This is a genomic window from Mesorhizobium sp. WSM3873, from assembly GCF_001672445.1.
In the GTDB taxonomy this organism is placed as follows: Bacteria; Pseudomonadota; Alphaproteobacteria; order Rhizobiales; family Rhizobiaceae; genus Mesorhizobium.
In genome coordinates, this window is sequence record NZ_LYTM01000057.1 from 57,480 (window position 1) to 115,150 (window position 57,671).

The 57,671-nt window shown below is 60.3% G+C and carries 47 protein-coding genes and 7 pseudogenes (2 of these 54 cut by a window edge); 31 read left to right on the top strand and 23 right to left on the bottom strand.

Features of this window, described 5'->3' with window-relative positions; genetic code table 11:
- On the bottom strand, window positions 1–84 hold the beginning of the coding sequence (locus A9K71_RS28755) for a hypothetical protein (protein ID WP_245299822.1). Its footprint begins 606 nt before the window's first position; the window shows 84 of its 690 coding nt (coding positions 1–84); its start codon is at window positions 82–84; its stop codon lies beyond the left edge, outside the window.
- Between the two features lie 1,389 nt (window positions 85–1,473).
- Here A9K71_RS28755 and A9K71_RS31850 point away from each other — a divergent pair.
- Window positions 1,474–2,475 (top strand): type III secretion protein, encoded by a 1,002-nt coding sequence (locus tag A9K71_RS31850; RefSeq protein ID WP_156319955.1) that lies wholly within the window; start codon window positions 1,474–1,476, stop codon window positions 2,473–2,475.
- Between the two features lie 355 nt (window positions 2,476–2,830).
- Here the strand turns inward: A9K71_RS31850 and A9K71_RS31010 are convergent.
- A pseudogene (locus tag A9K71_RS31010) lies at window positions 2,831–3,132 on the bottom strand (IS21 family transposase); the annotation flags it as partial.
- Between A9K71_RS31010 and A9K71_RS32775 the strand changes: the two are divergent.
- Window positions 3,126–3,442, top strand: a pseudogene (locus A9K71_RS32775) (IS21 family transposase); the annotation flags it as partial. The pseudogenes A9K71_RS31010 and A9K71_RS32775 sit on opposite strands and share 7 nt — an antisense overlap.
- 917 nt (window positions 3,443–4,359) lie before the next feature.
- Complete coding sequence (locus A9K71_RS33045; protein ID WP_348627043.1) at window positions 4,360–4,503, top strand: hypothetical protein; 144 nt, start codon at window positions 4,360–4,362, stop codon at window positions 4,501–4,503.
- 73 nt (window positions 4,504–4,576) lie between these two features.
- Here A9K71_RS33045 and A9K71_RS28780 read toward each other — a convergent pair whose 3' ends face one another.
- The 4 genes and pseudogenes from A9K71_RS28780 to A9K71_RS28795 all read right to left on the bottom strand — a co-directional run bounded on the left by A9K71_RS28780 (window position 4,577) and on the right by A9K71_RS28795 (window position 7,362).
- A complete protein-coding gene (locus A9K71_RS28780) occupies window positions 4,577–5,629 on the bottom strand; it encodes a cytochrome-c peroxidase (protein ID WP_067003862.1) in 1,053 nt (350 codons plus the stop codon).
- Window positions 5,630–5,837: 208 nt separating this feature from the next.
- Window positions 5,838–5,976, bottom strand: a pseudogene (locus tag A9K71_RS32785) (IS256 family transposase); the annotation flags it as partial.
- Window positions 5,977–6,067: 91 nt separating this feature from the next.
- Complete coding sequence (locus tag A9K71_RS28790; RefSeq protein ID WP_067004174.1) at window positions 6,068–6,901, bottom strand: prephenate dehydratase domain-containing protein; 834 nt, start codon at window positions 6,899–6,901, stop codon at window positions 6,068–6,070.
- Window positions 6,902–7,149: 248 nt separating this feature from the next.
- Window positions 7,150–7,362, bottom strand: a complete 213-nt coding sequence (locus A9K71_RS28795; RefSeq protein ID WP_067003866.1) for a cold-shock protein — start codon at window positions 7,360–7,362, stop codon at window positions 7,150–7,152.
- Between the two features lie 316 nt (window positions 7,363–7,678).
- Here A9K71_RS28795 and A9K71_RS32790 point away from each other — a divergent pair.
- Window positions 7,679–8,030 (top strand): annotated as a pseudogene (locus A9K71_RS32790) (insulinase family protein); the annotation flags it as partial.
- A gap of 57 nt (window positions 8,031–8,087) precedes the next feature.
- Here A9K71_RS32790 and A9K71_RS28800 read toward each other — a convergent pair.
- Window positions 8,088–8,762: a transposase gene (locus A9K71_RS28800; RefSeq protein ID WP_245299824.1), complete on the bottom strand. Its 675-nt coding sequence runs from the start codon at window positions 8,760–8,762 to the stop codon at window positions 8,088–8,090.
- 51 nt (window positions 8,763–8,813) lie between these two features.
- Between A9K71_RS28800 and A9K71_RS32795 the strand changes: the two genes are divergently transcribed.
- The gene (locus A9K71_RS32795; protein WP_245299839.1) at window positions 8,814–9,020 is read left to right on the top strand and encodes a hypothetical protein; all 207 of its coding nucleotides are present in this window, start codon (window positions 8,814–8,816) and stop codon (window positions 9,018–9,020) included.
- Between the two features lie 193 nt (window positions 9,021–9,213).
- Here the strand turns inward: A9K71_RS32795 and A9K71_RS32800 are convergent.
- Window positions 9,214–9,405, bottom strand: a pseudogene (locus A9K71_RS32800) (GntR family transcriptional regulator); the annotation flags it as partial.
- Window positions 9,406–9,528: 123 nt separating this feature from the next.
- Between A9K71_RS32800 and A9K71_RS32805 the strand changes: the two are divergent.
- The 3 genes and pseudogenes from A9K71_RS32805 to A9K71_RS31045 all read left to right on the top strand — a co-directional run bounded on the left by A9K71_RS32805 (window position 9,529) and on the right by A9K71_RS31045 (window position 11,354).
- Complete coding sequence (locus A9K71_RS32805) at window positions 9,529–9,777, top strand: DUF6074 family protein (protein WP_067003870.1); 249 nt, start codon at window positions 9,529–9,531, stop codon at window positions 9,775–9,777.
- 59 nt (window positions 9,778–9,836) lie between these two features.
- Window positions 9,837–11,012 (top strand): annotated as a pseudogene (locus A9K71_RS31040) (Ti-type conjugative transfer relaxase TraA); the annotation flags it as partial.
- Window positions 11,013–11,141: 129 nt separating this feature from the next.
- Window positions 11,142–11,354: an AlpA family transcriptional regulator gene (locus A9K71_RS31045; protein WP_082953618.1), complete on the top strand. Its 213-nt coding sequence runs from the start codon at window positions 11,142–11,144 to the stop codon at window positions 11,352–11,354.
- Between the two features lie 322 nt (window positions 11,355–11,676).
- Here the strand turns inward: A9K71_RS31045 and A9K71_RS31860 are convergent, their stop codons facing one another.
- The 5 genes from A9K71_RS31860 to A9K71_RS28840 form a co-directional block, all read right to left on the bottom strand.
- Window positions 11,677–11,844 carry a hypothetical protein gene (locus A9K71_RS31860; protein ID WP_156319951.1) on the bottom strand — a complete coding sequence of 56 codons (168 nt, stop codon included), beginning with the start codon at window positions 11,842–11,844 and terminating at the stop codon, window positions 11,677–11,679.
- Window positions 11,845–12,241: 397 nt separating this feature from the next.
- A complete protein-coding gene (locus A9K71_RS28825) occupies window positions 12,242–13,798 on the bottom strand; it encodes an SAVED domain-containing protein (protein ID WP_067003876.1) in 1,557 nt (518 codons plus the stop codon).
- A 25-nt stretch (window positions 13,799–13,823) separates the two neighbouring features.
- Window positions 13,824–14,762 (bottom strand): AAA family ATPase, encoded by a 939-nt coding sequence (locus tag A9K71_RS28830; RefSeq protein WP_067003878.1) that lies wholly within the window; start codon window positions 14,760–14,762, stop codon window positions 13,824–13,826.
- Complete coding sequence (locus A9K71_RS28835) at window positions 14,759–15,274, bottom strand: hypothetical protein (RefSeq protein WP_067003880.1); 516 nt, start codon at window positions 15,272–15,274, stop codon at window positions 14,759–14,761. Before A9K71_RS28835 ends, A9K71_RS28830 begins: the two co-directional genes overlap by 4 nt.
- Before the next feature lie 6 nt (window positions 15,275–15,280).
- A complete protein-coding gene (locus A9K71_RS28840) occupies window positions 15,281–16,246 on the bottom strand; it encodes a CBASS oligonucleotide cyclase (RefSeq protein WP_067003883.1) in 966 nt (321 codons plus the stop codon).
- A gap of 106 nt (window positions 16,247–16,352) precedes the next feature.
- Here A9K71_RS28840 and A9K71_RS28845 point away from each other — a divergent pair, with 106 nt between their 5' ends.
- The 10 genes from A9K71_RS28845 to A9K71_RS28890 all read left to right on the top strand — a co-directional run bounded on the left by A9K71_RS28845 (window position 16,353) and on the right by A9K71_RS28890 (window position 30,759).
- A complete protein-coding gene (locus tag A9K71_RS28845; protein ID WP_067004178.1) occupies window positions 16,353–17,273 on the top strand; it encodes a WYL domain-containing protein in 921 nt (306 codons plus the stop codon).
- 331 nt (window positions 17,274–17,604) lie between these two features.
- A complete protein-coding gene (locus A9K71_RS28850) occupies window positions 17,605–17,802 on the top strand; it encodes a type II toxin-antitoxin system prevent-host-death family antitoxin (protein ID WP_067003885.1) in 198 nt (65 codons plus the stop codon).
- A 9-nt stretch (window positions 17,803–17,811) separates the two neighbouring features.
- Entirely contained in the window at window positions 17,812–20,892 is a 3,081-nt protein-coding gene (locus A9K71_RS28855; protein ID WP_067003887.1) for a DEAD/DEAH box helicase family protein, read from the top strand.
- Entirely contained in the window at window positions 20,889–23,774 is a 2,886-nt protein-coding gene (locus A9K71_RS28860; protein WP_067003889.1) for a site-specific DNA-methyltransferase, read from the top strand. Before A9K71_RS28855 ends, A9K71_RS28860 begins: the two co-directional genes overlap by 4 nt.
- 7 nt (window positions 23,775–23,781) lie before the next feature.
- Window positions 23,782–25,893 (top strand): 3'-5' exonuclease, encoded by a 2,112-nt coding sequence (locus A9K71_RS28865; protein ID WP_067003891.1) that lies wholly within the window; start codon window positions 23,782–23,784, stop codon window positions 25,891–25,893.
- 233 nt (window positions 25,894–26,126) lie between these two features.
- Entirely contained in the window at window positions 26,127–26,696 is a 570-nt protein-coding gene (locus A9K71_RS28870; protein WP_067004180.1) for a hypothetical protein, read from the top strand.
- Window positions 26,693–27,394, top strand: a complete 702-nt coding sequence (locus A9K71_RS28875) for a hypothetical protein (RefSeq protein ID WP_067003893.1) — start codon at window positions 26,693–26,695, stop codon at window positions 27,392–27,394. Before A9K71_RS28870 ends, A9K71_RS28875 begins: the two co-directional genes overlap by 4 nt.
- A 2-nt stretch (window positions 27,395–27,396) precedes the next feature.
- A complete protein-coding gene (locus tag A9K71_RS28880; RefSeq protein WP_067003895.1) occupies window positions 27,397–28,125 on the top strand; it encodes a protein phosphatase 2C domain-containing protein in 729 nt (242 codons plus the stop codon).
- 225 nt (window positions 28,126–28,350) lie between these two features.
- Entirely contained in the window at window positions 28,351–29,508 is a 1,158-nt protein-coding gene (locus A9K71_RS28885) for an HNH endonuclease signature motif containing protein (RefSeq protein WP_082980763.1), read from the top strand.
- A gap of 318 nt (window positions 29,509–29,826) precedes the next feature.
- Complete coding sequence (locus A9K71_RS28890; RefSeq protein ID WP_156319949.1) at window positions 29,827–30,759, top strand: hypothetical protein; 933 nt, start codon at window positions 29,827–29,829, stop codon at window positions 30,757–30,759.
- Between the two features lie 291 nt (window positions 30,760–31,050).
- On the opposite strand, the gene A9K71_RS28895 is transcribed toward A9K71_RS28890, so the two are convergent.
- Together A9K71_RS28895 and A9K71_RS28900 are read right to left on the bottom strand one after the other, a co-directional pair.
- Window positions 31,051–31,344 carry a conjugal transfer protein TraD gene (locus A9K71_RS28895; RefSeq protein WP_067003899.1) on the bottom strand — a complete coding sequence of 98 codons (294 nt, stop codon included), beginning with the start codon at window positions 31,342–31,344 and terminating at the stop codon, window positions 31,051–31,053.
- A 1-nt stretch (window position 31,345) separates the two neighbouring features.
- The gene (locus A9K71_RS28900) at window positions 31,346–31,672 is read right to left on the bottom strand and encodes a conjugal transfer protein TraD (RefSeq protein WP_067004184.1); all 327 of its coding nucleotides are present in this window, start codon (window positions 31,670–31,672) and stop codon (window positions 31,346–31,348) included.
- Window positions 31,673–31,845: 173 nt separating this feature from the next.
- Here A9K71_RS28900 and traA point away from each other — a divergent pair.
- Window positions 31,846–34,841, top strand: a pseudogene (gene traA / locus A9K71_RS28905) (Ti-type conjugative transfer relaxase TraA).
- Between the two features lie 128 nt (window positions 34,842–34,969).
- Window positions 34,970–35,182, top strand: a complete 213-nt coding sequence (locus tag A9K71_RS28910) for an AlpA family phage regulatory protein (protein ID WP_067003901.1) — start codon at window positions 34,970–34,972, stop codon at window positions 35,180–35,182.
- Window positions 35,183–35,535: 353 nt separating this feature from the next.
- Here A9K71_RS28910 and A9K71_RS28915 read toward each other — a convergent pair whose 3' ends face one another.
- Complete coding sequence (locus A9K71_RS28915; protein WP_067003903.1) at window positions 35,536–36,219, bottom strand: hypothetical protein; 684 nt, start codon at window positions 36,217–36,219, stop codon at window positions 35,536–35,538.
- 182 nt (window positions 36,220–36,401) lie between these two features.
- On the opposite strand from A9K71_RS28915, the gene A9K71_RS32810 reads away from it, so the two are divergent.
- The gene (locus A9K71_RS32810) at window positions 36,402–36,608 is read left to right on the top strand and encodes a helix-turn-helix transcriptional regulator (RefSeq protein WP_067003905.1); all 207 of its coding nucleotides are present in this window, start codon (window positions 36,402–36,404) and stop codon (window positions 36,606–36,608) included.
- Window positions 36,609–36,775: 167 nt separating this feature from the next.
- Here the strand turns inward: A9K71_RS32810 and A9K71_RS28925 are convergent, their stop codons facing one another.
- Both A9K71_RS28925 and A9K71_RS28930 read right to left on the bottom strand, forming a co-directional pair.
- Window positions 36,776–38,062, bottom strand: coding sequence for an integrase arm-type DNA-binding domain-containing protein (locus A9K71_RS28925; protein WP_067003907.1), 1,287 nt, complete (start codon window positions 38,060–38,062; stop codon window positions 36,776–36,778).
- A 306-nt stretch (window positions 38,063–38,368) separates the two neighbouring features.
- Window positions 38,369–39,229, bottom strand: coding sequence for a DUF1194 domain-containing protein (locus A9K71_RS28930; protein ID WP_082980764.1), 861 nt, complete (start codon window positions 39,227–39,229; stop codon window positions 38,369–38,371).
- A gap of 98 nt (window positions 39,230–39,327) precedes the next feature.
- Between A9K71_RS28930 and A9K71_RS28935 the strand changes: the two genes are divergently transcribed.
- On the top strand, window positions 39,328–44,211 hold the full coding sequence (locus A9K71_RS28935; protein ID WP_082980765.1) for a winged helix-turn-helix domain-containing protein: 4,884 nt from the start codon (window positions 39,328–39,330) through the stop codon (window positions 44,209–44,211).
- 374 nt (window positions 44,212–44,585) lie between these two features.
- Here A9K71_RS28935 and A9K71_RS32235 read toward each other — a convergent pair whose 3' ends face one another.
- Window positions 44,586–44,753 (bottom strand): hypothetical protein, encoded by a 168-nt coding sequence (locus A9K71_RS32235; protein WP_164746634.1) that lies wholly within the window; start codon window positions 44,751–44,753, stop codon window positions 44,586–44,588.
- Between the two features lie 50 nt (window positions 44,754–44,803).
- Between A9K71_RS32235 and A9K71_RS28940 the strand changes: the two genes are divergently transcribed.
- From A9K71_RS28940 to A9K71_RS28955, 4 genes are all read left to right on the top strand, one after another.
- On the top strand, window positions 44,804–45,376 hold the full coding sequence (locus A9K71_RS28940; RefSeq protein ID WP_348627041.1) for an MgtC/SapB family protein: 573 nt from the start codon (window positions 44,804–44,806) through the stop codon (window positions 45,374–45,376).
- A gap of 141 nt (window positions 45,377–45,517) precedes the next feature.
- Entirely contained in the window at window positions 45,518–45,832 is a 315-nt protein-coding gene (locus tag A9K71_RS28945; RefSeq protein ID WP_067003909.1) for a hypothetical protein, read from the top strand.
- A 640-nt stretch (window positions 45,833–46,472) separates the two neighbouring features.
- The gene (locus A9K71_RS28950; RefSeq protein WP_245299826.1) at window positions 46,473–47,396 is read left to right on the top strand and encodes an NAD(P)/FAD-dependent oxidoreductase; all 924 of its coding nucleotides are present in this window, start codon (window positions 46,473–46,475) and stop codon (window positions 47,394–47,396) included.
- Window positions 47,397–47,415: 19 nt separating this feature from the next.
- Entirely contained in the window at window positions 47,416–47,721 is a 306-nt protein-coding gene (locus A9K71_RS28955; RefSeq protein ID WP_067003911.1) for a hypothetical protein, read from the top strand.
- An 83-nt stretch (window positions 47,722–47,804) separates the two neighbouring features.
- Here the strand turns inward: A9K71_RS28955 and A9K71_RS28960 are convergent, their stop codons facing one another.
- The 4 genes from A9K71_RS28960 to A9K71_RS28975 form a co-directional block, all read right to left on the bottom strand.
- On the bottom strand, window positions 47,805–48,290 hold the full coding sequence (locus A9K71_RS28960; protein WP_067003913.1) for a DUF2269 family protein: 486 nt from the start codon (window positions 48,288–48,290) through the stop codon (window positions 47,805–47,807).
- Window positions 48,290–49,573 (bottom strand): SDR family oxidoreductase, encoded by a 1,284-nt coding sequence (locus A9K71_RS28965; protein ID WP_067003915.1) that lies wholly within the window; start codon window positions 49,571–49,573, stop codon window positions 48,290–48,292. Before A9K71_RS28965 ends, A9K71_RS28960 begins: the two co-directional genes overlap by 1 nt.
- Before the next feature lie 73 nt (window positions 49,574–49,646).
- Window positions 49,647–50,153: a hypothetical protein gene (locus A9K71_RS28970; RefSeq protein WP_067003917.1), complete on the bottom strand. Its 507-nt coding sequence runs from the start codon at window positions 50,151–50,153 to the stop codon at window positions 49,647–49,649.
- 545 nt (window positions 50,154–50,698) lie between these two features.
- Window positions 50,699–51,844 (bottom strand): SGNH/GDSL hydrolase family protein, encoded by a 1,146-nt coding sequence (locus tag A9K71_RS28975; RefSeq protein ID WP_067003918.1) that lies wholly within the window; start codon window positions 51,842–51,844, stop codon window positions 50,699–50,701.
- A 397-nt stretch (window positions 51,845–52,241) separates the two neighbouring features.
- Between A9K71_RS28975 and A9K71_RS28980 the strand changes: the two genes are divergently transcribed.
- The 5 genes from A9K71_RS28980 to A9K71_RS29000 form a co-directional block, all read left to right on the top strand.
- The gene (locus A9K71_RS28980) at window positions 52,242–53,354 is read left to right on the top strand and encodes a sugar ABC transporter substrate-binding protein (RefSeq protein ID WP_067003920.1); all 1,113 of its coding nucleotides are present in this window, start codon (window positions 52,242–52,244) and stop codon (window positions 53,352–53,354) included.
- Window positions 53,355–53,428: 74 nt separating this feature from the next.
- Window positions 53,429–54,949 (top strand): sugar ABC transporter ATP-binding protein, encoded by a 1,521-nt coding sequence (locus A9K71_RS28985; RefSeq protein ID WP_067003922.1) that lies wholly within the window; start codon window positions 53,429–53,431, stop codon window positions 54,947–54,949.
- A gap of 17 nt (window positions 54,950–54,966) precedes the next feature.
- A complete protein-coding gene (locus tag A9K71_RS28990) occupies window positions 54,967–55,917 on the top strand; it encodes an ABC transporter permease (RefSeq protein ID WP_164746842.1) in 951 nt (316 codons plus the stop codon).
- A 171-nt stretch (window positions 55,918–56,088) separates the two neighbouring features.
- Window positions 56,089–56,973, top strand: coding sequence for an AraC family transcriptional regulator (locus A9K71_RS28995; protein WP_067003926.1), 885 nt, complete (start codon window positions 56,089–56,091; stop codon window positions 56,971–56,973).
- A 197-nt stretch (window positions 56,974–57,170) separates the two neighbouring features.
- On the top strand, window positions 57,171–57,671 hold the start of the coding sequence (locus A9K71_RS29000) for an FGGY-family carbohydrate kinase (protein ID WP_067003928.1). It continues 1,107 nt past the right edge of the window; the window shows 501 of its 1,608 coding nt (coding positions 1–501); it begins with the start codon at window positions 57,171–57,173; its stop codon lies beyond the right edge, outside the window.

Sequence of the window (57,671 nt, forward strand, 5' to 3'; positions counted from 1 at the left end):
TCGTCCGAGCTGGTTGTTGCGCCTATCAAATCTGCTGAGGTCAGATTCTTGCCCGGGTGCCACGTCCTGAACGGCACGTCGCATTTGCCTCTCGGCGGCTTTGAAGCTCCCAAGATCGCGTGCTGTATCGCGCGGGTTAGCGGTTACTAACCGTTCTGCAACATTGGTCAGTGGCCCGCCTGGAAGGCCCTGGTCGTTACGCCGTTCCTCGGCCCTCCTCCCATCGCGGGATGAACTTCCAGCTGCACGTTTTGGTCTGCTATCGCGATCCATTGCTCGGCCTCCAAAGGCGTTTCTCTACCCCATTAGGTTACCACCCAAGCTTGATCTGCTAAACCAATATGGTGTTACACTTGTAATCTCGCAGAGGTTCTCCCAGCGCTCTGGGTCACGCCGAGAGCCCTTCTAAGCCAAAGAAATAGGATGAAGTTGGGCTCAAAGGCGATGCATGTTTCGCAGCCTGACGGCACGAATGGCATGCCGACGCCGCCTCTTTCGCCTGCTCCTACCCTCGTTGGAAAACCCCGGCATGATGTCGCCCGCAGCAGCATCTCCTTTGAGAGCAGGCCTGCATGCTCGAGCGTTTGGATGACGGCCATCGCCTTTCCAGCCGATACCCGCGGCTATCCTCCTCCCTTGGCGAGGAAATCAGCCGCGTCCTGGTCGGCAATTTGCACAGCGCCGCGCTAATAGCATTGCCATGCCACCACCAAGGGTGTCCTGCTCCAGATGGGGTTAGACAGCCTTCGCTATCCAAGCTCGGCAAAGGGTCGCCGCCCTTCCAGGCAAACTCGTCCTGTTTCTTGCCGCCTGGTCGATCGCGATTTCGGCGCTTACCTCGCCACTCGATGCGCCGAGCTCTCTGCCGAAGGCAGTCGCGCTACCCCGACGCGCGTCAAGGGAAATCATGTCCCTTTGCTGTGGGCGCCGGTTCCGGTACTGAACCACACGGTCGTCATCGTGACAGGCCTCCCGACCTACCCGGATGCTACTTCCTCTACCATCTCACGGCACCGCGCGCGGACGTCGGCGACACACGCAGGCACACCCGAACAAGTGCGCATCGTAGCGGCGTTGGTGCAATTGTCGCTCGCGACAATTAGCCATCGCCACTCGACCCACGTCGAACACCGCCAACGCACGGTTCAGCGGCAATTACAACTCCCGTAGTTGTCGCTGAGCCGTTGCCAAATCCACAGCCTCCTGATAGTCGAATCACACCGCGCGGCGCGGCCTCCAACCGGCCATCATAATCGACGCCCACCGGTCCCCATAATCGTCGCGCTACGCACCTTACCCTAGGTGATCAGAAAGGTGAAAAGATTGGGAATTTGCGGCTCCAAATCCTCCGGATCGGCTCGACATTCCGCACATGACACGCGAGAATCCACGGCATCGAACTTTGAGAGCAGCATATCAGCGCTGAGGGTCTCGCTGGGTACGCTTCCCGACAGTTTGCGATGGGGCGGAGATGTGCCTCTGGAGCAACATCAGATCCAGCAGGCCGCCTACCATATGGGAGCGTTTGTCGTCGGTGACGAGGTCACGAGCCCGAGAAGACTCGCGACGGCCGGGCAAACGGTTCACCACGTCCGCCTGCTGCTCAAGCATGGCCGGGGAAACGTTAAGGCGGACGACATTCCCTCGCACGGCCACAACGGCATCGGATCGTCGGTTGCACTGCGGGGAATAGACGCCACCAACAAGGTTGCACGGGCCGTACTCATGGGAGCGGCGGTCTGCGATCAGACCGCTCCCCTTTCCGCCATCGTCCACGCCCCACACATGGCGGCCAACGAGCTCAGTACGACCTATGCTGCTACCGTTCCAATGAAACAAATAACCGACGAAGGTGATGAGATCCCAGTCAATGCGGCTCACACCTGGAACGAACTGTGGCGCGAAAGCCGCGATACGAGCTCAACCGTGGTCATGGATGCCTGGGCCAACGGTCCCGCTGTTCGGTTGAAGGACAGCGCATGGGGCCGAGAGCCAGCCTGGCAAGGTCCTTGGTCGATGGACAAAAGCGAGGCTGAATTCCTGAAAAACCGTGTTGAGGGGTTGATTCCGCTCCTGCATCCGGACAGTGATGACGACGTTCGCAACGATTTGCGCAGGAAGCAAGACGCACCCACATCCTACAACAAATATGCAGAACCACAAGTGATCTCACCTGAGTTCGCCAAAAGTGTACGCACGGCATTGTCCCGTTTTCCTGAAGACAAAAAAACGGAAATCGCATCACGGATGATTCGCGAAGCCTTCGGAATGGATCCTAATCAAAACGCAGTGCAATCAGTTCTGGTGGCTGCCAACCAACTGGACTCGCTGCCCCGGCCTCCCGTGGTGCCGTCGGAATACTCAACGGCAAGAGGATCGAATCGTCCGGTTGCTGAACCGCGGGGCGCCGCTAACGCACGAGCTGATTTAGCGTCTTCCACGAGAAGCAGAGAACGCTCGAGTCGAGGTCGATAAGCTTTAGCGGCGTCGTCACGTTGTTTAGATGTGGCCACGTGAGGGGCTATGCAGCCGGCCATTCGGGCGTCCCGCGCAAGCGTCTCGGTAGACCATGTAGCGCAGCGTCGCGCGCCATCGGGCGGCTGCCTCCACGCTCATCTGTATGATGACCGCATCGACCTCTTCCTCGGGCCGGACCAGGTGATGACCACCAACCGGATCCGCGTCAGACAACCCGGTTGGGGCACAGTATCGATTTCCGGCACTTCGTTGCGAACCTGAAGCGCAAGCCCCAGGCGTCGCTGATCGTACTGTTGCGCGTGACGTCCGGACCAGGGTGAAATCGGTCGTTTGCCGCGGCGGGAGCGGCTTGAGCGAAATCGCGGCTGCCCCGGCGTCGCAGAGCCTGGTCGGGGCGCCGCTTCAGGTGGCCATGAGGGGCTTCGATCGATCCGTTCTCATGGGCTTCGCCGCGGCTGTTGCGGGTGGCGCACATTCCGTAATGGCGACACAGAGCCTGGTAGCTTCGGGTGAAATCGCACTGGGCGTCGGCATCGAGGTTCTTGCAGGCGGCCGAGAGCGAGTCACTGCGGTGTTCCGCCGGCACACCACCCAGCCTCCACAGGGCATCCTGCAATGTTCCGACAAGGCGGTGAAGCTCTCTCCGCCGAATAGAGGAGTTGCTCAAGATCGATGGCATCCTGTCCGTTACCATCTTCGAGACCGTGCAGGACGAGTTCGGGGGAGGATGCCGTTCCCGACGGCGTGAGGCGCACCCTTGAGCGCCGGATTGTCCAGTGGAGGGCGCTGAGCGGGGGCGAGAAGGAGATCATCTTCGCGCAGCGTCACGCGATCGGCCGACAGGGACTGTCGGACTTTACCATCTGCGACGATCTGCGCATCACCATGGGCGGCGAGTGCTTCGGCCATCGCCTCTTCCATTTCTGTCTTCGCCTGTAGCGGTTGGGAACATGCAGCGGTCGTGCAACAAGGATCCGCGCCTCCATCAAAGCAAAATCGCGCGGCCACACCTGTTCGAGAGGGTCTGGCCCGGTTCGCCAGTGGCGCTCGCGCGATCCGACGCTCGCTGCGGTCGGTGATACCGGCCTTATTTGGGGACCAGTATCGATCAATGAAGCGGATGAGCTTGCTTCTGAAGTCCGCCCTTTGCAGTTCGGGAATCGCACCTGATTCCTCCAAGCAAGAGCTGCAGGGTGGTTCGATCCGGCACTGATCCTTGCGCAGGGGGTTGGGTTTGAGCCGGTGCCGGACCGAACCGTCTCAGAGGGCAACGCCGGCTATGTCGTGGATGATTGGGGCGACCGCGGCTAAACGGTGGCGATGATGTGTCACGGAACCACCGTTTCCAACACGCACCTGCCAAACGTGACCAGACGTTTCCGACGGCGCGGCGCAGCTCGGCTTTGCGGTTCGGCCGTGACCCGCGATGTTGGCTGTTGGAAGAGTACGACCGATCACAGCGGTCGGGATGAAGGATAGGGAAACACTTACAAATAGTGATTCCGCAGCACATACGAGCGATTCACGCACAGTGACCAGCCGCGCGGCTCGACCGGCGCGAACTCGACCAGATCCCCCTGAGGGACGTGGATCATCGCCACACCTAACTCTTGAGGCAAAACGCCGTGGCGCCATCGCTCTCTGTCGAGTCGACCGAGGTTCCGACAGCAATGCTGCGTTTCTGGGCGGCGGCCGCGACGACGAGATCTCCTGGATGTGGGAGGACTGCAAAGAATTGGGGCAATGGTGGGCTGCAGTACACGCTCATCGAACCACCCGCCCTTGTGAAAGACCAGCGAGCTATGTCGATTACAATGCCTTCTTGAAGAGGGAGACTGAGGCGGAGATCCTCTGGCACAGGAGATCGGGCCGGACGTGCTGGTGCACGGCGAGTTCGAACGAAACGACATGGTGCAGCATTTCGGCGAGCAGCTGTCCGGTCGCCTTCACCCAACGCGGCTGGGTGTACAAGTTATTGCCCCGCCACCTGCGCACTCCCATCTTCACCGACGCATCGCGGCCTGATCCGATGACGTCGCGCTGGTGGCATTGGCCCAGTCGATGACGGAAACCAATGCTCACGCGCCCGACGCGATCGCTATTTTCCCAAGATCTGCGATTGAGGTCGAGGTGTTGCCGCCGTTTCAGTGGGTAAGAGGGGATAAGCTATCTTCGGTAGCTTTCCGGTCAGTGAATTAAGGAAGGCAACGATCCGGTCGACTTCGTATTGCGTTAATTCTTCGCCAAGCTGCGTGGTCCCCATGGTGGCGACGGCCTGTCTCAGGTCCCAAACCTTGCCCGAATGAAAGTACGGCGCCGTGATTGCTACGTTGCGCAGCGGTGCCACGCGGAAAACATAGGAATCCTCTGGTACATTGGTGACGGCAAATCGTCCCTTGTCGTTCTCCGGCAGAACGTCGGCGCTAGGCTTCTCAACGACTCCGAACGGATAGTAGCCTTCCCCTCCAAGATTGACGCCGGAATGGCAGGACGAGCAGCCCTTTTCTATAAAAAGGGCCAGGCCCTGTTTTCCTTCGGGACCGATGGCGGTGTCATCGCCATTGAGGAAGGCGTCGAAGGGCGCCGGCGTGACCAGTGTCGCCTCGTAGTCTGCGAGTGCATTGGCTAGATTATCGAAGGTGATGGGTTCGGCCTCCCCCGGGAAAGCTGACTGGAACCACTCCATATATTGCGGCATCGATTTGAGTGTCTCGACCACTTGGTGCGATGTGTTGGCCATCTCGGCACCGCCCTGTATCGGCCCTTTGGCCTGAGCTTTCAGGTCTTCGGCGCGACCGTCCCAAAACTGCGATTTGTTGAAAACAGAGTTAAACACCGTCGGCGCGTTGCGCTGCCCCTTCTGCCAACCATGGCCAATGGAAGTTTCACGATTGTCGTCACCTCCGGTGGCCAGGTTGTGGCATGAGTTGCAAGAGAAAACGCCTGAGGACGAGAGGCGTGGATCGAAAAACAGCGCCTTGCCGAGGGCGATCTTCTCCGGCGTCCTCGGGTTGTTGGTGACCTCCGGTATGGATGGCAAGGACTTGAAGATGGCCAATGCCGTTTCTCTGAGGTCTGGCGGAATGGACTGCGCAGCAAAAGCTGTGGCTGCCACCAGCGCAACAGCCATCGCAATGAATAGAAATTTCATAAATGGATTCCTTAGGATGTGCACGGAACCATTGTCCACATGCGGCCAGCGAACGCCCTGCGCTAGATCAGCGGATCGAGGGGAATCGTGCCTGGACGACAAGTTGCGATCGACTTGTGCGTCAAGTTCTGCAAAATGGCTGGCGGTGACGGGATGCGTCCGCCGAGCAGCCCCCATGTAGCGGAGCGGCGGGCGCACCGGGCCGCGCTCAGGCGGCCAATGCCCTCAGGCTCTCCTTCTTGTCCTCGCGAGAGATGCTCCATGTTGAGGTAGCGGGTCGCCTCGAGCCAGGTCTCATGGATCTCAACCACCAGCGCCCGAACCAGCCGCATACAGCTCTGCGGATTGGAGAACCAGCCGCATACAGCCTGCGGATTGGGAAAGATGCGCACGAAAGGGCCGGCCACCGTTCTTCGCCTCGGTGAGGTCTAGCCATAGCTAGTAAAGACGCGGGTACGATCCCAGAATTCTAATGCCATCGATCGCCGCCAACGCAGCCAGCGCCGGGTTTGTCGAAACATGTCCAGCGACATCGATGACATACTGATGGGTGTCCAGCCGCTCGCATGTCGGGCGCTCATAGATGTTGAGAACGACCAAATCTTCCTTCCAGAACATCTTCAGTATATAATTGAGGTTTTGCTCTGAAACGCGGAGATGAAGTGTCGTCCGGTCGAATCCAGTCGGCGCAGGAGTCTTGCGCCCAAGCACCCACCACCGGGTTACGTTATGTAGCCCTTCTTCGATTCCTGTTCGCAAGAACTGCAGATTGTACAGCTTGGCTCCAAGTGCAGGACCAAATGCCGCTATCGAAGGAGACTTTTGCTCAGCCACGAAAGATGTCGCTCCCGTGCGGCTCTCTCGCTCAACGTTCGGCATGTTCTCGTCGAGCCACGCGGCCACCTCCTGCAAGGCTACGGGATGGCCCATTACCTTAGTGATCGTCGAGAAACTCGCATCCTCGGTTGCAATCAGGCTGTAGCTCAGGATCTTCGGATACTCGGCGATGATCCTGGGAGACCTCAAGCTCAGGATTTGATCGAGGTAAGGAGTGGTTCCGACCAGAGAGGTCGTAACTGGGGCGCATGCAACGTCGACGCAGCCCTTTTCATATGTTTCGAACAATCCATCGCTGAACGGAACGAGTTCAACTTGGTCACCAAAGATGTCCAACGTGGCTTGATGTGTCCAAGTACCCTCGGGGCCAATGTACCCGGCCCTCTTGATCCCGGAGGTGTCAATCACTGGAGGCCGCTTGAATTGCTCGTTCATCCCCCGGCCACACTGGATCGAGAGAGCGTCAGACCCACATTCCAGGAACAATCACAATGGAGAGGTTCACTGCAGAACATGAGAGCCGGGGACCTGCTCCTCTTCACTCGCAAACATCTTGTTTCAGTAGGAATTAGCAGCTTCCCACAAATCTGCCCCGGTCGGCGATGGGCTCCATGTTCTTGTCCGCTCTATGCGGCGGTCGGTGGCACGTCTGCCCGAATCTTGCCGGGCAGACGCAGAAAAGTTCAGCTAGCTTTGCTGAGACTGCCAGCGGAGGACTTGCCGGTACGGCGGTCCTGTTCGATCTCGTAGTTGATCTTCTGGCCCTCATTAAGGGTCGAAAGGCCCGCTCGTTCGACAGCCGAAATGTGGACGACAACATCCTGACCACCATTGTCGGGCTGGATAAATCCAAATCCCTTGGTGCTGTTGAACCACTTTACCGTTCCGGTCGCCATAATCGTATTCCTTTGTAACCATGTCGATGTGGGCAGGCCATAAGCCAGTCCGCTTCATAGCCGAGATTTCAGGAGCAGCAAAAGCGAAAATCGCAAAAGCCCGCTCTTATCGCAAAGCGACTCGCAAGGCCCACCATGATCGCCTGTCGCCGGAAGCATCGAGCCTGGAAGCCTGCTGAGGGCTCATCCCGGCCCGGCGCTGTCCACTGATTCACTTTCTCCCAGTGAGGGTACGAGGGCGCGGCACCTTCAAAATGAGGGACGACTCACTTCGGTCGAACCTTTGCACACCGCCCGGCCACCACAACCGAAGGCAATCGATAAATCTTCGGTCGCTGCGCGGGACACTTTTTGCGACTGCGGCGCGGCCACCCGACGACATCAAGGCAACGAATTTCCTGCTCTACAATGAGGCGGTCGTCATCTCCCCCATCACTGCGCCCATCGTCATCCATATGGCGTGGTACAAGATAGGCAGCGCCGACCGGCCGCCGGGAAATCCGGCATGCGCTTTATTTCGACCTCTGATGTTCAAAGCGACGGCCAATCACCCCGCCGGCGAGTTAAAACCGCGCGGTGGCCGAGATCGGCGGTCCGCACAACGCCTTCACCTTTATACCGCGTTCTACAAAAGAGTGGCGCCCTCGGCATTGGAGCAGATAATGAGCGCTCGGACGGCGTCGGCGACGAATACGTATCCGCTCCGGTCTGCGATTCAGCGTTTATTACAGCCCCAGTTTCCTAGTCAGTTCCGCGTTCTCCTTGCGCAAGCGTTCCGCGAGCAGGCTCTTCAGTCGCTTGTTTTCTTCCTCAAGCGCGACGAGGTCCTTCAGATTGTCACCATCCGACGCAGGCGGCGCAGCCTTCTTCCATTTATAGTAGGTCTGTTCCGAGATGCCGGCCTGCTTTACGGCACCCTTGTGAGTGGCGCCGCCACCGATAGACTTCTCGATCTGGGCGAGCATCTGGGCACGCTCCTTTTCAGAGTAAATCTTCCGTCCGGTCCGCACGGCCGCTGCTGGTGCTTCCGTCGCCTGAGGCGCCGTATTGGCGGCATTCTTCCGAGCAGGCTGCCTAGGCTCACCCTTCGCCTTCCGCGACCGTGGTGCTTTCTTCTTTTCAGGCGTTTCCACTTTGGCTGCCGGTTCCGTTGCAGTTTCAGCGTCCAAGAGATTTGCCATAAGATGCTCCGCTCGCGGTTTGTGCATGTGTTCAGCATCAAGTGCTACGACGCTAGAGTCAATAAGGCGACCATTTGGCAACTCCATCTCCTTGAGTTCCCTTGTTGTCTCGGCCATTGCTGCGGAGAGATCGACATCGCCCCAGATGGAACGACCCCGTTTTTGAGAACTGCGCTTCTGTCTGATCTCCACCGTGAACGGTCGGGTCTGCCGCCTCATAGTTTCTTCCTTGTTGGATACGGATTGGTGCGGAAGTCGCGGCAGACACGAATGAACGTCTGGCCCTTCTGCTGTCGCCCGAGCTATATGCATCCGACGGCACGAGCAAGCCTGCTGGCTACTCACACCCTGAAGACCGTTTTCTATAAAGCCTGTGAGCAGGTAGGCTATGCCATCTCGGGCATCGACGAGGAGGCCGATACCCCAAAACATGGCAGCATGCAAAAGCTATTTCCCCGTGTGTCCGATAGTACTTGACGGCTTGCACGCAACTCAAAGAAGCTGCTCCAGAGCACCGATGATCTCGGTCCCGAAGCTCGGTCGCCGTAGCCGCAGAAGAGCAATGGGCCGATCCGTTTTGGCACCGCGCTGCTGGCCCTGCTATGGACGAGCGACGACGCAAACGCGAGTCCTTGCGCCTTGAATGACCTCGATGAAACCTTCCGCGGCCCAACTGGTCGTACGCGACGGTAACCGTGGTTCCCGAAACGCCGAGCTCATTCGCCAGTTCGCCGGAGGACGGCAGTTGACTGCCCCGTTCATAGACCCCGGCCAGGATCTGGTCGCGAAAAGCTTCGTAGACCTGGCGCGGGCCCAGGTCTTGCGAGCGACCTGCCGACGCGGCACGGGACTGATGGATCAACGCCGGATTGGGAATTACGTGCCCCTTATTCCACTGTTGGCCTTTGTCCGAAAAAAGGCGCCGTTAACGAAATTTTTTAACCCTCCAATGCTTAATCCCGAGACTGGAGGCGTGAGCTGATCAATGGGTGACTCAAGCATAAGCGCGTTTCCGCTGCATCGTCGGCGGAAATTGGTCGAAGGTATCGCCCGGGTTCTGGAATCCAAGAACGGGGAGGACGCCAATGCCTTCTGGCGCAGCACCGTGAAGACAATTCTCGTCCAACTGTCCCAATTAGGAATTGCACCGGGGCTCGCTGAACAGGAAATTGGAACGCTTCTCCGTGCTATCTTAGCCGATATAGCCACCCGGTCTGCGAAAGTCGAACAATAGCATCGGCTCACGCGCAAGGATTGCAGGCAGCGCCGGTGGCCGCGCCCACCTCCATTTCCGAGGTTCGCGCCCTCGACGAGGCGGCTTGCGGTCGGCTACGTGAAGCCGGCGATCTGGGTGACGACGTGCGTCTGACGGTCGAGCGCGGCGAGCGCAACTTCGCCAGCGGGGACCGCGTTATCTTCCTACGCAACGAGCGCGGCCTTGACGTCAAAAACGGCATGCTCGGGATGATCAGGTCAGCGCGCAATCCATGATCGTGCGCACCGATCACGAGCGTAGCGTCTCGTTCGACCTAAAGGATTATGACCGCATCGATCACGGCTATGCCACAACCATCCACAGGCACAGGCATGACCGTGGACCGCATACATGTGCCGGCGACGCCGGGCATGGACGCCCATGGCAGCTACGTCGCCCTGTCGCGGCACCGTGACGGCACGGACCTGCACTATGGCCGCGACGATTTCACCGATCGGGACCGGCTCACCCGCACCTGTCGCGCGACCGGGCCAAGGACATGCGTCAGATTATGAGCGCGCCGGTTCGGCGCAGCGCCATGCCTAGCGGCGGGGAATCACGTTCCGCGAGCGTGTTGCCGACATCGTGCGCAAGGTCCTGGCTGAAGACTACGAAATATGTTCGATCCGCCGCAGCGAGACAGACCGCCGAGGACGGGCAAGCGGCGTTGCGGAGAGCCCGAACCGATGCGCTCGTGCGTCATGCCCGCGCCGTGGACGCGATATTCAACGACGACGGTGCCGGCAAAGAGGCCAGCCCCGATGCTGTCGCGCGAACTGGCCGACGCCCGAAAGTCTTCGATGAGGTGCGGCCCCATGGCTGGCGCGATGCTGAGGCGGCTTACGTCAAGACTCGGAGCGTGTCGGCGAGGCCGCTGCCGGACGGATCAACCGCGTCATCCGTGCTCTCCAGCTTGAAACCGAAATCCGCACCGGTCCGAGCCGCCGTGCCGACCGCTTCGTGGAACGCTGGCACGAACTCGATCGGACCAGCCAGCATCAGTATCGGGCGGCGACATGCCCGGTTACAAGGCCACGCGATCGGCGAGGGGCGACATGGCCAAAAACCTCGAACGCGATCCGCAGCTTGAATCCATCCTCGCCAACCGTAAGGGGGACCTCGGCATCGCCTTCGAATCAGGTCGTCGTCTCGGCCTGGAACTCGCCTTCAATCACGGCATCGACATCGGAAGACCCCGGGGCATCGGACTGTAGACCCGTCCGATTAACCGCCGTCTCTACGTCGGGCTACGACGACGCGCAAAACCCTCTTGCGCGCCCATAACTGTCCGTCCTTTCTGGATCAAGAGCAGCCAGAAACAGCCGGCAGGAGGCAGCACGACCATGCCCGAACCAGACCGTATCATTCGCCTGAAAACCGTCCTTTCCCGGACCGGTCTGTCCCGATCTACAATCTATCGCAAGATCGCCGAAGGCACCTTCCCGCGCCAGATCCAAATCAGTGTCCACGGTTCAGGCTGGCATGAATCCGACATCAGTCGCTGGATCACCAATCCCGTTTCGTGGCGTCCGCAAGACCAAGGCGACAAGTTCTGATGAGGGTCCTGCCGCGGGAAGCTGGTTGATCGAGACGCGCGGTCGCCGCCTGAGCGAGCGAAGACGGCAAACCGGAAACGACAGTCGGCCTCGCGCCCATCAAAATGGGTTGCTCAAGCAAGGCAACTTTGGCGGTGGTGCCGGTGTGCGCTTGTCACGGCGTTTCGAAAGTACGTAGGATCACGTTCTTGACCTGTGGGTTCTTCAACTAGATCGCCTAACAGCGCACGTTCGCCTTGGCCTAGTTGCCGATCCGAATGCAGCAAATCAACCAATTCGGCTGCGTCGCGCAATACGGCTTTGCGGACGGCGTTGCCGAAGCTCACGTCATAGAGCTTGGTGTTTTCCCGCCCTGCAAAAATGCAGCCCAATCGCTCATCATGGTGCGGCGCTTCTCAATCATGGTTTCGCGCCGGTATGCGGCCTCCACGTCGCTGCTGATGGCGTGGGCGAGTGCAAATTCCCGCATATCTCGGGGATAGTCGGACAACTCCCCTGCCCAATCAGAAAACGTTGGCATTGGATGATGCGAATTGCAACGGCGCGAGACAGCCATTTCAGATTAACACGTTGATATGTCTATATGGTTTGCACTTGTTGAGACAACTTGAGATCGCGATATGGCTGTCGCTGGAACACGCATTCTGGCCAGGGTCAACGCGCTGACCAGCGCATCGATCTGGGCTTGAGCGCCCAGCGCCACCGCGACCGTCAAGAGCAGTTCGGCAGTGCAGGAGACAATCAGCCTAGGGAAGGCGCTGGCGCATAGGGTTCGCGCTTTACGCTCATCGATAAGAGCGACACCACCGACTTCGACGGCAAGGTGACGGTCCTTCGCGCGAAAAGGAAGGCTCACGCCACGATCAAGCGATCAGATATCAACGTATTTACGCTACAAGCGGCTGCGCAGCCGCGTGACCATTTCTATCGACGATTGGCAATGACAAAGAGGGCTCGTAAGTCCCGCCGTTGGCTCCATCAAAATCGAACTCGTACAGCGTGAGCGGTCCGATAGCGGTCGCGCGCTGACCGAGGAAGAACGAAAAAGCTCCCGGCACAGCCATGAACAAATGAATCCGCTGTCCAGGCGCGGCATCGCGCAGAGACTTGATCCTGGCGACCAGAGACTCCGCCAGCTCAAACGCGTGATGGCCGCATGTGACAGCGCGGGCGCCCGGCGCCGTTGCGATGCGTGCGTCAAGCCTTGCGCGCGCTATAGGAAGCGACGCGGCCACGTATTTGGACACGGCCGCCGCTACGTCATGAGTGAGACTTACCGTGACGACTATTCCGTCTCCTTCTGCCTTGCCGTCATGCTCACCGTAGGTCCATGCAGGCCAGGCGGGATCGTGAGGCTTGTCATCGGGAGCCCATACCGCGCGGCCCGTCGTGCGCTGCTCCAGTTCGATGAGACGCCCCGATTTGATATTGAGGACTGAACCTGCGGCGAATGAAAGTGTCAGATGGGCGTCGAGGACAAGCCTTATCCGTTCACTCTCCCGCGCGGCTTCGAGAAGGAAGGTCTTCAGTGCCGGATACAGCGTCGTCTGCCAATCGGCGTCCGGCCGAATCTGGCGGTCGGTAAAACCGGGTATGAGATTGAGCACTTTGGAGCAGCGGTCTTCGAGGCGGTCAGTGGCATGCTCGAATGACTTGACGCCGTAAACCCGGGGACGACCCTCGCCGGGCTCGCCGATCAGGCTTTCTTTCTCGCAGTGGCCCCGGAAGTTGGCGCGGGTGAATTCCAGCCTGCCTTGCGCGGCCCATTGATAAACCACCTCATCGTATATGAAGGCGCTCTCGTTCGGGGGGCTGCGTCTCAGACCCACTGCCCGGAAATGCAGGTCCAGAATCTCGCGCAGTCCGTCCAGGGATTCAGACGTTTCTGAAAAAGCGAGGGTCCGCGCGAGGATGCGCAGTTCGTCATCGGTGACGCCCAAGTGCTCTCGCCAAAGCTTGCGCACCCTGCCCATCGCACTGTTATCAGTGGCGGTTCCGAAAAGCATGCCGACGCGAAGCGTATGCGAACGCTCGTTGACGAGCGCGCGCAGCGGGTCGGCGCGATCAATGCGCCAGTTGCTGGCGAGCCGGAAGCGAGTGCCCATCCCATCGGGTGCGTGGTCGCGCTGCGCCTTGATGGCGCGCTGCAGGTGAGACCGCGCCGTCGCGCCGAGGAATGCCGGATCAGCCAGACTGGCATGGCCGTAGCTGTCGGGATTGACATGCCATTTGCACTGGACGTGTTCCCTTCGCAGCGGGTGCCCCTCCTGATCGAGAAGAGCCGGATCATACTCGACCCACATGTCATCGAACCCGTTCGCGCCGCTTTCGAAGCCGACCTTTACGACAGGGCCGTGGGGATCGAGAAGCAGCGCAGCCTTCTGCCAGAAAAGGCGGGCTTGATAGGCCGCTCCATCGCGGGCGACGATAACGGCTTGGGTCAAGGGTTATCCTCCGTAAAAACTGCGGTCACTTCGTCTTACCGTCGAGAAAGCGCGGCGTGGCCTTCATGGTTTGAATGATCTCAACGGCACGCTCGAACCTGACAGCTCGATCGGGATAAGCGTCGAGGATGAGTGTCGGCAGCAGGCGCTGCGTCAGGTCGGAGAAAGTGTAACCGACCGCATCCTTATCGCCGCCCGTCAATTTCACGACCTGATCGATCTGGGCCTTGTTGAAACCCAGCTCGGTCAACGGATCTTCGATCACGGCGCGGCGCTGCGTGTCGCCGGGCCTGTCGAAATCGAAAATCTCGGCGGCGCGCCGCTGTACGGCAGGGTCGATCGCCGACAATCGGTTGGTGCAAAGGACGACGGCCACCGGCAACTGCTTCTCGGCTAGCCGGTCCACGCCGCGGATAAACGCGTTGACACCCGCGCGGTCCTCGTGATGCATCTGCGCGCTTTCACGGCTTTGCGTAACAGCATCGGCCTCATCAACCAGAAAGATAATCCCGCCTGACGCCTTCCCGGACGAACGCTTGAGTTTTTCCCCTGCAAGCAGCGTGGCATCGAATGCCGCCGACAACAGTTTCGTCATCTCACCCACCTTGCCGCTGCCCCTCGTTGCAAGGGACAACGGGTAGAGTGTGACACCGATCTTCTCCTGCCGGGCGACGGCATCGCCGACGGTTTCAGAAAGAGCGGTTTTTCCCGTACCAACGTCGCCCGCCAAAATGACAAGCGGTGGGCGCCGCTCCAGATAGTCGAGCGCAACGGACGCGCCCTTGTGATGCTTCTCCGCCCACTCGCGCGGGCCAGCGGGATTGACCAGAACGCCGAGAACCTTGGCGAGACGCGCCTTTGCTTCATCAATGCCGACAAGCCGTGCGAGACGCCGCGCGGCCCCCATATCGGGAAAATCGAGCCGACGGTCGAAGAGGTCGTCAATCGAAATGGCGTCGCTCATATCTTCCTCACTGTGCTGCGGCCGAGGCCACGGCCGCCGGCGATGTAGTTGAGATCGTCCGTCCAGTACCCGGATTCGAGCGGCGGTTCGGTGCCCGAGGAACGCTGAAAGGGGCAGGCGTTCTCAATCGCCTGACGTTCGGCGGCGGTCATGTTCGACCAGTTGCTGTTGTGCATGAGAAAGGACGTGAAGGTGGCACCGGCGATGTCAAGACGCGGCCTGATCTTTCCCGGATCGTCGTCCGAGACCAGGATGCCGCCCGCAAGCGCGCGGTAGCGCACGGCGGCCTCCGTCCACTTGCCGTCGCGCTTGAAGCCATACGTAACGGACTCAACGACGTCGTGACGGAGATGCTCGACGATCTCCTTCTCATAGTTGTCGATCAAGGCCGTCGAGGGCACGCCGTTATACAGCGACTGGAACCGCAGAAGGTCCGTGGCAACCTTCGAGGCGATACGCCGGGCATGGGCGATCGTGAAGGCTTCAGTATCGGTGATGGAATAGGAGCTCATATTGCCTCACATATTGAACGTCGGGCCAAATATCTTCTGCCAATAGCGCACGGTCTCGCCCTTGGTGATCGCGCGCAGTGCTGAGTCGATCGCGTCACCCGCATCAAGGGCAGCTTCGACGATCTTCTCCTTGTTCTGCTGCGTGTAGAGGGCGCTGACGTTGTTCTTGTGATTGACAGGGTCCCAGATTCGGACAGGGGCGCCGGTCGCCACGCAGGTCGCCGGGTTGTAGTAGTCGGCAAAGGCGATAGCCGTTTCGAAGTCGTCGTTGGCTATGGAGGCGAAGACCTTGCTCAGCGCCGACGGATAATCGTTCAGCGCAAGGCCATGGTCGGCGAGATACGCGACAACCAGCTCGATCATGAAGGACTTGAACCGGAAATTTTCGTCCTGCTGCTTGCGCAGCTGGCTCCAGAACTTCATGAACCGAACGACCTGCGCGAAGTGCTTGTCGTTGGCAGACTTCCGCTTGCGGATGAACTCGAGGTGCATCGGCACGCTCGTCATCAGCTTTTCGCCGGTGTCCTGAGAGACGAGGTCGCCACGCCACTGCGGATCGCCGGCGTAAAGAATAGGGACGATGTCGACTTCGTTACCGGTGGCAATGAAGGTCACCCCGACCGAATAGGTTTTGCGCTTGATCTGTTCGGGCTTGAAATTCGGGAAAGCCTTCTCGAGCTTCTTTGCCAGCCAGTCGATCAGGTCCGAAATTTTCTCGGGCGCGGTGTCCGACGAAACGTAGCAGCCCACGTCTATATCGCTGATGGACTTCAGCGCTGTGCCCTTGGCGAGGCTTCCCGAAAGCATCATCTTGCGCAGCGCGAAGTCGGGGTGATCTGCCAGATACGTTTCTAGACGGTCGCGCAACCGGTTGGCCTGCGCACGCAAATCAGCGGCGTCGTCACGCTTCAAATTCACCCGTTCGTCGGCAAAACGAACCAGGTCCGCGTGACTTACGTGGTCGCGGCTCATGTTACGCACCCCTCTCGATTGACGATTCCCTACTCGTGGGGTAGGTTACTATATGGATCGCGTTTAGCTGTCAATATAGTTTCTATCCCCATCTATGAGGCTTGCAATGAATGATGAAGTGATCGGCATCCGGTGGGGCGTCGAACAACGGCTGGAATTCATAGAATTCCGCCTCTTCTGGGAAGGAGGGGTCCGCCGCAAGGACATTGTCGACATGTTCGGGGTATCTGTGCCCCAGGCGTCCAAAGACTTGACGCTTTATCAGGAGCAGGCGCCGGGAAACGTAGAATATGACAAGAGTGCCAAGCGTTATGTCGCTTCACACAATTTCAACCCGAAGTTTCTACAGCCCGATTCCGACGGCTATCTGTCGCGCTTGCGCTCGCTTGCCGAGGGATTGGTGAAGCCGGCCGAATCATGGATTGGCTATCGCCCCGATACGGACATAGCCCTCACTCCGCATCGAGAGGTCGAGCCAACGGCGTTGCGCGCTGTTCTCGACGCCATGCGCGATGGACAATCGATAGAGGTATTCTACCAGTCCATGAGTGAAATCCGGACCGATCCGGTATGGCGGCGGATGTCGCCCCATGCCTTCGGATATGACGGGTTTCGTTGGCATGCGCGGGCCTACTGCCATATCGACGAAAAATTCAAAGACTTTCTGCTTCCACGCATCCTTGCCGTGCGCTCCCCCGGACCTGGCGGAGCCAGCGGCAAGCACGACCTGCTGTGGCAAGAGCAAGTTGCGGTGGAGATCACACCGCATCCACAGCTCACCGAGAGCCAGAAGACCGTCGTCGCTAAGGATTATGGTATGCAGGATGGCAAAGTCGTCCTGTCCGTTCGGTTGGCCATGTTGTTTTACATCCTGAAAAGGCTCGGGTTGCTGCGCGATCCGGAGAAAGAGAAGCCCCGCGCCCAGCACATCGTTCTGCTGAACAAAGAGTATGTAATGGCGGCCCAGAAGCGCGCAGAGTTCTACGATGTCGGGGCGGCAAAGAGCGACCAGCTCAAGCAGTCATAGGCTGGCGCGTCCTGCCAACGCCGAGGCGATGGCAGGTCAGGCTCCAGGCTGGCGCCCCGAGTGCTGCTTCGCCAAGGCTTCGCTGGCTCTCGGCCTGATGGTAACGATTCTTCGCGCAAAAAGGCTCAGAGACCACACCACCAAAGCAGCCCTGTGGCCTGTCCGCTGTCGCGCCGTCGCCCACTCCTGTGAGGCGACTGACGGCTCCAGACGAAGCAGACCATTTGAGCGGTGGATGAACTACAGATTAGGGACAACAAGCCCCGCTTCCGGGTTGCGGGTTGTAGCCCAATAGCCATTATGGATCCAATCTGTGCCGGGGCCCGTATTGATGAAAACCATGTCGGCCAAGGATGCCAAGAATGCCTTCGGCATGCTGATCGATACGGCCCGCGCAGAGCCTGTCACCGTCGAGAAACACGGCCGCAAGGTCGTGGACGTCATAGCCGTCGAGGAATACGGACGGCTGGAGGCTCTGGAGCAGACCGAAACAGGTGGCGCACCGGCGCGGCCGCGAACTGAACGCTGAAAAGATAAAATGACGACAGCCGCGCCATCATTTTTTGAGAAGCCCATTCTCAACTCGCCCTATGAGGAACCGCAGCGTCATCATGCGCTCGATCCCGACGGCCAGCCTTTGAACGAACCCCCGCGAGTCGGACGGCGGCGGTCCGAACTCATTACACCTGTCCCCAAACCGCGAAAGAGAAAGCAGCGTTCAGACAAGGCGCAGGGCAAGCTGATCCTTGAGTCGGGCGATGATATTTCGACAGACGAGCAGGAATACAACCCGACCCCTATCATCAATGAAATCAGGGGACACCTCGCGGCCTGGCGGACATTGCCGCAATCAAGCTGGGGTGTAACGCCTGCGACCGCGCGCCTTCTGAATCACTGGCGCACTTATCAGTTTCAGGGCACGAAGCCGTTCTTCTGCCAGATCGAAGCCGTCGAAACGGTCATCTGGCTCACCGAAGTGGCGAAGTCCCGGAAGCAATACGCGACTATCTGGGAGCACATTCTTGGCGCGAACGAGCAGGCCAATCCCGAGCTGATCCGCATCGCTATGAAGATGGCGACCGGCGCGGGAAAGACAACGGTCATGGCCATGCTTATCGCATGGCAGACCGTTAATGCCGTCCGCTCACCGACCAGCAATACATTCTCGCGCGGCTTCCTGCTGATCGCGCCTGGCATCACCATCAAAGACCGCCTGCGCGTGCTGTTGCCGAGCGACCTGGAAAACTACTATCGGGCGCGGGAGCTGGTGCCCGGCGACATGCTTGACGATATCGGCAAGGCCAAGATCGTCATTACAAACTACCACGCCTTGCAGCTGCGCGAGGTCCTTGAGGTCAACAAGGTCGGACGCTCGCTGTTGCAAGGCCGTCATGAGCCGATCGCCACCAAGGAAACCGAAGGCCAGATGGTCCGGCGCGTCGCCGAGGAGCTGATGGGTCTCAAGAATATTGTCGTCATCAACGACGAAGCCCACCACTGCTACCGCGAGAAGCCAGGCAACGACGATCTCGAAGACCTCAAGGGCGACGAGAAGAAAGACGCCCAAAACGAAAACGATGCGGCACGGCTCTGGATCAGCGGCATCGAAACCTTCAAGCGCAAGCTGGGCGTGCGCGCCGTCTATGATCTTTCGGCGACCCCATTCTTTCTCCGCGGATCAGGCTATGCAGAAGGAACATTATTCCCCTGGACCGTGAGCGATTTCTCGCTGATGGACGCCATCGAGTGCGGCATCGTCAAGCTGCCGCGCGTACCTGTTGCAGACAATATTCCCGAAGCCGAGGTGCCGATCTTCCGCGAGTTGTGGGAGCATATCCGCGACGACATGCCGAAGAAGGGGCGCGGCAAAGGACAGGGCGACCTCGACCCGCAATCGCTCCCGGCCAAGCTCCAGACGGCGCTGGTCGCACTTTATAACCACTACCAGGAAACGTTTGAGCGCTGGCGGCAAGCCGGGATCGAATCACCCCCGGTGTTCATCGTCGTTTGCAACAACACGTCGGCTTCAAAGCTCGTCTATGAGTGGATTTCCGGGTGGCAGCGGCCGGTGGCGGAAGACTCGGCCGAACTGCGCACCGCCCACCATGGCAACCTTCAGCTCTTCAGCAACTTCGATGAGCATGGCAATCGTCTTGCACGGCCGAATACGCTTCTGATCGACAGCAAGCAGCTGGAATCCGGCGGCGCGCTCGATGACGATTTCCGCCGCGCCGCGGCGCTCGAAATCGAGCAGTACAAGCGCGAGATCGCGCAGCGATCGGGCTCTGGCGAAGTCGGAGAGATATCGGACTCCGACCTGCTGCGCGAGGTCATGAACACGGTCGGCAAGAAAGGACGGCTCGGCGAGCAGGTGCGCTGCGTGGTGTCCGTGTCCATGCTCACCGAGGGATGGGATACTAACACTGTTACGCACATTCTCGGCGTGCGCGCCTTCGGCACCCAACTGCTGTGCGAACAGGTCGTCGGGCGCGGGCTGCGCCGCTATTCCTATGACCTCAATGACGAGGGCCTGTTCAATGTTGAATATGCCGACATCATGGGCATCCCGTTCGATTTTACCGCCAAGCCCCAGGTTGCTGCGGTCAAGCCGCCCAAGAAGCTGACGCGCGTTGCGGCGGTAAAAGAGCGTGCGGCGCTGGAGATTCAATTCCCGCGTGTCGTTGGCTACCGCATCGATCTTCCCGAGGAAAAGCTCCAGGCCAATTTCAATCCGAATTCGAAGCTGGTGCTGACGCCCGACATGGTCGGGCCCGGCCAGACGCTGCTGGAAGGGATCGTCGGCGAAGGCGTCACACTGACCGTCGCCGAAATGAAGGACAAGCGGCCCAGTACCGTGTCCTATGAACTCGCCAAGTACCTTCTGTATTCGTATTTCAAGGACGCCGACGGCGAGCCGAAGCTGCATCTGTTCTATCAAATCCAGCGCATAGTCCGGCGCTGGATCGACGAGGGTTATCTGGAGTGCAAGGGCGGAACCGGCACCTGGATGCTCCAGATTTTGAGCATCGCCAGCCAGGCGGCGGAGCGCATCTATAACGCCATCGCAGCGGCAATCGGCGACGAAGAACGCATACGTGCTGTGCTTGATCCTTACAATCCGAGAGGCTCAACCCGTCATGTCGGGTTCATGACCAGCAAGGACCTGTACGCGACCTCCCCCACTAAGTGTCACATCAACTATGTCGTCTGCGACAGCGAGTGGGAGGCCGAATTCGCCCGCGCGGCGGAGGACCATCCGCGGGTAGTGAGCTACGTCAAAAACCAGGGCCTCGGGCTCGAAGTCCCGTACAAGGATGGTTCGATAGCGCGGTTTTATGTGCCGGATTTTGTCGTTCTCATCAACGATGGCCGAGGGCCGGATGACCTTCTGCGCCTTGTTGTCGAGGTGAAGGGCTACCGCCGCGAGAACGTGAAGCTGAAGTCTGAGACGATGCTCCAGAAATGGGTGCGCGGCGTCAACAATCTCGGCACCTTCGGGCGGTGGGCCTTCGAGGAATTTAACGACGTGTTTGAGATGCAAAAAGAATTTGGGGCGCTGATCGACCGGGCGGTCGTGAACAACGGTGCCGAACTTTTGAAAGAAGCGAGTGGGGCATGAGTAAGGGTAAAAAACCGGCAGGAGCACCGAAGCAGGTCGAGGCCCTTCGGCACGCTCAGGCCAAGCGCAAGAACATCCCGACTGCCGAATTGCAATCGGCGGCGCAGCGCGCTGAAGAGATCGCGCCCTTCGCTCCCGTCACATATCCGCGCCGTCATCCGTTGGCGCAGGGCGAAGCCCGGCCGCGCGATAAGGATCTTGATCCGCAGATGGTCTGGAAAGGCGCGCGCGTAAGGCTGACGGCGGATCAAATTAAGAAGGCGGCCGAGACCGGCTTCGTCGATATTTCAGACGCGCAGCTCGTCTGGCGCGGCAAGGATCAGCAGGACTGGTCCGATCTCGTGGTGCATGCGCCGCCGCTCTACATCCAGGAGAAGATTCATCCCAAGGCGATCATCGACGACCTGACCCGGCAGACGAAGGCCAAGCGGGAAGCCGACACTGACGCACCCGACCTCTTTCATGATTTCAACGGTATCGATCCCGAGGCCAAGACCGAGTTCTACGTTCATGACCAGAACTGGTCGAACCGCTTCATCCTGGGTGACAGCCTTCAGGTGATGGCGAGCCTCGCCGAGCGCGAGGGCCTGCGCGGGCAGGTGCAGTGCATTTATTTTGATCCGCCCTACGGTATCAAGTTCAATTCGAACTGGCAGGTTTCAACGCGGTCGCGCGATGTAAAAGATGGGAAGATTGAGGAGATTTCACGCGAGCCAGAGCAAGTGCGGGCGTTCCGTGACACTTGGAAGGACGGGATACATTCATATCTGACGTACTTACGTGATCGAATGACCGCCATGCGTGATCTCCTAACGGAGAGCGGAAGCATTTTCGTTCAAATAGGAGATGAGAATGTTCACCGCGTTCGCTCGGTACTAGACGAGGTTTTCGGCGAAGAAAACATCGTAAGCACTATCAGCTTCTCAAAATCGAGCAGTACAAATAGTCCGTCTGGTAAAACTCTTGTTGTTCCTTCTACAACGGATTTTATTCTGTGGTATGCGAAGAATGCTGAATCAGTAAAATACCGACCACTGTACAAAACAAAGCAGGACGGCTCATCGTTCGAACAAGTGTACCGTACCGATGCAGAAGGTAATCAGTTCACTCTCTCTGATCTGACGGCTCAAAAGCCGACGACGGTCTATACGCTGAATTTTCGAGGACGCGGGTACAGCCCGTTGCCGAGGGGGTGGCGAACTACAGCGGATGGAGCCGAAAGGCTCATCAAAGCTGACCGGATCGAGCCAGTCAAAAGCTCTGTCAGATATCGCCAGCTTCTGAGCGACTACCCCATTATCCCACAAAACAATTTTTGGGCAGACACAGGTACCGGGAGCTTCACCGAAGATAAGGTCTATGTCGTTCAAAGCGGCGTCAAAGTGGTTCAACGATGCATACTGATGGCAAGCGATCCTGGCGATCTCGTTCTCGATCCAACGTGCGGCTCTGGCACTGCTGCCACGGTCGCTGAACAATGGGGTCGCCGCTGGATCACGATTGATACGTCTCGGGTAGCGCTAGCATTAGCGCGTGCGCGCGTCATGGGAGCGAAGTATCCCTACTATCAGCTGTCGGACAGCAAAGAGGGACGGCTTAAGGAAGCCGAATTGGCGGGGAAGCTTCCGATAGACGCGTCTACACATGGTGATATCCGGCAGGGCTTTGTTTACGAGCGTGCTCCTCACATCACTTTGAAATCCATCGCTAACAACTCGGAAATCGACGTTATCTGGGAAGAGTTCCAGTCAAAGCTGGAACCCTTGCGACTCGACCTCTGTGCCGCTGTTGGAAAAGAATGGAAGGATTGGGAAATCCCGCGTGACGCAATGTCTGACTGGTCGGACAATATCAAAGGGGTACACCGAGCTTGGTGGGAATTGCGTGACGCCCGACAGAAGAAGATCGATGCATCTATTTCTAAAAGGGCAGATGTCGAGCTTCTTTACGATCGACCTTTCGAAGACAAGAACCGCGTGCGTGTCGCAGGGCCCTTCACGGTGGAAAGCCTTTCGCCGCATCGCGTTGTCCCAGCCAGTGAGATCGAGCAGATCGAGCAATTAGACGCTGCAGCAGGCAAGCGTAAGCGCACGTTGCCGAAGGGCACGGACGAGCTAAACGACTTCACGACCATGATCCTGGAACACCTCAAGTCTTCCGGCGTGCAGCAGGCCAAGAAGGATGACCGCATCGAGTTCACCGCCATCAATGGATGGCCTGGTGATTACATTGCTGGTGATGGTCGATTCATGGAGGGTGAGACGGAGAAGAGGGTCGCCGTCTTCATCGGCCCGGAGTTCGGTACCGTCAGCCGGGCGGACCTGACCGCGGCGGCCCGTGAAGCGCTCGATGCGCGGTTTGACGCGCTGATCGCCTGCGGTTTCAATTTCGAGGCTCACACATCGGAGCTGAACAAGCTGGGGCCGCTGCCGATCCTGAAAGCGAAGATGAATCCCGAGCTGCACATGTCGGACGAACTGAAAAATACAGGCGCAGGCAACCTCTTCGTCGTCTTCGGCGAGCCGGATATCAAATGGGAATTTGATAGCGACGGCGAGATCGTTGTCGAGGTTCTCGGCGTCGACGTCTTCGACCCGAAGACTGGTGACGTCCGCGCCAGCGGCAAGGATGACATCGCGGCCTGGTTCATCGACACGGACTATGACGAGACCAGCTTCTTTGTCCGCCATGCGTATTTCATGGGCGCGAACGATCCATACAAATCGTTGAAGACGGCCCTGAAAGCGGAGATCGACGAGGATGCTTGGGCAAGTCTCTACCGCGACACTTCGCGTCCGTTCGCAAGGCCGGAGACAGGGCGCTTCGCGGTCAAGGTCATTAACCACTTCGGTGACGAAGTCATGAAGGTTTTTGCGGTATAGGGGCGGGATGATCTTTTGTATCGCTGATAGCTTTTCCAAGGCGCTCGCGAAGCTCCCGGCACAGGAGCAGAAGGCGGTCAAGACGACCGTCTTCGATCTGCAAATGGACCCCGCCCATCCCAGCCTTCAGTTTCATCGTATCGATAATTCGAAGGACGAGAATTTTTGGTCTGTGCGCGTGAGCCGGGATATCCGGCTGATCGTCCATAAGACAGAAGACAGCTTCCTCGTCTGCTACGTCGATCATCACGATCCCGCGTATGCGTGGGCTGAACGGCGCCGCATTGAAACCCACCCCCGCACGGGCGCTGCGCAGATTGTCGAGGTGCGGGAGCGCGTCCAGGAAATACTGATCCAGAAGCCGATTGAGGTGGTGACGGCTCCGACTCCAATTGTCCTGCCGCCGCTCTTCGCCCGGTATAGTGATGATGAGCTGCTGGTCTATGGCGTGCCGCAGGACTGGCTCGCCGACGTCAGGAAGGCGACCGAAGATACGATCTTTGATCTTGTGGCCCATCTGCCCGGAGAAGCGGCGGAAGCGCTCCTTGATCTCGCTGTTGGCGAGAAGCCGGAGCTGCCTGCGATCATATCGCCGGAAGTCGCCAACCCGTTCGAACATCCCGACGCACAGCGCCGCTTCCGCGTGCTGGAAGACGTGGACGAACTGAAACGCGCGCTCGATTTTCCGTGGGATCAGTGGGCTGTCTTTCTCCATCCGTCCCAGCGTCAGGTCGTGGCGCAGAAATTCTCCGGTCCCGCCCGGGTTTCGGGTTCAGCCGGGACGGGCAAGACGGTTGTGGCCATCCATCGTGCTGCCAATATTCTAAAGAGCGAACCGCAGGCGCGGCTGCTGCTTACGACCTTCTCGCTGCCGCTCGCCAACGCACTGGAGGGCAAGCTTCGACTTTTGGCGGGAGTGGAGAAAGGGATCATCCCGCGCGTGAGGGTCCTGCCCTTCAAAGGCGTTGCGAGCGAGCTGTTCACGTTGGCCTTTGGGCATCATCCCCGCGCAGCGTCGGACGAGCATGTGCGCGCGGCGCTGAAAGCCGCTGCTAGCGAATTGGGCATCACCGCATTTACGCCGCGCTTTCTCGCATCCGAGTGGCTTAACGTCGTCGATGCCTGGCAGGTGACGGACGCTGCTGCCTATCAGGAAGTGCCAAGGCTTGGCCGCAAAAACCGGCTTGGCGTCAAGCAGCGCGAAACGCTGTGGCCTGTGTTCGAACGTGCGCGGGCATTGCTCGCTGCCCAAGGCTTGCTGACATGGCCGATGACCTTCGGAGAGGTCACCAGACATTTTTCGGCACGATCCGAAAAGCCGTTCACACATACCATTGTCGATGAAGCGCAGGACCTTGGCGTGCCCGAGCTGCGCATGCTAGCAGCGATCACGCCTGCCGGCCCTGATACGCTGTTTTTCGCGGGCGACCTTGGACAGCGTATTTTCCAGGAGCCGTTCTCATGGAAGGCTCTTGGCGTCGACATCCGGGGACGCTCGAAAACCCTGAAAGTCAACTACCGGACGTCCCACCAGATACGCCAGGCGGCTGACCGCCTCCTGCCCAAGGTGGTCCAGGACGTGGACGGCGTGGAGCAAGACCGTCGCGGTACGGTCTCGGTTTTCAACGGCCCCGAACCCGCTATCAGGACGTTCCCCAGCGCCGATGCTGAAGTGCAAGGGATTGCAGATTGGATAAAGACGATCGTCGGCGAAGGCGTTGCCCCTGCCGAGATCGGTTTGTTCGTTCGGTCTAATGCTGAACTTACCCGCGTCCGCGCGGCGGTTAAGGCCGCCGGTCATATTCAGCTTGAACTGTCCGAGCGGCTGGAGGAGCCGCAGGGCCGCGTCGCCATCGGGACGATGCATCTTGCCAAGGGTCTTGAATATAAAGCAATCGCGGTCATGGCTTGCGACGATGACGTGCTGCCATTGCAGGAACGTGTTGAGACCGTAGCCGACGAGTCCGAGCTGGATGAAGTCTATGAGACAGAACGCCACCTGTTTTACGTGGCTTGCACGCGAGCCCGAGATCACCTTCTTGTCTCAGGTGTCGAGCCTGCGTCCGAATTCTTCTCCGATCTATCCCTCAGCGGGACGCGAAGCGCGCCAAGAAAATAAGCGGATCGCTCGATGGCAACCAAAGAGGACATACTTGAGCAGATCGTAGAGGAGTATCTCGTGCACAAGTAGGCGCCGGCCTGAGCTCTGGCGTAGTTGAACGGGCAACCAATTGCCATAACTCTGATTTTTGCGCTGTTTAGCCGGACTGGCGGGTCATTTTCATTGACAGTTTATGCCTGGGCGTGATGGTATGTCCTTGGTCCTAGGACAGAGGACAGTGCATGAACGGGATGAAAAGTCAGGATATCGTGGTGCTTCTGAAGCTCGCCAGCTTGCAGGAGCAGGAGGGGCTCGTTGGCTTCGGCGAGCCTCACTGGGGCTTCGCGGGCGAAGCGCCGTATTCGGTTCGCGGCCTGGAATCCCTTCTGGGCATCAGCAAGACGGAAATCAACGCTTCCATTAAGCGCAGCCTTGCGTCGGGCCTGGCCATCAAAGACCGCGATACGGGGCGTGCCAACCCCCACCGCCGCAATCTCAATAGCTTCATCGCTCATGGGCTGAAGTTTGTGTTTCCGGTAAAGCCGGGCGGCATCACGCGCGGCATGCCTACGGCCTTTGCAGCGCCCATGCTAAAGGGGCTGCTGGTCAGCGGCGGCGAGTACATACACATCTGGCCTTATGCGGAAGGTAAGGACATGGGGCAATCGATCGAGCCCTTGTTCAAGAGCGTTCCTGAAGCCGTCCAGAAAGATGAGCGACTGTACGAGTATCTGGCTCTCGTCGATGCGATCCGGCTCGGAAACCAGCGTGAGGCGGGACTGGCGGGGCAGCGCCTTTCTGAAAGGCTTTTGAAGAAATGACGACGGTCAAAGGCCAGCTTCTCCAGATGCTGCAAACCGTTGCCGAGGCGCTGGGCGGCGACTTTCGCGAGCGGCTGGTGTTCGTTGGGGGATGCACGACCGCTCTGTTTATCACCGACGAAGTGACACTCGAAGATGTCAGGGCAACCGATGATGTCGACCTCATTGTCGACCTCGCAGGATATGCGAGTTGGGCGCGGCTCCAGGAAGAGCTGCGGCAAAAAGGATTTGGCGAGTCGCAGCAGGACGAAGTCATCTGCCGCATGAGGCTCGGCGACCTCAAAGTCGATTTTATGCCAGATGATGCAAGCATCCTTGGCTTCAGCAACCGCTGGTACGCCAAAGGGATTGAGACCTCTGTTGACCAAGCCCTCACGGACGGGCTCACCATCAAGCGACTGGCACCCGAATTGTTTGTCGCGACAAAGCTTGAAGCCTATCTAGGCCGCGGCGGCGGCGATCTTTTCACGAGCCGGGATATGGAGGACATACTCCTGATCATTGATGGCCGGCCGGAGATCGTCGACGAAATCCTGGGGGGCGACGCCGAAATCCGTACGTACATTGCCGAGCAATTTGCAGCGCTGCTTGAAGATGACGATTTTGAGTATTTTCTTGAAGGGAACCTCCGTGGGCCGCCGGGCCGGTCGGATATTGTACGTGACCGCTTTGTCGCCATAAGCCGCGGTGGTGCGTGACAATGGTGGTGGCCGTAACATGGATCAGCCAGACCGGGACGAAGACCAAAGACAATCGCGATTGTGCGGGGGTCGGTCTTCGCAAGGACGGGGCGCTCTGCGTTGTTCTGGATGGCTCGACCAGCGGGCCTCATAGCGGAGACCTGGTGCGCAAGGTCAGCAGGGCGCTCGTTGATTGGTATGTCAGCGCGGAGGGCGACATAACGAGCGAGGTTCTCATCGCGCACATCCGGGAAACACACCGCGCCCTGTTTAAAGAACATCCACGCGATTCAGCGAGCTACATGATCGCGCATTTTCGAAGCGCGGGCGATCTTCTGGTTCTTCATGCTGGCGACTGCCTCTTAGGAGCTTGCGACGACAAGACCGGAATAGACTGGCTGAGCCGGCCGCATACGCTCGCCAACCTCGCCGGGGATATATCGATACCCGACATCATGGATGTGCCGGCGCGTCACCGCCTGACGCGCAGTTTTCGCGCGCGGGAGTTTATGCCGCCGGCATCGATAGAAATGAAGTTTGACCAGGAACTGGTGATAGCCACAGACGGCTTCTGGGCCGAGCTCGGGAGGGGCGAGCAAGTATCATTCCTCGCCGGCAGCGATGTCCCGATTGCGGCAACGGGCGATGATCGAAGCGTCCTTCACCTGCGTCCCTTGGAAGGTGATGGGAAAGGTGACGTACAGTCCATCGGAGGTTCCAGCAATCTATACCTGCGAACAAGCTCGTAAGCCTTCTAACTCTCGGGCTGTCTGCGGGCGCTGTCCTCCGTAGCGCTCGACTTTATCGCCAAACAGCACTGCTTGACACTTGTCCGGGGCGTAGGCAGACTTGCCCAGTGCAAGTGAGCATAAGGCTGCGCCTGGCACCTCGATTACTGCGGCCGCAAACAATCCAGCACCAGTATGTACTGGCAAGGCTGATGAATCACGTAAAACAATCCATGGAGGCGTGCCATGCACGACACGGATATTTTTGCGCGGATGCCGGCGCTGGATTCGAAGGCCGAGCAACCGCGAATTTCCGAACTGCTTCTCGTATTCGAGATGGAGGTTGAGGTTGCGTTCAAGGACGAGCGGTTTCGCGTACGCGACAACGGCGGGGTGTTCCGGTGCGCGCGGCCCGGAGGCCGGCGGCGGCAGCTGGACGAGGTCTGGACGTTCGGATCGCTGAACCGGCATTCCGGATATTTCGAGATCGCCGGTCATGTCGTGCATCGTATCGTGGCGACCGCTTTTCATGGGGGCTGTCCGTCGTCAGAGCATGTGGTCGATCACATCGACACCAACAGGCTGAACAATAGGCCGGACAATCTGCGCTGGGTTACACGGCTCGAAAACATCCTGCTGAACCCGATCACGCGGGCACGGATTGAGCTGGCTTATGGCTCGCTGGAGGCGTTCTTCCGCAATCCGGGCGCATCCTTCATCCCGAACTGGGAGTGGATGAGGATCGTCACCAAAGAGCAGGCCGAGGAAAGCAGGCAGCGGTTACTGGCATGGGCGGCTACGGCTCAAAACGGCAAAGGCGGCACGCTTGGTGACTGGCTGTTTTCGCCGGAAAGGCGTGACGATCGAGGCGCTGCGCCGGTCGATGAGGCGCAGCTGACAGCCGCGCAACGGGAGGCGCTGGATGTGCCGGGTTTTACGTTTCCGCTCACGGAGCGTGAGGTGCGTATTCCGGGCGCTATGACGAGGAGGCCATTCTCCGAGCCTGAGCTTCTTGATACCGAGTCGCTGACGGCGAGCGCGTTTCAGCGCAAATGGCGCACGCCGACTGAATTCCCGCAATGTCCTGTGGAGGTGACGGACGGGGCGCTGGCGCCTTATCTCGAACGACTGTCACCGGGCTCCGTGTTCACGCGCAATCGCTACGGCGAGAATGTTGTGCTGGCGGCGGCCATGGGTCCGGGCAACATACTGTCCGTCGTCAGCAGCACGCCTCCCGAAAGCGTCAAAGGCTGGGCGCGCGCCCAGATATATGTTGAAGGGGAAAAGTTCTGCCACGAATCCTGCGGTACGTTCTTTGCGCAGGAAGGCGCGATGAAGGAGCACTGCAAGGCCATCGGCGCGCCGTATGAGCACTATGGTGATTCGATCGATGACTATTGCTAGCAGATTGCGGGCGCATCCCTTCCGGGCCGGGCTCTAGGGTCTTTCCGCTTGCGCCTGACGGCTACAGCGCGACGCGACCCCCGACCCGCAGCGCGTCTCGGCCCTTCGGGTGGCGATCCCTTGCGCGAAGAGAGTCTTGGGTACGCACCACCAAAGCAGGGTGCTCGTCCGTATCGCCCTCGCCCTCAACGGGTGAGGCGACGGACGGCTCAAACGAAGCAGAGCTTGCGGGAACGCAAGGCGGGCCGGAAGCTATGCATATCGGATTCTACGCCGCGTAAACCGGAACATTGACTGGGAATTGGAACGGAAGTCAGCATGACACTTGTTTGCGTAAGGATGGAAGAGAGTTTTGGAGTCAGCCGAATAACGGCACTGGCTGACACACGCGCGTCGATCCGGCGCGATGACGGCTCCTTTAAGACTGTGTCCGACACAACGACGAAACTCTTTGCCGTGCCCGTCCGCTGCTACAGGATCGAGAGTCTGAGCCCTGTAGTGGGGGCGTGGCTTGATCCGTATTTCGAGACCCAGATCGGGCTGGGATTTTCAGGATCGTGCTTTGAGGCTTTGACTGTCATTGCCCATATCAGCCAGTCGCTTTCTGCCCTTGTGGCACCAAAAGGCGATGAGCCCCTTCCCACAAGAAATGGTCTGGTAAACCTGATTGCGAAGCACTGCGAAACGTACTTCGGGGGCCACAGCGGCGATGGAAAGCCCATACTCTTCCTGCTCGCTTTCGGATTTGAGGATGGCAAACCCTGGGTCGCTAAATTCACTGCGAGCAGAGAAGACGGGATCAAATCGGATGCCGTGTGGGCGGACAAAAATACTCTGGTGACGATCGGTCAGGACAGACTCTTTCAGAAATATGCGGGCGATTGGCGCGACCGCATCCAGAAGCATCAAGGGCAAGTGTCGGCTAGAAAGGCATCGAGCACGGCGGACGGCGCCTTCGAAAAATCCCTTGAAGTTGCACGCCATGATGTAGCCGAGCGAAAGCTCACCGAACAGGAAATGCTCCGCCAGATAGAGTCCGAATTCGCTGAAAGTATCGGAGGCGTTTTGCAGCGGCTGGAGCTGAGCATCTACGACGGCCAGGTTGTCTCAGGCTTCACCTGTGATGATCGCCCTTATATGCACGGGACAAGCTGTAATGTGACGCAAGGTACGTTTCTGGGACCGGTACCTATCACCGAGAAGATGGGTCGCAAGGCACGAGAGCCGGATACGCTCGTTTCTGAGGTCTAGCGGCCCGAGCTATGGAATTATAAAGGCGAAACAATCACATAAGAGTGCCCAGTTTCATCTCGTCCGGCGCCCCCGACAGGATTGGAACCGTTTTCAGCTCCGAGTCAAAACACCAAAGGCGATCTGTTCGAACTTTCGCGCGGACTGCAGACTGGGACTTATAAGCGTGCCATCCTGAACGCCTACTAACGACAATGGAAGCGTCTTATGAAGGTCCGCAATCCTGCCCCAGCTGGACCTTCGAAATTTTAGAACCTAAAATCGACTGCCGGTACGAAGTGGGCGGCGCTACTATATCTGGGTTTCGCGCCGCCGCCGTCGTGCTCCGTTGTGCTGGCGCCGCCAGATTGTCGGCGCATCTGTTGTCTGCTCCTTCCCGAAGGCGACTTTCCCCTTTTTGAACCAGAGGCTTCGCGCGCGTTCGGCTTCCTCGCTTTTGAGCTTGTCCGCCATCCAGATGAGCGCGCCGTAGATGATGGCGCGGTCGTCGTTAGTCAGTTCAACGATGCCGGCCTTGACCACGAGACCGCCGAGTTCGATCAGATGTCGGGTGCGCCTGCGGCGTTCGATCTGCCAGGCGCGCATGTCATTGCGAGCCTGAGCTGCCTGCCGGCGAATGCGAGCTGCCCGGTTGCGCAGGAGCGCTACCTCGGTTGCTTTCAGATGCCGAAGCAGTTCGGCGCGATCTGCTCTCGAAAAACGTCACCCCACGCTTGGCCCATGCCTCACGCTTTGCGGCGTCCTTCATTTCAGCGATTGCGACCAGTGCACCGGCCAGTTCGTCGGCGCTGAGTTGATCGGCGCCGGTGGCGATCACCAGTTCGCCAAGCTGCTGCACCTTGCGCGTTTTGAGCTCCCGCGCCTTGTTTTCCAGTGCCTTCAGTTCGGCGTCGAAGTCCCGTGGTTGGCGCATGTGCCGTCTCCATCGATTGTCGATGCAGCGATGATAGGGGAGCGTCAGCCGGAAGGCTTCAGGGTTGCCGAGACAGTCCGGCACGGTCTGGTCCATCCCGAGAATTTTTCGAGGGAGGGCGCGCTTATACGTCGTGCCGACGTGCGGTTTGACGTGCAAATGATCTGGTCGCGATGGCGATCTATCATCTTCACGTCAAGGTCATTGGCCGCAAGGCAGGAAGCAGCGCTGTTGCCTCGGCCGCCTACCGCTCGGCGTCACGGCTGCGCGATGAGCGGATCGAACGCACGCATGACTTCTCGGCCAAGCGAGGGGTTGTCCATTCCGAGGTGATGCTGCCGGCGAATGCGCCAGATGCTTGGAGCGATCGCGAGCTGCTGTGGAACGACGCCGAGGCCTTCGAGGTGAGGAAGGACGCCCAGCTTGCCCGCGAAGTGGAGTTCGCTCTTCCACGCGAACTGAGCCAAGCGCAAGGCATCGAACTGGCGCGGGACTTCGTTGAGGCCGAGTTTGTCAGCCGGGGCATGGTGGCCGATCTCAATGTGCATTGGGACAGGGCAGAGGATGGCAGCCCAAAACCGCATGCCCATGTCATGCTCACGATGCGGTCGGTCGATGAGAACGGTTTTGGGGCGAAGTTCGAGACTGGAATACTACCCAGATGGTCGAACGCTGGCGCGAGCGTTGGGCCGAACTTGCCAATGATCGCCTTGCCGAACTCGACATCGACGCCCGCATCGATCACCGCAGTCTGGAGGCGCAGGGCATTGCCCTGGAGCCGCAAACACAGATTGGTGCGCCGGCGCAACGCATCGAGGGCGTCGGCCTCGACGCTGCCGGCATTGAAGCCGATCGCGCCGAGCTGCATCGCGAGATCGCGCGCAACAATGGCGCGCGGATCGTCGCCGATCCATCCATGGCACTGGATGCGATCACGCATCAGCAATCGACCTTTACCCGAAAGGACATCGCGAAGTTCGCGCATAGACACAGCGAAGGAATGGAGCAGTTCGACGCGGTGATGGGAGCCATCAGCAAAGCACCCGACCTTGTCGAACTCGGCAAGGATGGACGCGGTGAAGATCGCTTCACCACACGGCAAATGATTGAGACCGAACAGCGCCTGCATCGCGCGGCGGAACGCACGGCTGCAGAGGGACAGCATGCGGTGAGTGACCGGGATCGTGCGATGGCTTTGGCGCATGCCAATCGTCACGGCCTTGTTCTGTCAGGCGAGCAGACCGATGCATTGGATCACATCACGGACGGCCGCGGGCTTGGTGTCGTTGTGGGTTTTGCCGGCACCGGCAAGAGCGCCATGCTGGGTGTCGCGCTCCAGGCATGGGCAGCAGCAGGCTATGAGGTTCGAGGCGCGGCACTCTCCGGCATTTCGGCCGAGAATCTTGAGAGTGGTTCGGGCATCTCGTCGCGCACCATCGCCAGCATGGACCACAGCTGGGCACAGGGCCGTGATCTGCTCACCGCACGTGATGTTCTGGTCATCGATGAAGCTGGCATGGTCGGCACGCGCCAGTTGGAGCGCGTGCTCTCCCATGCCGCAGCCGTTGGCGCGAAGGTCGTATTGGTCGGTGATCCGCAGCAGTTGCAGGCGATCGAGGCCGGCGCTGCATTCCGTTCTATCCATGAACGCCACGGCGGCGTCGAAATCGGTCAGGTGCGACGGCAGCGTGACGCCTGGCAGCGTGACGCCACGCGCGATCTGGCAACCGGCAAGATCGGCGTCGCGATCGGTGCCTATGAAGCACAAGGTATGGTGCACCAGGCTGGGTCGCGCGAGGAGGCGCGCAATGATCTGGTCGAGCGCTGGGACCGCGACAGGCAGACAGAGCCTGATGCGAGCCGGATTATTCTCACCCACACAAACGACGAAGTTCGCGCGCTCAACAAAGCAGCGCGCGAGCGCATGCGCACTGCTGGAGACCTCGGCGACGATGTCCACGTGGATGTGGAACGCGGTGCAAGGAACTTCGCAAGCGGCGACCGCGTCATATTCCTGCGCAACGAGCGGTCGCTCGGCGTCAAGAACGGCACACTCGGCGTGATCGAAGAGTTCGGCGTCCAGAGCATGACGGTTCGAACCGACGACGGCAGGTCTGTACGCTTTGACCTGAAAGACTATGCCCACATCGACCACGGCTATGCCGCGACCATTCACAAGGCGCAGGGTATGACCGTCGACCGCACGCATGTGCTTGCTACGCCAGGCATGGATGCGCATGGCAGCTACGTTGCCCTGTCGCGGCATCGCGACAGGATGGACCTGCATTACGGCATAGACGACTTCACGACCCGTGAACGGCTTGTGCGGACGCTGTCACGTGACCGCGCCAAGGACATGGCGTCGGACTACGACCAGATAGACCCGGCGCAAAGCTATGCCGAGCGGCGCGGGATCAGCTTCCGACAGCGCGTGGTCGAGATCGTGCGCAAGGTCGTGCCTGAAAGGCTACGCAACATGTTCGACGGCCGGCGCCCTTCGGCAGATGGCGCGCCCGACTTCGACGCCATGCGCAGGCCGGAAAGAGAGGAAGTGCGCCTCGAACCCGCCGTGCCCGCCAGAGAGATCGCCGAGGGCGGGCAAGCGGCGTTGCGAAAAGCCCGAACCGATGCGCTCGTGCGTCATGCCCGCGCCATGGACGCGATATTCAGCGACGAGGGCGCAGGAAACAAGGCCAGCCCGATGCGGTTGCGCGAACTGGCTGACGCCCGAAAAGCCTTCGACGAGGTGCGGCCCCATGGCTCGCGCGATGCCGAGGCGGCTTATGTCAAGAGCCCGGAACTTGTCACCGAGGCCGCCGGCGGACGGATCAACCGCGCCATCCGCGCCCTCCAGCTTGAAACCGAAATCCGCATCGGACTGGACAACGATCCGGGCCGCCGCGCAGACCATTTCGTGGAGCGTTGGCACAAACTCGACCGGACCAGCCAGCACCAGTATCAGGCGGGTGACATGTCCGGCTACAAGGCCACGCGTTCGGCGATGGGTGACATGGCCAAAAGCCTCGAGCGCGATCCGCAGCTTGAATCCATCCTCGCCAACCGCAAGCACGACCTTGGCATCAGCGTCGATTCTGGTCGGCGCCTTGGTGCGGAACTCGCCTTCAATCACGGCATCGACCCCGGGCGGGGCCGGGGCATCGGCCTCTAGACCCATCCTATTTGCCGCTGTCGATACGCCGGCATACGACGATGCAGAAAACCCCCTTGCGCGCCCGTAGTGTCTGTCCTCTCTGGATCAGGAGCAATCAAAAACAGCCAGCAGGAGGCAGCGCGACCATGCCCGAACCAGACCGTATCATCCGCTTGAAAACCGTCCTTTCCCGGACCGGTCTGTCCCGGTCCACCATCTACCGCAAGATCGCCGAAGGCACGATCCCGCGCCAGATCCAGATCAGCGTCCACGGCGCGGGCTGGCATGAATCCGACATCAGTCGCTGGATCACCGATCCCGTTTCGTGGCGTCCCCAAGAGGCGGGCGACAAGTTGTGATGAGGGCAAGGCAAACTGCGCTGAAAGCTGCCCTTCGAGACGCAGGTCACGGCGGCGAGCCTATTGCTCGAGCCGCCCAGGTGGGCCATGTCCATTAGGAGCGTCGCCTAGGCAAAGGCACACGGCAAACCAGAGACGATAGTCGGCCTCGCGCCTATCAAGACGGGCTGATCAAGCAGAGGAACTTTGGATGGAACCCCACACAACTGGCCGCTTATCTGCATTCCGAGCCCGTGCCGGATGGGTGACCATCCCTCAGGTTGAGACAGCAGGCTTCCAGGAAGCGGCTGCGGCCGTGAAGGACGGTTACCCGATCCAGCATCCTTCGAAGTTGACTGCGTCCCTATTGCCCATCAGGGCCGCCGACTGACGGTTGCCCAATCGATCCCGCGATCATCTCGGGATCGATATTTATGGCGGCGGGCGAGGTCATCCAGCACCGATCGGATATGCGGCCAGGGGAAATCGTCTGGATGTTCCCAGTGCTCACCGTCACGCAGGATGACCGCGAGCTTTGCCAAAATGCCTTCGATGGACGTGGCCGGTGTATGCGGTAGATCATCCAGGAGCGCGCTTTCGGCTGTTTCCGATCGCCTGATCAGCTCGTCTGTTCTCGAATAGCCGATCTCAGCATCAGCAGCGTCCCAGCGCGCCTGGTGGGCCGCGAAATCCGCAAGCGCCCTGCCCCATTCTACTTCATTTTCAGGCGAGTAGGCATCGTTCAGGCTCTCGATGGAATGGAGCGTCACGTCCGTACCATCGGCAAGCCGCAGCTTGGCGCAGGGAAAGCCGACCGTCCTGGCGAGGTGTGTCTCCAACCGCTGCTGTTCGCGGCACAGCGCCAGTGTCTCATCGTGGATCTTTTGCCAGTTCCCACACAGACGAAGAGCAGGATCAGCCGCGCTGCTGCCGTCCGTCAGCTCGGCGGCCCGCGACTTTACCTGGAAGGGCCATGCCACGGCGGCCGTGGCCGTGCCCGCGAGCAAGCGCCGCCGGGTGACGAAAGACAAACTCATGCTATTGTCGGAATCATCCATGATCCGAGCTCCATGAAAGCTGGGGTTTTGGTTAGGTTGGACAGGTGTGACCGCACCTGTCCAACCGCTCAAGATGCTTGTCGGCATCAATGGTAGTATCAGTGTTACTATCTATGGCCAGCAAATGCAACAACTTAGTAACAGGGTTACTACGAATGACAATAACTTCGGCCCAGTGTCGGATGGCGCGGGCAGCTCTTCATCTAGGCATTCGGGAGCTTGCTGCCCTCGCCAAGGTCTCTCCCAACACTATCGCGCGATTGGAGCGCGGCGAGGTTCTGTTCGACAACACGCTGCAGGCGGTACAAGGTGCCTTGGAGAACGCTGGCATCGAATTCATTCCAGAGAATGGTGGTGGGCCCGGCGTGCGCTTAGCCAGCCGAAATTAGAGGTGGCGTCACGCAGCGCCCATCGAACTGAGCGGAAACAGCTCAGCGCCACCGCCGATAATTCCGGTTCGCCCGATGCGATCAGCGATCGATATTGCTGGACAGCTTAGCGTTCCGTTTTGCTTGCGAGCTTATCGCCTTCGGCCAGCGTTGCCGAGGCTCATGTCTTAGAGCTTTGGTCCGTTCCCGCCCCGCAAAAACGAAGCCCAATCGCTCATCATGGCGCGGCGCTTCTCAATCATGGTTTCGCGCCGGTATGCGGCCTCAACGTCGCTGTTGATGGCGTGGGCGAGCGCAAATTCCCGCATGTCTCGGGGATAGTCGGACAACTCCCCTGCCCAATCAGAAAACGTTGACCGCAGCCCATGGGGCACGGCTGGACGCTTCGAGTTCTTGTCGAGCCAGCCCGTGCGGCCCGCCTCGACCTCGCTTTCGTGCATCCGTTTCATGGTGGCGCTCAACGTCATGTCGGACAGCATGCCGCCACGGATCGCGGGGAACACATAAATTGTGTCGGCGGTCGCGGCCTCTTTCATCGCAGTTAGGATTGTCATAGCCGCATCGGACAGCGCCACAACGTGCGGGCGCTTCATTTTCATACGCGATGCGGGCACTGTCCACAATTTGGCGTTCCAATCGATTTCCGGCCATTCCATGCCGCGCACTTCGCCAGATCGCGCAGCGGTCAATGTCGCGAATTCCAATGCCCGTGCACCCGTGCCTTCGCGTTTGCGCAATGCTGCGAACCACGTGGGCGCGTCTTTCAACTGAACGGCGGGTTGATTATCGACTGTCGCAACCTTGCTTGGCTTGGACAACATGGCATTGAGATTGCCCTTCCACTGTGCCGGATTGTCACCCTCACGGTATCCGTGCGCCTTTGCCCAATCAAGCACGCGTTCGCAACGTTGCCGCAAACGCGTGGCCGTCTCCGTCTTGGTCGTCCAGATCGGCTTAAGGATTTCAACCATGTGATGTTTGGTGACTTCGGAAACGGCAAGATTCCCGATCACGGGCATTGCATATGTGTCCAGCGTGGATTGCCATTGCTTCCGATGCTTTCCGCTTTTGAATTCCGCCAGCGTATCGGCAAGGAATTTGTCCACGGCATCGCGGAATGTGAGATGGCGCTTTGCGGCCTCAATCGCAGCTTTGCGACGATCGCGCTTCTCTTGCAGTGGATCGATGCCGTTGCGGATTTTGTCTTTGGTTGCCCTCGCCCGCTCGCGAGCTTCGCCCAATGATACGTCATGCCCGCCAAGACCCATTTCGCAACGCCGGCCATTCACGTTTGTTGTGCGCAATAGCCATGACCGGCCGCCGCCCGGCGTGATCTGGAGCATGAGCCCGGCAACACCGCCAACGGCAAATACAGCGTTGGCCGATGTGGTCGATCCGGGGTGTTTCAAGTTCTTGACAGCTAGTGCTGAAAGTTCCTTCGCGATCTTCGGCATCTCTCAATCCCATCATCTTACCCGCCAAAAACAATGGCATTGGATGATCCGAATTGCAACGGCGCGAGACAGCCATTTTGGATTAATGCATTGATATTGCCTTATTATTTTCATTGATTGAGACGACATGAGACAGCAATATGGCTGTCGCTCTCTCCGCCAGCACTTTTCCTAATACTATGATGTTTTCAAGCTGTTAGCGAAGAGGGAAGGCACCTCAAAGCCGTCCGCAATTGGCTGTTAGGCAGGTGGCCGGAAAGACGTTTCGTGCGGCCCGCCCACAAGCCCTCATGCTATCGCCGATCGTTATCGCCCTGGCAGCTGACCGATCAGGTTGCAATCGGTCGTGCTGTCTGAACGCGCCGTATAGGTGGCGTAGATCACCAGATCCGTGTTCATGGCGATTTCACGCACCAGCTTTCGACGGACTGCGGTGGCGAACATGGCGGGCTCTGTGACACCGATCGCAAACGCGTCTGGTCCGCCAATGACGCAGCGCTCGAAATAGGATTGCAGGTTGGAACGGCCATACCTCGCGAACCCGTCGGCCCCGCCAATCCGGGGCAGTGCGATAGGCAGCCCGTTGATCGTCACGCCTCCCGCGAGAAGAACCTGCCGGATGGGGTCAAGGAGTGCTCCCGCATTATTGGGTCCGTCGCCGGATATATCAACGACCCTGCGCGGGCTGCGCAAGCCACTATTCGCGAACAGATCATTCGCGGCAGACAATGCGCCGGAAATCGACGTTCCGCGGCCTTCAGTCAACGACAAAGCCGCGAGCCTGTCTGCCAAAGTGAGAGCGTCTTCGCGACTTTGGACGATTGTCCACGGCACGATGACGGTTTGCTGATTTGGCCCTGCCCACTCCAGATAGAGCACTGCAATTCTTCCACGCTCTCCCGACTTGACTGCCCCCGCGATATCCGCGTGGCGGAAAGCATCGACGTAGCCGTCGCGCTGCACTCTTTGCTCAACTTTGCTCATCGACGGCGAAACGTCCACTGCAAGGATCAATTGCAGATCGACGTCGACCAGGCCGTCCTGGAAACGGTCGGTTGAGTGAGCCTGGGGCGCCATTGCCAAGAACAGGCTCATCAGGCACACGCCTGTGAGCCGGAGCACCGGCCTTGCGCCCACACTTCGAGCAATCTGCACTTCGTCGTCCATGGTGAGCCTCTCGCTGACGCTGCGATTGTCGGTCCGAGGCGTCTCGGGGTCACGAACGGCTTCCGATCATTTGCCGAAATCGGCGCTCCCCGCCCGATGTGAATGATGATGGCAAGCGCGAAACCGTGCTAGGATCGACATTGGACTGCGGCTTCGTGCTTGAGGGAAACGGCTTGAGTAGCTCGCCGCCCACGATGTTCGTGCTCAACGGCGTTACCGTCGACGTGAGCAGCGAGACCTTGCGCGACAAATCCAACAGCACAATCGCACTTCGTCACCAAACCTTCGCGGTGCTTCGTCACCTTCTGGAGAACGCTGATCGCGTCGTCACCAAGGACGAGCTGATGAGGGCGGTCTGGAACGGGATCGCGGTCACCGACGACAGCCTTGTGCAATGCATTCACGAGATCCGTGCGGCGCTCAATGACGGTCGGCAGGCTGTTGTTGAGACGGTGCCTCGGCGTGGTTACCGGCTGGTCCGTCCTTCAAGCGCCGGCCCAAGAATGGCCACTATCCTGGCAGCCGAACTGGCTGCTGACGGTCGGCCGCTAGGTGAGGCTGAGCGGGGCGCTGCTGTACCTATCGGGCCGTACAGGCAGATCGTCGATCGGCTGCTGGTGCAACATGCCGGTCGCGTGTTCTCGAGCGCCGAAGAGAGCGTGGTCGCCGAATTCGCAGGCCCTGTCGAGGCCTTGCGGTGTGCGAGCGACATCCAGCATGAGGTCGACAGACGGAATTGCCAAGTTCCCAAGTCAAAGCGCCTGCGCTTCCGCATCGGGCTTCACCTCGGTTATGTCGTCGACGAGGGCGACCACCTCGGGGGCGAGGCGGTCGAGGTCGCAGCCCATCTTCAATCTTTGTCACGACCGGGCGGGATTTGCATCACGGAAGCGGTTCATGCCCAGGCTCGAGACCGGCTCCCGCTGGAATTCATCGAGCTTGGCGAGCAGAAGCTGAAGGACGTCGCACGTGCCCTGCGCATCTACCGCGTACCTCTTGCTTCAGAGGAACCGGTCAGGTCGCCATTTCGCGGTCTCGATGCCTTCGAATTCGAAGATGCCGATCTCTTCTTCGGCAGAGCGCGGGCGATTGCTGCCTGCACCTCAAGACTGGAGCAGCAGGCAGCAAGCGGCACTGCGTTCCTGCTAATCTACGGCATGAGCGGTTGCGGCAAGTCTTCCCTCCTGCGCGCTGGCCTGCTGCCGTCATTGATCCGGCCCGGAACCGTGGCGGGCATATCGTCGTGGCGCCGCTGCCTGATCCGCCTCTCCGAAGGACCGGATGCATTCGCTGTGCTGGCTGCGGCGCTGCTTAGCGAAGCTGCTGTGCAGGAACTGGCCTGCGAAGTAACAGCCGCGGAGCTCGCTCGGCTTTGCAGGAGCGCGCCGGATCGGGCGCTGGCGATGGTTCGCCAGGCACTTGGCAAAGCCGCTGGGTCGGCCCGCTCGCAGATCAGATTGGTTGTCGCCATCGATCAGCTGGAGGAGCTGTTCACGACGGAGAAGCAGCCGGCGACGCGCGAGGCTCTCGTGCGGCTCATGACGCTGCTCGCCGCGAGCGGACTGGCCTGGGTGATCGCGGCGATCCGTTCGGATTTTTTTCACCGTTGCGGCGAGGTCCCGGGGTTCTCGGCGCTCAAGGATGGCCTCTCCAGCTACGAACTCCTGCCGCCGACTGGCCCGGAGATCGGTCAGATCATCCGTGAGCCGGCGGGCGTTGCCGGACTCCGCTTTGAGGAGAATGCCGAGTTGGGGCGACTCGATGACGTGCTGCAGGAGGCAGCAGCTGCCGATCCCGGATCATTGCCGCTTCTCGAGTTTGTGCTCGACGCGTTGTACCAGGCCGGCCGCCAGCGCCGCGTTCTCACCTTTGCGGATTATCGCGCGCTCGGCGGGCTCGAAGGCGCAATCGCGCGCCGCGCCGATGAAGTCGTGGATTTACTGGCGCCCGAGATCCAGGAGGCCTTACCGACGGTACTGGGCGCCCTCACAACTGCAAGTCTGAGCGATGACACCGTGACGGCACGTCCGGCCCTGCTCACCGAAGTTGCAGGCACTCCCGCGCGATCGACGCTGGTCAGGGCCCTGATCGACGCACGGCTCCTCGTCAGCGACGAGGACGCCGCAGGGCGTGTCTTCGTGCGCGTTGCACATGAAGCACTGTTGAGGCGCTGGCCGCGCGCAAGTGACATTGTGAATGCAAACCGGAATTTTCTCGAGACGCGCGAACGCCTCAGGGCTGATGCCCACCGATGGCACCTGGAAAGCAGGAATCGAGAGCTTCTCCTTCCGTCCGGCAAACGTCTGGCGGAGGGCGAAGAACTAATGTTGTCGAGACGGGAGGAGATCGACGATTATGTCCTTGAGTACATCGAGGAGTCTTTGCGTGCCCATCGGCAGAAAGAGGAGGAGGACCGGCACGCAGCGCTAGCGCTGATCGAGGCCGCCGAAGAGGCAAAACACGAGCGCCTGGAGCGCGAGGCCGAGCGCCGGAGCCTGGCGGCGGCCGCAGCAAACCGGCTTTCGCGACGTACCCGCAACGCAGCGATTGTGGCGATAATGCTCGCTCTCATCGCGGGCGCAGGCGCGCTGGTCGCCTTCAGGGCGCAGGAGGAAGCGAGGTCGCAACGCGACCAGGCGATGCGCAATCAGTTCCTTTCGCTCTCGTTCCTTTCGGAGCAGTCCACCGCGGCAGGAAGCACCGAGGCTGCGATCCTCTTGGCGCTTGAAGCACTGCCCTCAAAAGACCAATCCGAGCGGCAATATCTGTTCGAGGCGGAGGCAGCCCTCTACAAGGCTCTGCTGGCGCACCACCAGATCAAAATCTTCCGGCATGGCGCCGGCGTGACGGATACGGCATTCAATCCGAGCGGCGATCGCATCGTCACCGCATCCTACGACAAGACTGCAGCCGTCTGGGACATCTCCAGCGGTGCCGAAACTGCAGTTCTAAAGGGTCATGAAGCGGCCTTGGAGAGGGCTGAATTCAGCCCGGACGGGAGCCGTATCCTGACGGCGGCGAGGGATGGCACTGCACGTTTCTGGGACGCTGTCTCGGGAGAGCAGCTCTTTATCATGCGCCCGGTAGGCAATTATCCGACGGCAATCTTCAGCCCGGATGGCACCCGGGTGCTGACGGCGGGGGAGAACAGCGATGCAACGCTCTGGGATGCTCGGACCGGAAAGAAAGTTCTAGGTGTAAAAAGCGACGCATATACGCGTGCTGTTTTCAGTTCAGACGGCCGCAGCTTCGCGACGGCAGGCAAGCATTTTGTTTCGATCTGGAATAGCGCAGACGGCGCGCTGACGCGGTCAATGCGGGTGACCTCCTGGCCCTACAGCCTGGCGTTCAGCCCGGACGGAAGCCGGATGCTGGCCGGCCCGTGGGGTTGGCATTCACACCGAGACACTTCCAGCCTTTTCGATTTGTCGAAAGGAACGGAGATCGCAAAGCTGGCCGGCAGCAAGAGCGACACGCAATTGAACGGCGTCATTTTCAGTCATGGGGGTCAGCGAATCGCCACGGTATCCATCGATGGCACTGCCCGAATTTGGGATGGAGCGTTGGGAACGCTGGATGATGTGCTCGGCCAGGAGGTGTCGGGACTGAAGGCAGACATCGACACGGATGAACGCGATGTGGAGATGAACGGTGCTTTCACCCCGGACGACCGCTTCCTGGCGACCGCCTCGGTCAATGGGCCGATCCGCATCTGGGACGCTGAACGCGCCTCGTTGGTGACGACGATCGCCGGTCATGAATCCTTGGTCGAGCATATGGAATTCAGCCCGGTCGACAGCAACATTCTTCTCACTGCTTCACACGATGGCACCGCTCGGCTGTGGGATGTCGACGGCGCGCTGACGACTTCGCTCTCACATGAATATCGGCCGACTTTCGCGGTCTTCAGTCCCGACAATGTCCACCTTCTGACCGGCGGCGGCGACAGCGCGGCGCACCTGTGGGATATCGTGAGCGGGCGCGAGACAATCCGGCTCGATACACATGAGATTGTTCAAAGCGCGACGTTCAGCCTAGATGGAAGGCGTGTCGCGACGGCATCTCTTGGGGGGCAGGTCCGTGTTTGGGATGTGGCCACGGGACACGAGACCGCCCAGTTCCGATCACATCGCGGCCTGATCCAGATCCAGTTTGATCGCGATGGCAAATCGCTTCTCTGCGCATCGATGAACGGCACCGCGCAGCTGTGGGACGCGGCGACCGGCACCGAGCTAGCCGGCATCAACACGAGCAGCAACCTACCGCAGGCCATTCTTAGCCCTGACGGAAATCTGATCCTCTCGGCCAGGGAAGACAATGCGGGCCACCTTCTGACGACGGGCGGAGCCGAGCTCAGGGTTCTTGTGGGGCATCAGGATCGCATCACGGCAGCGGCCTTCAGCCCGGACGGTCAACTCGTCGCCACGGGCTCACTCGACCACACGGCTCGCATTTGGTCGACCACGGACGGAGCAAACGTCAGAACGCTAGTGGGACACACCGGCGCGGTAACGGTCGTCGCCTTCAGCCCCGACGGTCAGTTGCTGTTGACCGGCTCGCGCGATGGAACCATCCGGATCTGGAGCGTCGCTGGCGGACTGGAAAGGGCCGTTCTAAGGGGCCACAGCGGCGCGGTGGACAGCGTTCAGTTCAGTCCCAACGGTTTGTATGTCGTGACCGCGTCCTCGAAGGATCGCACGGTCCGGCTCTGGGCGACGCAATCGGGACGCCAGATTGCCGTCCTTGGCAGCCACGACGAAGCAACCATTCTACTGGGCTTTACACGCGCAGCTTTCAGTTCCGACGGCACCCGCGTTGCAATTGTTTCCGGCGAAAAAGATGTCCGCATCCTTCGCGTCTTCCAAACGTCCCGGGACCTCATTGACTTCGCTCGGCGCACCGTCCCTCGCGAACTCACCGCTTGCGAGCGGCGAAGCTTCTTCCTTCCTGAAGACCCTGCAATTGGCACTTGTCCGGGCTGAGGTCGACAACGGGGTCAGAGCCCTTGTGATCAATCTGCGATGCCAGGCCGATACCGCAGCATGTTTTTGATCTTCTTCGTCCGCTGTGGGGGGTGCGTAGCAGCCATTCCGGGTCTGGGTTGGCATTCTGATCGAATTTATAAGAAAATGGGATGGAGACGTGTCTGTACCTCAGACAGGTAGGCTTGCCGCTCGCCATCCAAGGCAACCGTGAAGCAAACAGCGCAACGAGCCGGCGCGAAAGCCAAATTTTTTCAATTATTTAGATGCGAACTCGAAAGACGCTCTCTCCGCCAGCACTCTAATGGTCGGGATGGCGGCAAGCCTCATCGTGGGGGGCTCAGATTGCTCGCCGCTCTGAGGTGTGGATCGGCCTATGGTTCGTCCTTGTCGATCCCGATGCTCTCGCCCTCGCCATGCACCTGGTTCCGGTCCCAATCGTTGGTCTTGTCAGGCGTTTTCGCGGCAGCTTTTTGGTTTTCCCGTTCCTTGTCCTTGCGGGGCTTAGGACCGGGCAGATCGCGCGATGATTTGGGTTCCATTGAGGTGTGTCCCTGTCAGTCGAACAGAACCCAACGTGGGCTGAGCTCGAATGTTCCAGCGCTTTGCCGGCGATATGCGTTGCAGGGACATCCCGGCGTCCTGCGGAAGGAACCGGGCAGCCCACAGATACGTTCTGGCGCTCATGGATGAGCTTGTTGAACGTTTCGGGCAGCAAACCTGGCTGCCATTTTCCGTAATTTCAGCCAGGCTTTTGCTGGCTGCGGTTCTTGGCTCACTCGTCGGCATGGAGCGCGAATGGCGTAACCGGCCGGCCGGGCTGAGGACGCATATCCTGATCTGTCTAGCAACCGCCTTGATCGCCATCCTGGCCATCGAAATCACCCATCTCCCCGTCTTCGATGGCCAGGAGATAGCCATTGACCCCATCCGCCTGATTGAAGCCACAACTGCCGGCGTCGCATTCCTGGCTGCGGGGCTAATATTCTTCTCCAAAGGGGAGGTTCAGGGGCTGACGACCGGCGCGGGAATGTGGCTGGCCGGTGCCATTGGATTGGCAGTGGGTCTCGGGTTCTGGCAGATCGCAATTCTTGGCACAGTCTTGGCGCTGATCGTGCTAGGGCTTTTGCAGCTGGTGCAGGTTGCCCCAAAGGACAAGCAATAGTCGGAGCATTTGGAGGCAGGGCGTCCAATCCCTGCGCTTGTCGGCGTTACAGGGTTTTTGCTGAGTTGCAGATTCCGACCGTCTCGGCCGGCGCACTCGTGGCAGATCATGACCTGTCACCAGATCCCAGTGCAGACACCCATGGTCTGGCCCGACAAAGCAGGAATCTTCCTAGCCATTTTCGGCTCTGCGCAGCAGCCGCGACAGGTGCTGCCGATGCATCGCCTGCATGTCTTCAAGCAGGTGGAGGAAGCGCAGGGCGTCATCGGTCGGCAATCCCTGATCGCTGAGGTCGGCAACCAACTCGTGCTGACGGCGAAGGTGCCGCTCGCCTTCATGGACATGCCGCCTGGCCATTTCGATATCATCGTCGATTGCCATTTACCGGAACGTCGCTGGTATCGTGACGTTCCTCGGGCGGGCTGTCCAAGATTGGAACTGAATGCGCGGCCATGACTTGTTATGGGAGCGGTCGTTTACCGTTGGGACGTAGCCGTCTCGGCAGCACAAAGCCCGTCGCTTACGCTCATTAGCTGCGACGGGCTTTTCAAGTCTTAGAAAATGTTAATGTCGGTCGCCGCAAGCGCGGCGCATAATGGAACTCTGCCCCGCTGCGCGGGGTAAGGGCCCGGCCTGTATGTCAAGCCCCCAACCCCGCCCGGCAGGCCGGGCTACTTTGATCCACAAAAGCGAACTTTTGCATCGTCCGGTCCGCCGCGTGGCGAACGGCGGCCTGCGGCACGTGAAGGCAGCCGAACGTCGTCAGCGTCTGGCGAGACAACGGATCGGCGCGCAACGCGAATGCACGGCGGAACCAATAAGCAAGGGCGCGGTTGGGACAGATGGTCGCCTATAACGAAACAACTGATCCCGCGCTTACCGGTGCGCGCGGTCGAGGCCGGATTTTGCGCCCTCGTTTCTGGCCGTTCGGAAGGAAACGAGGCCATCCTCACGAGCGGCATCTGTGTCGGCCTCATTCTTATGAGAACCGGGAAGCAGTCGCGCACGCCCTTGGTCTTAGTCACCAACAGACAAGTTCGTTTGCCGGGCACGAGCCGCTTGCAATAGCTCTGCATCACCTCCCGGGAGTTCTTTGGTGATCGAAGACGATAGCGTCTGTCAGTGGGAACGAATTGACTGCTTGGTTATCGGTGGCGGTCCGGCCGGCTTGGCAGCAGCGACGTATCTCGGGCGCTTTCGCCGCCGGGTCGTCGTTGTCGATTGCGGTCAAAGCCGCGCGAAGCTCATTCCGATTACCCGCAACTGTCCCGGCTTCCCCGACGGCATAGCCGGCGCCGAACTGCTGAATCGGCTGCGGCAGCAGGCTTTGCAGAGCGGAGCCGATCTTAGGCACGATATAATCCACGAGATTGGCCGCGACGGAACGGATTTTATTGCGATCGGTTCGACAGCCATTCGTTCCCGCGCGGCGCTCCTGGCTACTGGCATTGTCGATAAGCTTCCAGAGACGCCTTCGGCAGACGATATGATCAGAGCCGGCACCTTGCGCCTCTGTCCGATCTGTGACGGCTATGAGGTGATCGATAAGCGCGTCGCAGTCCTGGGCCCGGCGGAAGAGGCGGTGAAGAAGGCATTGTTCATGCGGACCTACACTCGCGACGTCACCGTACTGACGACCGATGCTTCGAGTGAAATTGATGCAGATGCCGGCCGACTGATCCACGAAGCTGGAATCCGGCTCGAGCCCTGCATCCCTCATTCGCTACGACCCTCGGGAGAGCAGGCCACCATTCAACTCTCCAACGGAACAGCATCCTCATTCGATACCGTCTATCCAGCCATGGGATGCAGGGCAAGGTCGCAACTTGGCCTAGATCTCGGGGCGACATGCGACGAGCTTGGAAATCTTGTCGTGGATGCGCATCAGCGCACGGTCGTGCCAGGCCTGTATGCCGCTGGCGATGTGGTCAACGAAATCAATCAGATTGCTGTCGCATTCGGCCACGCCTCGATCGCGGCCACCGACATGCATAACTATCTCGACGATGCCAAGTGCTAGAATTCACCGGTGGATTGCGATGCATCTTGTTCAGATCCTGCTTCCCTGCTCGGACAATGACGGCCAGCCTTTCGCTCAAGAAGATTTCGACCGCGTGAAGGAAGAACTGGCGAGTCGCTTCGAAGGCGTTACTGCTTACCTTCAGGCGCCTGCCGACGGTTTGTGGAAAAAGGGTGCCGAGTCCAACGCCGACAAGATTGTGATCTTCGAAGTCATGGCCAACGAGGTCGATCTCATCGACTGGCGTGAACGCCGGATCGCACTCGAGCGGTGGTTTCGACAGGAGAAGGTGGTTATCCGCTACATGCCGATCGCGCTGGTGTAGTCGTTCTTGTCCATGCACGGAAAATCAAAGCCGGCGCCTCTCCTCCCGGCGTAGCTCAGATGAGCTCGCTCGGCCCGTCGGCATCAGCCGGTCCCGAACCATTCGATGGCCGGGCGGGTGATCATCAGCCATAAGATAGCGGCGACCGCGCCGAAGGCCGGAAAGCCGAACATGAACCAGAGCCGGAAAAGCCGGTGATAGCGCGGCGGAAGCAGCTGGCCGGCTTTCGCCGCCGCCAGGGCAAGATCGCGCATCTCCATCTGCATCCAGACCACGGGAAGCCAAAAAACACCGGTCACGACGTAGAGAAGGATCGACAGCGCGATCCAGCCGTCCCAGAGCGAATAGCCGACGAGCCAGGCAAGCGCGACGCCGGTGATCGGTTGCGCCACAACTGCCGTTGCCGTGAACAGGAAATCGGCAACCACGACAATGCGCGCGACAGCGGCCACGGTAGCCGGGTTGCCGGTCCGGTGTGCAAGCAGCATGAAGAAGGCGATGCCAGCGCCCGTCCCCAGCAGAACCGCCGCGCCCACGATATGGAGATATTTGAGACCGAAGTAGAGCATCAGCGCTCCTCCAGGATCGCCAATGCGACGAAGTGCAGAAGAACGATCGGCAGGATCTTCATCAGCGGGCCGAGCGGCTCGTTCCACAGATCGGGCCGCAGGAGCGTGCCGGCCAATGCATAAAAAACGCATACGCCGATCGCTCCCCAGAGCCCAACGCGCGCGGTTTTGCGAAGCGCGATGAGAACGCCGATGACCAGGTCGGCCAGCGCGCCGGCGATGACCAAGGGTGCCGCCAGCGCGCTCACAGCGGTACCGATCAGGAGTTGGACACCGCTCTGCCATCCGGTTGTCAGGGATATGATTCCGGTCATGATCCAGAAGAACGGCAGCACCGTGAAGATCGCGGGTTTGATGAAGTAAAGGCCGGCAAACCATCTGTCCTGCACCGTGGCTGGGTTTGCGGCGAGTGCTGTCGGGAGACCTCGCGGCTCGATCCCCGTTGTCGCCTTCCAGGGTCCGGGATCACCCGTTGCTCCCCGGCTGATCTCAAGGGCGGCGTTGGTGCGCATGGGAGGGCGCCATCCCAGCACACTGACGGCGTCACCCAGCCGATAAAGTAGACGCGCCGCCCATCTCGGGAGAGCCAGGACGCGAGCCTCGTCCCATCCAAGCCACCTGCGGTAATGCGCGACTACCTCCTCCATGGCGAAGGCGTCCGGACCAGCAAGGTCGAGAGCGATCCGTGACGGGCTGTCAGGGCTGAGGAAAAACGCCACCGTTTCGACCACGTCCTCAAGTTGGACCACCTGCAGACGGCCGGAGCCGGGCATGGAGGGCAGCAGAGGAAGCGCGGCAAGGCCGCGAAACAGGGCGCTCGCTCCAAAAACGGGGCGGCCCAGAACGACGGAGGGTCTCAGCACGACCCAATCCAAGTCGAGCGTCATCAAGGCCTCCTCGCCGGCATATTTGCTGGCGGAGAAGGCGGAGGGTTGCTCACGATCGACGCCGATAGCGGAAAAGTGGATGACCCGGCGCACCCCGGCTTGCCGGCAGGCACGAAACAGCGCCGCTGCGCCCAATGCATGAACCCCCGTCGTATCTTCGCTGGCGCTGTCCTGCAGAACACCGGCACAATTCACCACCGCGTCAACGCCTTGAAGAGCACTGCCCCAGTTCTCGGGGGCGAGCGCCTTCGCCATATCGATGGCGACCGTTCCCGCCTCCCCCGCCCGGCTTGATCGGCGTCGTGAGGCCCGCACGACCTCGTGCCCTGACGCGACCAGACGCGCGCACACCGCTGTGCCGATGAGACCGTTCGATCCCGTTACGAGAACCTTCATTGCCGATGTCCCGCCGGACAAGACAGCGCGGCGGGCCGAAGGGTCGGATCGTTCCGCAGAACGCGCCCCCCGGTCACCGGCTTCTCCTCTCGGCTTGCCGGTCGCGCCCTGTTGGCCGGTTGCCGGAGGAGTCGAACGCCTCGATGGCGGCGCGTTCCATTTCTTTCAGTGATCTTGAAAGCGTCAGGCCCCAAACGACATGAGCTGCAATCATCAGCATGTTTCTCCTGATGGGGTGACGGTGCGCCGGGGTCAGAATGCGGGCGGCGGGAATCCAACCGAGATAACTCAGCGCCCAGATGCATAAGCCGTAGGCGACCCCACTCCCTCGAGTGGTGGGCAGCAGGGCAAACAAAGCACCGGTGAGACCGCCAAACCCGAAATGCGCAAGCAGTGTTCTTGAACGTGCTTCGCGCTCGTCAACAGCTGGAAAAGTGCGGTCGACGATCTCGCGAGGCGGAAGCGGATAGCGCTCGTCGTCGGGCAGGACTGCGTGCAGGCGCCTCATCGTTGCCGTCATCGCCATGGTCGCCGCGACGCCTGCCACAGCCCCAAGCAACGCCTTATCGAGCGGCCGCATTGCTCACCATCTCTTCTCCATTGGGATCGAAAGACGACCTTTGCGTCCAGCCTGACGTCGACGCTTCAGGCCAGAAGCAAGAATCAACGCCGTCGTCCTCGACCCTCACTTCGCTTTAAAACCTCCATCAACCCGGCAAGCCGGTCAGGGAGCCACCTCTCGGTCCGAAACAGCGGAAGTGCACGCAGATGGCGCCTCATTATCTCACTGGAAAACTGGCGCCTCAGTAGCTGCGCAATCTGCTCATTATTATGTCTTCTATGTCCAACCATTTTCGTGACCGCAATCGGTTCGGTCACCAAACCGGAAAGACTTGCAGTTTGTTCCTGGACAGCTGAGCTCTTCTGTCAGCTCCATTATGCTAAGTGCTCGTCGTCCTGTTCTGAGGTTGGCCATCCGTGTTTTCGCCGAATTGCACCCGACGACGGGCGCCGATATTGGAGCACGACCGGGGCGGGTCGCACCAAGAATGGTGACATGGGCGGCGCCAACATCCAGAAGGCGCCGGCGCGGGCAGCAGCCGCCACTCGCAGAACCAGGTAATCCTATTGGCCGCGAAGCAAGCTCTCGAAAGCTTCCTCGAACAGCCTGGCCATCTCGGCATAGCCGTCGTCGGACGGATGCAGGCCGTCGCCGCAATCGAAGGCGGCGAGCAGCCTCGACGGGTTGGCGGGATCGGCCAGCGCGCGCTCGAAATCGACGACGGCATCGGCTTCGCCCGATGTCCTGATCCAGGCGTTCACCGCCTCGCGGTCGCGCTCCTTGGTAGGAGAGTAGAAGGTTCTGAGCGGCTGGCCTTCGAAGGCGCCACCGAAGGGCGGCAGCGTGCCAAGCAGCACCTTGATGCCGTTGAGGCGGGCGCGTGCGATCAATTGCCGGTAAGCCGCGATCAGGCTTTCGACGGCGACGGCCTCCTGACGGCCGGCAAGCATGGTTTCCGGCCAGCCGATGTCGTTGATGCCTTCCAGCACCGAGACCCACCGGACGTTGGGAAAGCCCAGAACGTCGCGGTCGAAGCGGGCGAGCGCGTTGGCGCCGCGGGCGCGGCTGGCAAGCACGCGGTTGCCGCCGATCCCCTGGTTGAGGACGCCGATGCCTGACAGCCGGCCGCTTTTCGCAAACCGCTCCGCCAGCCGGTCCGGCCAGCGCGCATTGCCGTCGACGGTCGAGCCGAAGCCGTCGGTGATGGAATCGCCGAGACAAACCAGAGAGCCACTGTCCGGCCCGCTCTCGACCAGCACGGCGCTGAGGAAATAGCGGCTGGTCGAGGTCTGCTGCACCGGCAGTTCGGCTGCGTCGGCGAAGTCGCCGATTTCGGAAATGTAGGCGGTCTGCTGCGCCTCGTAGTGATAGGTCTCGATCGGCGCGAAATCGGGGAAATAGAGGCTGATCGCGATCTGCCCGAGATCGGCAACCGATAGGTCCACAACATCGCCGAGAAGCGGCGCGCCGGGCGCCAGATCTGCCTGCGTCTCGCCGCCGAACGTCACCTGCCGGATGCTGCCGGCGCCGACCGCGCCGTCTTTCGCGGCAAGCGCGACGGTCGCGGCGCCGATACGAATCGGCGAGGCGCCATATTCGTTGGACAGCCTCAATCGCAACCTCTCACCGCCGGTGCTGACGCGCACGACTTGGCGTACCGTCTGCCGGTGGAAGCCATAGAGCACGGCGTCTCCCGGCCAGACGTTCATTGGGCTTGCGCTCCAGGTTCCGATCCAGTGCTCCATTCTCTCCATCCCTTCGGTTTCGGCGCGCGGCCCTCGCCAACACAGATAGCCGCGGCTTGCGGAGCGAGCTACCGGTTGCGCTTTCCGCGACACATAGATTTTTGACTCCGAATGCAACGAGCCGGAGGTCGAGCATGTTGTAGCGCAGTCGTAATCGCGGCCTCGGCTTTCACTAGCGGAATCAAAAAAGTACTAACACCCGCCCCGGAACGTGGTGGCTGGCCGGATAGCGCGCGCCTAGCCTGATCAGATCGTGCGGGGGAGGAAACGTTCCGGGGGATGTTTGGGCTGAGTGCCCCGCCGGGCGGGCTTGGTGGAAAGCTCTACCGGCAAAGATTCCAACCATTTCAGGGAGCGAGACATGGGTTGCGAGACCAAGAGCTTAACATTGAACCGCCGCGCGCTTTTGCAGGGCGCGGCAGCCACTGCCGGCGGCCTGTTGCTGGCGGGCGGCGAGCGCGCCGCGGCGCAAGGCACGACCTCCAAGGTTGTGGCCTGGGAGACCGGCTATCTCGGCTTCTTCTTCTTCGTCGTGCTGCAGGAGGCGCTGAAGCGCAAGGTCGAAGGCCTCGGCCTGGAATTCGTCGGCAAGGACGCCAATGGCGATGCCAACGCGCAGGTCAACGACTGGAACAGCCTGCTCTTGCAGAAGCCGCGCTACCTCATTTCCGACGCGCTGGATTCGGAGCTGCTCATCCCACTGAGCAAGAAGGCGAAGTCGCTCGGCGTGCCGCTCGGCATGGTCGACACCGTGCTTACCGGCGGAGAGGTAGCCGCTTCGGTGACCTTCGACAACAAGCTGTCGGGCGTCATGGCGGCGGAGAAGACCGCCGAGCTGCTCACCAAGAAGCACGGCTCGCCGAAGGGCAGCGTGCTCAACAATTACGGCTCGCTGACCGCCGTGGCGCTGCGCGACCGCAAAGACGGTTTCGAGGACACGCTTAAGAGCAAATATCCCGACATCGAGATCATCTCGCGGCCGCAGAACAACCAGCATGAGCAGGCGCTCGCCGTGGTCTCGGCGACGCTGCGCGAGCGGCCGGACCTCGACGCCATCCACATGCCGACCGACATCTTCGTCGTTGATGCCCGCAAGGCGCTCGAAACGCAGAAACGGCTGTTTCCGGTCGGCCATGAGAATCACATCATCCTGACCAGCATCGATGCCTCGCCGAATGCGCTGGAATGGGTGAAGGCGGGTGAGATCGACGCCGACATCGCACAGGACCCGATCGCCTATGTCGAGATCGTCGTCGACCTGTTGGAAGAGTACACGCTGAAGGGCAAGCCGGTTCCGACCGGACCTTACGAAAACAAGAAGTATTTTTGGGAGAAGGGCACGATCGCCGACAGCCCGTCCGGCCCGCTGCTCACCATCCCGCCCTACTTCCTCACCAAGGAAAATGCCGACGACCCGCGCCACTGGGCCAATGTCGTGACCCAGGTGTGGAAGATGCAGCAGAACGCCGGCTGAGATCGCAGCCGACGAGACGGGTGAGAACGCGCCCATCGCGTTCTCACCTCATTTCGAGATTGCCGGTTATCCCAATGGTCATCGCCGACGGCACGATCGTGCCCGATAGTCTCGCGCAGGACGGCGCCAACGCTGTTCTTACCGTCGACAACATCTTCAAGCGCTTCGGCCCGCTTGCGGTGTTGGACGGCGTCTCGCTGAGCGTGTCGCGCGGCGCGATCCATGGCCTGCTCGGCAAGAACGGCGCCGGCAAATCGACGCTATCCAACATCATCGCCGGCCTGTTGCGCCTCGACACCGGCTCGATCCTGCTCAACGGCGAAGACGTGTCGGTCCTGCCGTTGCCGGCGCGCAAGAAGCGCGGACTCCACCTTCTGTCGCAGCATTCGGAGATCTTCGAAGACCTTTCGATCGGCGAGAACCTTCTGCTGCCGGATCTGCCGAGACGCTACGGCCTGATCGACTGGCCCGCGCTCCGCCGCCTGGCGGCGCGCCAGCTCGAAAGCCATGGCATGCCGGTCGACCCGAGGCGGCGCGCCGGCGACCTCGGCGCGAGCGACAGGCGCAGGCTCGCCATCATCAAGGCGGTCGCGGCCGAAGCCTCGCTGATCATTCTCGACGAGCCGACGGCAGGCCTTGCGGCGGCCGAGCGGCTGCATCTGCTGGAATGGGTCGAAAGCCTCACCAAACGCGGCACGTCCTTCATCTACATCTCGCACCACAACGACGAGGTGCGCCAGCTCTGTTCGGAATACACGGTGCTGCGCGACGGCAAGGTGACCGCCAGCGGCAAAGCGGCGGAGCTTTCGGCCGAGGCCATGGCGCGCGTCATCACCGGCGCCGACGTCGCCGAATTCCACCGCGCCCGCAAGGATCATGGCGCGGCCATCGAGCTCAGCGGGCTATCCTTTTCCGGCGGCGGCCCGGTCGATCTTGCGATCGGCCACGGCGAGATCGTCGGCCTCGTCGGCCTGCTCGGCGAAGGGCCGCAGGAATTGATGCGGGCGCTGGGCGGCCTGCTGCCCATCGAGGCCGGTGCCGTCCTGATCGATGGCCGGGAAGCGCGTCTCGGCTCGCCGGGGCAGAGCCTCGGCTCGGGCATTGCCTACCTCACCCATGACCGCATCGGCGAAGGCCTGGTCGGCTCGATGTCGGTGACCGAGAACCTCAACCTCGGCAATTGGCCGCTATCGCTCGGCTGGCTGGTGAGCGGCGCCGGCATGAACCGCCGCATGAGCGAGGCGCGCGGCGCCATGGAGATCGTCATGGGCAGCGGCGCCCAGGAGATCGGCGAGTTGTCTGGCGGCAACCAGCAGAAGGTGCTGCTTGGCCGGCTGCTGGAACGCAAGCCGAGATTGCTTCTGCTCGACGAGCCGACCGTCGGCGTCGATGTCGCCGCCAAGGAGCAGATCCACCGCCTGATCGACGATGCGACGAAGAAGGGCGTTAGCGTGCTTCTGCTCGCGCAGGACCCGGAAGAGATGCAGCGCCTCGTCGACCGCGTGGTGATCTTCTCCAAGGGTCGGATCGCGCGGATGCTGCGCGGCGCCGAGATCACCATCGATGCGATCGCCGAAGCGAGAGCGGCGCGATGACAGGGGCAGTATCGGACATGACCAGCAAGAAATTCCTTCTCGACAATGTGGTCTGGATCCTGATCATCGTGTTCAGCATCCTCGCCGGCTTCCTCAATCCCTTCTTCCTTTCGGAAGGCAATCTGCAGAACGTGCTGGTGCAGGCGACCACGCTGGGCGTGCTGGTGCTTGCGGTCTCCTTCACGCTTCTGATCGGCGAGATCGATCTCTCGGTGGTCGGCAATCTGGTCTTCTCGAGCATGATCGGCGCCTATGCCATGCAGCAGTTCGGCGTCCACTGGACGCTGGCCGTGCTCATCACCATCGTTGCCGGGGTGCTCGTCGGTCTGCTCAACGGCTACTTCGTCGCCTATTTGCGCATGAATTCGCTGATCGCGACGCTGGCCATGGGGCTTTTTCTGCAAGGCGCGGTGCTCGGCGCCACCCAGGCCCGCACCATGGTGGTGACCGATGAAGGCTACAGCTACATAGGCAGCGCCACCATCGGCAGCTGGCCGGTAATGCCGATCGCCCTCTTCGTCGCCTATCTCCTGGCGCATGTCGTGCTTGCTTATTCGGCCTGGGGTCGCAACCTCTATGCCACCGGCGGCAACCGCCGGGCGGCGAATGCCGCAGGCATCAACGTCAAGCGCGCGAGGCTTGGCGCCTTCAGCGCTTCCGGCTTCCTCGCTGGAGTGGCCGGCTTCCTCTACACCTCCTATCTCGGCGGCGTCAGCGTGACCGTCGGCAGCACGACGCTGCTCTATGCCGTGGCAGCACCCGTCATCGGCGGCGTCTCGCTGTTCGGCGGGCGCGGCCGCGTCATCGGCATGCTCGGCGGCACGCTGCTCATCACCGTCATCCAGACCGGCCTGCAGCTCATCAACGTCTCGGCCTATTACATTCAGATGATCGGCGGCGCGATGATCCTGCTTGCGATCGCCGTCGATGCCTTCCGCATAAGGAGCGAGGAACGCGGCGTCGTTTGAGGCGCCGCTCAGCGCCGTGGAGGCTCAGAATAGTCAAAAAAGTACCAATGGAGTGGCGCGAACATGGTGGCGAAGATCTTGTCGGCTCGATAGCTTGGCTGACATGAGGCCGAAACCGGACGGCGCGTCGTAGAGGGGACGCGCCTTGGCTTCAATACGGGAGGAGCAGCGATGAAACCCGATCTTGAAGTTGTGCAGATCAGGCCGGGCGAGTCTTTCACTGCCTGGTCGCACGGTTACCCGTTCCGCACGGTGCGCTGGCATTTCCATCCGGAATACGAACTGCATCTCATCGTCGCCACCCGCGGCCGCTATTTCGTCGGCGACTTCATCGGCGAGTTCGAGCCGGGCAATCTGGTGCTGACCGGCCCCAACCTGCCGCACAACTGGGTGAGCGATGTGCCGAAGGACGCGACGGTGCCGCTCCGCTGCCGCATCATTCAGTTCAATGAGGGCTTTATCGACGGCGCAATCAACACCTTCCCCGAGCTCGCGGCGCTGACGCCGGTGCTCGAAGCCTCGCGCCGCGGCGTGCTGTTCAGCCGCCAGACCAGCAAGCAGCTTGGCCCGCTGATGGAAGAGATCATGAATTCGCAAGGCGTGCGCCGCATCGAGCTGTTCATGATGATAATGGGTCTGCTCAGCCGCGCCGAAGGCGCGCGCATGCTGGCCAGCGCGAGCTACCTGCCCGATCCGTCGGGCTATATGTCGGCCGGCATCAACAAGGCGCTTGCCTATCTGCGCGAGAACCTGACCCAGCCCTTCAGCGAGACGGACCTGGCCGCCATCGCCGGCCAGTCGCCCAGTGTGTTCTCCCGCTCCTTCCGCCAGCACACCGGTATGACGCTGGTTCAGTATGTGAAGCGGCTGCGCATCAACCTGGCCTGCCAGATGCTGATGAGCGACGAGCAGGCTTCGATCACCAGCATCTGCTTCGAGGTCGGCTACAACACCCTTTCCAACTTCAACCGGCAGTTTCTCGCCGAAAAGGGCATGACGCCCTCGCATTTCCGGCGGCTGACACTGCACAACATCAACCTGGCGAAAGCGGCCTAGCCAGCCGGCACGACAAGCAGCGGCGTCGAATTGGCATGGGCAAACGTGCGCGGCAAGGCAAAGCTTTGCCTGCGCCGCTAGCCGGAACGGCAACACCGATAGGGAACGAAGGTGACATCACCGTCCGCGACCTTGTCATCCTGCGGCAAAGCAATGACCTATAGCAACCGAACGGATCGGGCGAAGGATCTGAAGTCATGAGCAGTCATTTCATCGGCATCGACATCGGCACCGGCAGTGCCCGCGCGGGCGTCTTCGACGAAGCGGGCGCCATGCTTGCGTCCGCCAAGGCCGACATCGCCACCTGGCATGCCGAGGGCCATATCGTCGAGCAATCGAGCAATGACATCTGGCGCGCCGTTGCTACGACCGTCCGCGAGGCGGTGTCGCTTGCCGGCATCTCGGCGCAGTCGGTGCATGGCATCGGCTTCGACGCCACCTGCTCGCTTGTCGTTCTAGGGCCGGGTGGCGAGCCGCTGACGGTCAGCCCGTCAGGGGATCGCGAGCGCAACATCATCGTCTGGATGGACCACCGCGCCACCGAGCAGGCGCGCAGGATCAACGGCACCGGCGAGGATGTGCTGCGCTATGTCGGCGGCACAATCTCGCCCGAGATGGAAACCCCGAAGCTCTTATGGCTCGCCGAGAACATGCCGCGGACCTTCGCCGCGGCATGGCAGTTCATGGATCTCGCCGAT

Excerpts from the sequence above, each read along its gene's own strand:
- A9K71_RS28780 (WP_067003862.1), bottom strand. The coding sequence starts at position 5,629 with ATGAAATTTCTATTCATTGCGATGGCTGTTGCGCTGGTGGCAGCCACA.
- A9K71_RS28790 (WP_067004174.1), bottom strand. The coding sequence starts at position 6,901 with ATGAACGAGCAATTCAAGCGGCCTCCAGTGATTGACACCTCCGGGATC.
- A9K71_RS28795 (WP_067003866.1), bottom strand. The coding sequence starts at position 7,362 with ATGGCGACCGGAACGGTAAAGTGGTTCAACAGCACCAAGGGATTTGGA.
- A9K71_RS28800 (WP_245299824.1), bottom strand. The coding sequence starts at position 8,762 with ATGAGGCGGCAGACCCGACCGTTCACGGTGGAGATCAGACAGAAGCGC.
- A9K71_RS32795 (WP_245299839.1), top strand. The coding sequence starts at position 8,814 with ATGAACGTCTGGCCCTTCTGCTGTCGCCCGAGCTATATGCATCCGACG.
- A9K71_RS32805 (WP_067003870.1), top strand. The coding sequence starts at position 9,529 with ATGGGTGACTCAAGCATAAGCGCGTTTCCGCTGCATCGTCGGCGGAAA.
- A9K71_RS31045 (WP_082953618.1), top strand. The coding sequence starts at position 11,142 with ATGCCCGAACCAGACCGTATCATTCGCCTGAAAACCGTCCTTTCCCGG.
- A9K71_RS28830 (WP_067003878.1), bottom strand. The coding sequence starts at position 14,762 with ATGAGCGACGCCATTTCGATTGACGACCTCTTCGACCGTCGGCTCGAT.
- A9K71_RS28835 (WP_067003880.1), bottom strand. The coding sequence starts at position 15,274 with ATGAGCTCCTATTCCATCACCGATACTGAAGCCTTCACGATCGCCCAT.
- A9K71_RS28840 (WP_067003883.1), bottom strand. The coding sequence starts at position 16,246 with ATGAGCCGCGACCACGTAAGTCACGCGGACCTGGTTCGTTTTGCCGAC.
- A9K71_RS28845 (WP_067004178.1), top strand. The coding sequence starts at position 16,353 with ATGAATGATGAAGTGATCGGCATCCGGTGGGGCGTCGAACAACGGCTG.
- A9K71_RS28850 (WP_067003885.1), top strand. The coding sequence starts at position 17,605 with ATGAAAACCATGTCGGCCAAGGATGCCAAGAATGCCTTCGGCATGCTG.
- A9K71_RS28855 (WP_067003887.1), top strand. The coding sequence starts at position 17,812 with ATGACGACAGCCGCGCCATCATTTTTTGAGAAGCCCATTCTCAACTCG.
- A9K71_RS28860 (WP_067003889.1), top strand. The coding sequence starts at position 20,889 with ATGAGTAAGGGTAAAAAACCGGCAGGAGCACCGAAGCAGGTCGAGGCC.
- A9K71_RS28865 (WP_067003891.1), top strand. The coding sequence starts at position 23,782 with ATGATCTTTTGTATCGCTGATAGCTTTTCCAAGGCGCTCGCGAAGCTC.
- A9K71_RS28870 (WP_067004180.1), top strand. The coding sequence starts at position 26,127 with ATGAAAAGTCAGGATATCGTGGTGCTTCTGAAGCTCGCCAGCTTGCAG.
- A9K71_RS28875 (WP_067003893.1), top strand. The coding sequence starts at position 26,693 with ATGACGACGGTCAAAGGCCAGCTTCTCCAGATGCTGCAAACCGTTGCC.
- A9K71_RS28880 (WP_067003895.1), top strand. The coding sequence starts at position 27,397 with ATGGTGGTGGCCGTAACATGGATCAGCCAGACCGGGACGAAGACCAAA.
- A9K71_RS28885 (WP_082980763.1), top strand. The coding sequence starts at position 28,351 with ATGCACGACACGGATATTTTTGCGCGGATGCCGGCGCTGGATTCGAAG.
- A9K71_RS28890 (WP_156319949.1), top strand. The coding sequence starts at position 29,827 with ATGACACTTGTTTGCGTAAGGATGGAAGAGAGTTTTGGAGTCAGCCGA.
- A9K71_RS28895 (WP_067003899.1), bottom strand. The coding sequence starts at position 31,344 with ATGCGCGCCTGGCAGATCGAACGCCGCAGGCGCACCCGACATCTGATC.
- A9K71_RS28900 (WP_067004184.1), bottom strand. The coding sequence starts at position 31,672 with ATGCGCCAACCACGGGACTTCGACGCCGAACTGAAGGCACTGGAAAAC.
- A9K71_RS28910 (WP_067003901.1), top strand. The coding sequence starts at position 34,970 with ATGCCCGAACCAGACCGTATCATCCGCTTGAAAACCGTCCTTTCCCGG.
- A9K71_RS28915 (WP_067003903.1), bottom strand. The coding sequence starts at position 36,219 with ATGGATGATTCCGACAATAGCATGAGTTTGTCTTTCGTCACCCGGCGG.
- A9K71_RS32810 (WP_067003905.1), top strand. The coding sequence starts at position 36,402 with ATGGCGCGGGCAGCTCTTCATCTAGGCATTCGGGAGCTTGCTGCCCTC.
- A9K71_RS28925 (WP_067003907.1), bottom strand. The coding sequence starts at position 38,062 with ATGCCGAAGATCGCGAAGGAACTTTCAGCACTAGCTGTCAAGAACTTG.
- A9K71_RS28930 (WP_082980764.1), bottom strand. The coding sequence starts at position 39,229 with ATGGACGACGAAGTGCAGATTGCTCGAAGTGTGGGCGCAAGGCCGGTG.
- A9K71_RS32235 (WP_164746634.1), bottom strand. The coding sequence starts at position 44,753 with ATGGAACCCAAATCATCGCGCGATCTGCCCGGTCCTAAGCCCCGCAAG.
- A9K71_RS28940 (WP_348627041.1), top strand. The coding sequence starts at position 44,804 with ATGTTCCAGCGCTTTGCCGGCGATATGCGTTGCAGGGACATCCCGGCG.
- A9K71_RS28945 (WP_067003909.1), top strand. The coding sequence starts at position 45,518 with ATGGTCTGGCCCGACAAAGCAGGAATCTTCCTAGCCATTTTCGGCTCT.
- A9K71_RS28955 (WP_067003911.1), top strand. The coding sequence starts at position 47,416 with ATGCATCTTGTTCAGATCCTGCTTCCCTGCTCGGACAATGACGGCCAG.
- A9K71_RS28960 (WP_067003913.1), bottom strand. The coding sequence starts at position 48,290 with ATGCTCTACTTCGGTCTCAAATATCTCCATATCGTGGGCGCGGCGGTT.
- A9K71_RS28965 (WP_067003915.1), bottom strand. The coding sequence starts at position 49,573 with ATGAAGGTTCTCGTAACGGGATCGAACGGTCTCATCGGCACAGCGGTG.
- A9K71_RS28970 (WP_067003917.1), bottom strand. The coding sequence starts at position 50,153 with ATGCGGCCGCTCGATAAGGCGTTGCTTGGGGCTGTGGCAGGCGTCGCG.
- A9K71_RS28975 (WP_067003918.1), bottom strand. The coding sequence starts at position 51,844 with ATGAACGTCTGGCCGGGAGACGCCGTGCTCTATGGCTTCCACCGGCAG.
- A9K71_RS28980 (WP_067003920.1), top strand. The coding sequence starts at position 52,242 with ATGGGTTGCGAGACCAAGAGCTTAACATTGAACCGCCGCGCGCTTTTG.
- A9K71_RS28985 (WP_067003922.1), top strand. The coding sequence starts at position 53,429 with ATGGTCATCGCCGACGGCACGATCGTGCCCGATAGTCTCGCGCAGGAC.
- A9K71_RS28990 (WP_164746842.1), top strand. The coding sequence starts at position 54,967 with ATGACCAGCAAGAAATTCCTTCTCGACAATGTGGTCTGGATCCTGATC.
- A9K71_RS28995 (WP_067003926.1), top strand. The coding sequence starts at position 56,089 with ATGAAACCCGATCTTGAAGTTGTGCAGATCAGGCCGGGCGAGTCTTTC.